Raw genomic sequence first — 48,856 nt, 5'->3', positions numbered from 1 at the left:
GATGAGCGAAAAGCACTTTAAATGTGACTTGTTCCATTTTAGAGATTTGTTTAAGATAAGATATAACTCATTGAGATGTGTCATAGTATTCGTCGTTAGAAAACAATTATTGTGACATTATTTCAATGAGTTATCTATTTTTGTCGTGTACAGAGTTTTTAGACTTTCTAGGGGGGCTAATTTTTTTAGCCCTTATATAAAAATATACGGAGTTGCATATATATGTTTATTCGTATATAAGTATATATAAAGATTCAATTGAGTTTGAGCAAATGACTGCTATTCCAAAAGTTAAGATTTATCACAACCCTGAATGTGGTACATCACGCAATACGTTGGCGTTAATTCGTAATGCCAACATTGAACCTGAAGTGATCGAATATCTTAAAAATCCTCCATCTAAAAGTGAGCTCATTCAGCTGATTGCGGATGCAGGTTTAACTGTGAGAGAGGCCATCCGTAAGAATGTTGATCCTTATCGTGATCTAGAGTTAGACCTTGAGGTTTGGAGGGATGAGAAACTGCTTAACTTTATGCTTCAGTATCCAATTTTGATTAACCGCCCATTCGTGGTGACTGAACTAGGAACTCGTTTAAGTCGCCCGTCAGAACTGGTTTTAGAAATTCTGCCACTCCCACAAAAGGGTGCTTTCACTAAAGAAGATGGTGAACAAGTGCTGGATGCAAATGGGCAGCGATTGAAATAAAAATTTCATGGATATATGTGAATATTGATATATCCATATGTTTGAGTGGGTAAAAATATGGATCAAATCAATTTCTTTAAATGTTTGGCTGATGAAACTCGATTCAACATTGTCATGTTGGTTCTTGGGAATAATGAACAGTGTGTCTGTGATTTGACTGAAAAATTACAGCTGAGCCAACCTAAGATTTCACGGCATTTAGCCTTACTGCGTTCTTCGGGGCTCTTACAAGATCGACGTCAAGGGCAATGGGTCTATTACAGTCTCAATCCTAATTTACCCATTTGGTGCCTAGACATACTTAACACCCTTAAAAATGCTGATTTACAGCCAAAAGTTGCTCCATCATTTCAACAAATTAATAGTTATTGCGAGTAGAACAATATGAAATTCCTTTTTTTGTGTACTGGAAATAGTTGCCGTAGCATTTTGTCCGAAGTGCTTTTTAATAGTCGTGCCCCTGAGGGTTGGAAAGCATACAGTGCAGGTAGTAAGCCATCAGGGCAAGTACATCCATTGACCATAGAAACTTTAGAAAATCTTGGTCTTTCAACAGATGGTTTGTGGAGTAAAACCATTGATGATTGTGAACAATATCAACCTGACGTGGTGATTACGGTTTGTGATTCAGCAGCACAAGAAGCGTGTCCGCTTTATTTAGGCGGAGCGATCAAGGCACATTGGGGTTTGGCTGATCCATCACACTTAGACTTACCTAAAGAAGAAAAATTACAGGCATTCCAAGTGACTGTAGACCATATCAATCGTCGTTTAGATGCTTTATTTGCATTGAATACAGCACATATGTCTCGTCCTGAATTGATTGCTGCAATCAATCACATCTCAGATATTGAATGAGAAAATTATGGCTCAACAAAGATTATCCTTTTTAGATCGTAATCTCACGCTATGGATTTTCATTGCAATGGGGTTGGGAATAGCGATCGGTGTGTTCTTTCCACAAGCCTCAGTGGCATTGGATAAAATGAGTGTGGATTCCGTCAATATTCCAATTGCGATTGGTTTGATTCTGATGATGTATCCACCATTAGCTAAAGTGGATTATGCAGCGCTACCACAAGTGTTTAAAGACAAAAAAACCTTAACTTTGTCCTTAGTACAGAACTGGGTGATAGCACCAGTATTGATGTTTGCCTTAGCCATTGTTTTTCTACATAGCTATCCAGAGTATATGACAGGCTTAATCCTGATAGGACTGGCTCGTTGTATTGCGATGGTCTTGGTGTGGAACGGTTTGGCCTGTGGGGATAACCAATATGTTGCTGCATTGGTGGCTTTTAACAGTATCTTCCAAATTTTATTTTTCAGTACCTATGCTTGGTTGTTCTTGACCTTCTTACCACCTTATTTTGGTGTTGCAGGGCAAGTGATCAATGTGGATTTCTGGACGATTACTCATGCGGTATTCGTGTATTTAGGGATTCCGTTCTTCCTTGGCTTTATGACACGATTTATTCTGGTTCGAGCGAAAGGTTTGGATTGGTATCAAAATGTCTTCTTACCAAAAATTAGCCCACTGAGTTTGCTTGCTTTGTTGTTCACGATTGTGGCGATGTTTAGCCTCAAAGGAAATGATGTGGTGAGTTTACCACTGGATGTTTTACGTATTGCCATTCCATTGACCATTTACTTTATTGTGATGTTCTTCATCAGCTTCTTTATGAGCAAATGGATGGGCAATGATTACCCTAAAACTACAGCAATTTCCTTTACTGCTGCGGGGAATAACTTTGAATTGGCGTTGGCTGTAGCGATTGCAACTTTTGGTTTAGCTTCACCTGTGGCGTTTACTACTGTAATTGGTCCACTGGTTGAAGTACCAGTGTTGATTGCTTTAGTCAGTGTGTCTTTGTGGCTCAGAAAAAAGTTTTTTAAAGCAGAGGTGTAATTTCTATGACTCTCCCAAATGTAGATATGAATCTTCTCGATCAACCGACTTTAGAAAAAGTACAAGCTAAAGAGCTGGATCATCCACCGCGTATTTTGCTGCTGTATGGTTCAAACCGTGAGCGCTCATACAGCCGATTGGCGGTGATGGAAGCAGGACGTATTTTGGAGCAGTTTGGCGCTGAAGTAAAAATCTTTCATCCAAAAGGCCTACCCTTACCCGAAGATGCAGACACAGAACATCCAAAGGTGAAAGAGTTGCATGATTTACTCGCTTGGGCTGAAGGAATGGTGTGGTGCTCACCTGAACGTCATGGCTCCATGAGTTCAATTTTCAAATCACAAATTGACTGGATACCATTGGCAGGCGGTGCAATTCGAGCAACGCAAGGAAAAACTTTGGCATTGATGCAGGTTAGTGGCGGTTCGCAGTCCTTTAACAGCTTAAACCAGATGCGTATTTTAGGCCGTTGGATGCGCATGATCACCATTCCAAATCAATCATCTATTCCAAAAGCTTTTTTAGAGTTTGAAGAAGATGGACGGATGAAACCTTCATCCTTCTATGATCGAATTGTCGATGTAATGGAAGAACTATATAAGTTCACCTTGCTCACTCGTGGACAAAGTTAGTACCTCACAGATCGTTATTCAGAGCGAAAAGAGTCGGCAGAAGAATTATCTAAGCGGGTCAATCAACGTAGCTTATAAACTTTAGGTGATCAGAAATGCAAAAGAGACATTCTAAATTAGTGATCTTAGGTTCAGGGCCTGCGGGTTATAGCGCTGCTGTGTATGCAGCACGTGCAAACTTAAAACCTACATTGATAGCGGGTATACAACTTGGTGGTCAATTAACAACGACCACTGAGGTAGATAACTGGCCGGGCGACCCAGAAGGTTTAACTGGTCCTGCACTTATGGAAAGAATGCAAGCCCATGCTGAACGCTTTGGTACAGAGATTGTGTATGACCACATCAATGAAGTTGATTTAAGCGTCCGTCCATTTGTGCTAAAAGGCGACATGGAAGAATTTACTTGTGATGCACTGATTATTGCAACAGGTGCGACAGCACAATACTTGGGTCTTGAATCTGAAGCTAAATTCATGGGTCAAGGTGTCAGTGCATGTGCAACTTGTGATGGTTTCTTCTATAAGAACCAAAAAGTCATGGTCGTGGGTGGTGGTAACACAGCAGTTGAAGAAGCACTTTATCTTTCTAATATTGCTGAGCATGTCACCTTAGTTCACCGTAGAGACAGTTTACGTTCAGAGAAAATTCTACAGGATCATCTTTTTGCCAAAGAAAAAGATGGCAAAATTAGCATTCTTTGGAACAATCAAGTTGATGAGGTCATAGGTGATAATACTGGTGTCACATCAGTTCGCTTGAAATCAACTTTGGACCAAACTATACAAGATGTTGAAGTACAGGGCTTATTTGTTGCTATTGGTCACAAACCGAATACAGGTATGTTTGACGGTCAACTCAACCTACGTGAAGGCTACATTCAAGTACAAAGTGGTACTTCAGGCAATGCAACAGCAACTTCTGTGGCAGGAGTATTTGCTGCGGGTGACGTTGCTGACAGCATTTATCGCCAAGCAATCACTTCGGCAGGCTCAGGCTGTATGGCAGCTTTGGATGCAGAAAAGTATCTTGATCAATTGAGCAATTGAAAGGCTCATTTAAACGCTTGAAAATTTTATAAAATACGCCCAGTCTGTTGAGTAGACTGGGCGTTATTTTGATTATGACTATAAATAATAGGAGAGAAGCTTTGACTCAATTACAAACTGAAGTCGATGTAATCATTATTGGTGGTGGTCAGGCAGCCCTTGCCACAGCTTATTTCCTCAAACGTAAGAAAATTCCATTTATTATTTTAGATGACCAATCTCAGGCAGGTGGTGCATGGTCACATGCTTGGGAATCTCTTCGTCTTTTTTCTCCAAATACTTGGAGTTCATTGTCAGGTTGGATGATGCCCACAACTGAGCAGACTTACCCAACGCGAAATGAAGTGATTGGCTACTTGTCAGCATACGAGCAACGATATCAATTTCCAATTATTCGACCAATTCATGTCGACCATATAGAACAAAAAGATGGCTATTTAGATGTGTATGCTGGCGATCAATATTGGCGAGCTAAAGCGGTGGTCAGTGCTACTGGGACATGGAGTCAGCCTTATATTCCCCATTATGAAGGATATGAACGATTTGAAGGATTACAAACGCATTCAGCACATTATGTAAATCCAGAGCCTTTTATCAACAAGAAAGTGATTGTAGTTGGTGGTGGTAACTCAGGGGCACAAATTCTTGCCGAAGTCTCAAAAGTTGCAGATACCACTTGGGTCACAGTAACACCACCTCAATTTTTATCGGATGATGTTGATGGGCGTGTTTTATTTCTTCGGGCAACTGAACGTTTAAAAGCCCAACAGGAAGGTCGTGTGATTGATCAACCCGTTGGTGGTCTGGGTGATATTGTCATGATAGACAGTGTCAAAGAGGCCCGCGAACGTGGCGTACTACATAGTAGAGAGCCTTTTACCTCATTTGAGGAGCATTCCGTTGTTTGGGCTGATGGTACAAGACAAGCAGTAGATGCTGTGATTTGGTGTACAGGGTTCAAAGCTTCATTGACTCACTTAAGAAGTCTTGATGTGGTAGAGCCTGATCAGACAGTTACTGTGAATGATGGGCGCTCAGTAAAAATAAATAACCTTTGGTTGGTTGGCTATGGGGAATGGACAGGCATGGCATCCGCAACACTCATTGGGGTTTCTAGAACAGCAAGAGCAACTGTAGATCAAATAGCTGCTTATTTGGCTAGGATCAATTACTAAAGTTAAGGACTGAAGGAACTATTGGTCAAGTGATAGATCATTTAAAGACTACAAAACGGCCATTACCACCAGATCGAATAATTAGAAGGGAGGAGGAGCTTCTTTCATTTATAGATACACCTAAAGAGGAATGGTCTTCAACACTACAACGTTATAATAAATTAAGAGAAATCGAATATAAGGAAGTTATCGAGGTTACAAAGTTTATTGAAAAACAGACTCCTTTTGCAACGCAGCATAGTGTAAAGGGGGCTGAGTTTGAGAATGTATTAGTGGTCTTAGGTGGTGGCTGGAATCACTATAAGTGGCCACAGCTTTTAGAGTTACTTGAGACTAAAAAATTGACTAAAGCAAATACGAAAGGTTTTTTATAGAGCACGTAATCTTTTTTATGTTTCCATTTCTTGCCCAATGACGAGGCTAGCTGTGTTAGCTACTCAAACACTATCTGATACAGCTCTTGTAACTGTGAATAATCTATTGGGGAGTGAAAATATTGAAGATTTATGTTTTGATACATAAAAATAAAGTTTACTCCAAATTTACACCTTAACTTATTTTTTTTATTTTAAGTTGCTGTAAATTAATGGATTATTTTATCTTGTTGTCCAATCCATCATCGGGGCAACGGAAATGCGTGGCTTTAATGACTCAAGTGATTGCATAAAAGGCTCTCGGATCTGGATAGGCAAGCAAAGGGCAGCATTATACGAGTTTTGAGGTTAATTCACCAATGATCATTACTTGAATTGGAGTTCAGAGGGAAAGAGGATTAAAGAAAGTTTTGTATTAGTTCAGACTTGATCGTACATTCTTCTTGAAAAAGAGAAAGTTACCCGTTTTGATAAAGGTGTCGAAATCTTAATCAAACAAAGGTAACTTTCTTATGTTGCATACTAACAATCAAATTATTAAACACAAAGTAGGTCTGCTCAATTTAGCTGAAGAGCTTCAGAATGTATCTAGAGCATGCAAAGTGATGGGTGTGTCAAGAGATACATTTTATCGCTATCAGGAATTAGTGAAGTCTGGTGAATAAGATCCTAATTTTTGAAACCACTCTAACCAATTGTTTTTGAAATACATCCAAATATTTTTGTCTGTATCTAAACCAAGAAATTCACCTACTATTTGCATAGTGATGATTTCTGCATCAGTAACAGCAGGCGGAAAACCACGAGTTCTCAGAGGTTATCCAGTAAACTAAACAGCATACACGCAAGAACCAGACATAGGCCTGCCAAACAGGTCATGGTCCAACCGCCATGATTCCATGCAAAAATGCCAAGTGCGGAACCACAGGCACCTCCAATAAAATAAGCGGTCATATAGATCGCATTGATACGTGACTTTGCATCAGGTCGTAAGCGGAAAATAATGCTCTGGTTGCTGGTGTGTACCAATGCCAAAGCCAACTGGATCAGGGCAAAGCCAACAATATAGCTGATGAGGAATGTTTGCCCGTAATAGAAGCAAATCCAGCTGATAATGAATAAGGCACAGCCCATCCAGGTCAGTTGCCTGGTGTAGCCCTGATCAGCATATCGGCCAATATACTGGGTGGATAAGGCACCAAAAATACCCACCAGACTCACCATCCCAATCACTAGGTCAGGTAAATGATGGGCCGAGCTTAGCAGAAGCGCGATGGTGGAATACAGGATACTGACCGCCGCAAAGGCAAATCCACCTGCAAGTGCCCGTAATAATAGGCGCTTTTCCTGCTTCAAGAGTTGGGCCATCGAAACAAAGATTTGCCCATAATTCATTTTCATGCGCATGACGTAAGGCAAGCGGCTTTTAAGCGCATAAGCCAATATCAGCATCAAGACTCCACTGACCACATAAATGACTTTCCAGTGAAACAGGTTGGAGAACAATCCTGCTAGACTGGTCGAAAGCAAGATACCCACCAATAAACCACTCATGAGAAAGCCAACAACTTCGCCTGTTTTTTCAGGCTGTACTGTCATGGTGGCGAGGGGAATCAGCACTTGGGCCGAAACGGAAAATAACCCAACCAGTAGTGTTCCAACCCATAACATTGGCAGGTTCATTGAGAATGCACTCAGGAACAGACCCATAGCGCATAAAGTCATGAGTAGGGGAATAAACTTGGTCTTATTGACCACATCGCCCATTGGTACAATAAATAGCAAACCCAAGGCATAGGAAACCTGTGCAAAAGTGACGGTCAGGGCAGCCTTGCTTTCTGTTACGGCAAAATACTGCTGAATGGAGTGGATCAGTGGCTGGCTATAATAGTTGGCACCTGCACATAGACCGCACGCCGCAGCCATAAACCAGAGTAAGGCCTTATTTTGACTAATATCTTGAGGGGCTGACATAATTTTCTCTATCACGGGTTTATGCAGTATATGCGGTTGCTTTAATTTCAACGAGCATTCCTGCTCATGCCAATCTAGAAACAGGAATCAATGTGCATACAGGAAATGCATGATTTTTCCACAAACTTTGCATGATGCCTGCCAATACCTGAAGTTTTTCAGAATCATGGTCAACAATCAGCATACGCAAAACGGCTATATCTGAAAGTTGTGCCTGAGGGGCGATTAAAGCATGTTGAATATTATAAAAGACTTGTTGTACCTGTTGGTCAAAAAATGGAAAGTTCACCATTTTTGTTTTCTTCTCTCTGACCTGCAATATGGATGATACGCATATTGGGTTCCACAATAACAACATGGCTATAACCATTGGCTGTGGTTGCCTATCACTAGAACAATGTCCACTGAGAAATCCTGATGATTGTCTGGCAGAATGATCAATGGGGACGTATTTTCAGGAAATTTTACTGTTGCTGAATCAGAAAAATAAAATGATGAATGAAATAGAATGATTTTTGCACCAATATTGTGCGTTAAATCTATTTTGATCATAAAAATTTACATAAATATCACTTGAAAAAATGCCGATTCAAGTTTTTACATTTCTTTTTAGTTTTTCTGAGGGATGACATTCATACAATTCAGATTTATTGATAACACCTACTTTGATGTCTTGAAATAGGCCTTGTACTTTGCGAAATAAATAGTCGCCGAAAAAACCAATAAAAGTTTATGTAAGCCAATTTCTCTACAGAGCTGCACGATTATGATGCGGTTTCAGTCCATAGACCCGTTTTAGCCAAGCCTGAATATGAACAATGTTTAAAGAGTTGCTGTGTATTCTATCTATGATGCTCGATAAAACATGGGGTTATTTAATCTATACCGCTTTGGCATTGAATGAAAACAACGCACAAGGCATATAAATGAACGGATAGATACTGAGAGAATGAAATTTTTATATTGTATATGCATGGTGAAATAGCTTGGCTTTATCAAAAGCTTAACATCATGAGCATACAAGGTTTCAATATCAATATGAATCATCAGTTCAGAATATGGGTATTTATTAAATAAATAGTGGGTGGAATTTTAAAAAAGTTCCATTAGAATCCAAAATTCTACAAAGAATACTCCTGGGGGAAACATTGCTATCCGCGATGTTTACTTAAGAAAAACTAGCTTGAGGAACGCTCATGCAGATCGGAATCCCAACCGAAACTGTTGCAGGTGAAAGTCGTGTAGCGGCAACACCAGAAACAGTTAAGAAGTTGATTAATGCAGGTCATAGCATTGTCATTCAACGTGGCGCTGGTGTTAAAGCAGCCTATATTGACAGTGCTTATGAACAAGTTGGCGCAACCATTACAGACGATGCATATACAGGTAGCCAAATTATTTTGAAGGTACGTGCCCCTAAGGGTGAAGAAATTCAAAAGCTTGCGGCGAATACGACTGTGGTTGCAATGTTTGACCCTTACCGCAATCCAGAACTGGACCAGTTTGCTGCTCAGCAAGTGTCTGCTTTTGCTTTAGAGTTACTTCCTCGTACGCTTTCACGCGCACAAAACATGGATGTACTTTCTTCTCAGGCAAACTTGGCAGGTTATAAATCTGTATTGCTAGCTGCGGCTGAATATCAACGTATGTTCCCAATGTTAATGACTGCTGCGGGTACCGTAAAACCTGCGCGTGTCGTGATCATGGGTGTTGGTGTTGCTGGTCTTCAAGCGATTGCGACTGCAAAACGTTTAGGTGCAGTTGTGGAAGCAACTGACTTACGTCCAACGGCTAAAGAACAAGTTGAGTCTTTAGGCGGTAAATGGTTAGACGTACCAATGTCCGATGAAGAAAAACAACGTGCTGCTGAAGCTGCGAAAAGCGGTTATGGTTGGCAGCCGGGTGAGCAATACATCAAAGATCAAGCTGCGATTGTAGATAAAGCTGTCTCAAATGCTGACATCGTAATCACCACTGCATTGATTCCAGGTCGTAATGCTCCGCGTCTGATCAAAGCTGAAACTGTTGCCAAGATGAAACCGGGTTCTGTTATTTTAGATATGGCAGTTGAAACGGGCGGTAACGTTGAAGGTTCTAAAGAAGGCGAAACTGTTGTTACTGAAAATGGCGTGAAAATTTTGGGTATTCCAAACATTCCAGGCACAGTTGCAACTGAAGCATCTGCATTGTATGCACGTAACGTTTTTAACTTCCTTGAAACATTATTCGACAAAGACAAAAACTTTGCGATCAATCAAGAAGATGAAATCCAAAAAGCGTTACTCGTGACTCATGGCGGTCAAGTACTGCTCAAGCGCGGTTAAGGAGAGTTCTCATGGTTGAAACGATTACAATTTTCGTCCTTGCCATCTTCGTAGGTTACTACGTAGTTTGGGGAGTAACACCTGCGTTACATACACCACTTATGGCGGTAACGAACGCATTGTCTTCAATCATTATCGTTGGGGCAATGATCCAAACCGTGGGTATGCCTGTGATTGGTGTTGATGCCAATGTAGCTTTCCAAAGCGTAAATGTTGTAAGCATCTTGGGTGCGATTGCTGTGTTCTTGGCAAGTATCAACATTTTTGGTGGCTTCGCTGTAACTGCTCGTATGCTTGAAATGTTCAAGCCGAAGCAAAAGAAAAAAGAGGGCTAATAGATGGAATTTATTCGAGACTATGCGGATTGGTTCTACCTGATTGGTGCCGTCCTTTTTATCTTAACTTTGCGTGGTTTGTCAGGTCCTAAAACTGCAATCGCAGGTAACCGTTACGGCATGATCGCTATGGCGATTGCTGTAGTGACAACATTCTTTGTTGCAGAACATCCAGTTGTTTGGATGATCGTTGGTGCGATGGTATTGGGTGGTGTGGTTGGTATCGCTCGTGCGCGAACTGTTCCGATGACACAAATGCCTGAAACAGTGGCTTTAATGCACTCATTAGTTGGTTTGGCTGCGGTATTAATTGCGATTGCAGCGATTTTACACAACAACCAATTAACAGCATTGTTTGCTGAAAATGAAGCTGCTTTGACTGCTGCTGGCGTACAGCATGCTCATATGAGCAAAGTTCATTTATTTGAATTGTTTGTAGGTTGCTTCGTTGGTGCGATTACATTTACAGCATCAGTATTTGCTTACGGTAAATTAGCTGCTAAAAAATGGGCAAAAACGATTTCTGGTGCATGGGTTAAACCTGTTCAAGCGCTTATCTTTGCTGCAATGCTTGCGGCAGGCATTATGTTCTTCTTGACGAATAACATGACTGCTTTCTGGGCGATGACAGCACTTGCACTTGCATTTGGTTGGGTTTGGATTGCGCCAGTTGGTGGCGGTGATATGCCAGTTGTGGTATCGCTTCTTAACTCATTCTCTGGTTGGGCTGCAGCTGGTATTGGTTTCACACTAGAAAACAATATGTTAATCGTTGCGGGTTCACTTGTAGGTTCTTCTGGTGCGATTCTTTCTTACATTATGTGTAAGGCGATGAACCGTTCAATCATCAACGTATTGTTTGGTGGTGCAATGGGTGGTGCAGCAGTTGCTACAGCGGACAAAGGCGAACAAGTTCAACGTAACTATCGTTCTGGTTCAGCAGATGACGCAGGTTTCTTGATGTCAAATGCAGACAGTGTTGTGATTGTACCAGGTTATGGTATGGCGCAAGGTCGTGCACAGAATGCAGTTAAAGAATTATGTGAAATCTTAAAAGAACAGGGCGTAAAAGTTCGCTTTGCGATTCACCCAGTTGCGGGTCGTATGCCTGGTCACATGAACGTATTGTTAGCTGAAGCTGATGTCGCGTATGAAGACATCTTGGAAATGGATGAGATCAACTCTGACTTCCCAGCAACTGACGTGGTACTGGTAATCGGTGCGAATGACGTTGTTAACCCAGCGGCGAAAGATGATCCAAGTTCACCAATCTATGGTATGCCGATTCTTGAAGCTCACAAAGCTCGTACCATTATGGTGATCAAGCGTTCTATGGCAACAGGTTATGCTGGCTTAGACAATGATTTGTTCTACAATGAAAAAACCATGATGATCTTCGGTGATGCGAAGAAAGTTGTTGAAGATATGACAAAAGCAATCAATGGTGGTGGTCACTAATCTGACCTCATCAGGATTGAAGAAGCCACCGTTAGGTGGCTTTTTTGTTAGCGCATATTTATTAAAGGTATTTTTCTACAAGATTCATGGATTGTGTATAAAGATCACGGGCAAGTTGCTGGTTTTTAGCATGTGGTGATTTCCAGTCTGGCATGTGTGCACTGACATATTCTCCATTACGCTTTGCCCAATCATCTCCAGTCGCCATTTGCGTAATCAACTTTGCAGGAACTGAGGTCGGCACTAAACCAATTTTCATCACTTCATAAACAGGTTTTGGCAGTTCGCGATAAATATCAGAGGCAACACCCCCTGGATGTAGTGAGTTGTTGGTAATGGTGCTATTCGCCATACGTTCAGCTAAAGCATTACTGAATAAAAGATTCGCTAACTTAGATTGACCATAATAGAACAGGGGATTATAAAAACCCTCAGCACGGAACTTATTCGGTTTGATTGAACCTGCCCAATGTGCAATTGAAGCAAGGTGGATGATGCGAGCTTTTGGTGCCTGTTCCAAGACAGGAATCAGCTTATGTGTCAGTAGAAAATGGCCTAGATAATTCACACCAAACTGTTGTTCAAAACCATCTTGCGTCAGCTGCTTGGTCTTGGCAAATAGTCCTGCGTTGTTAATCAGGACATCAAGACTACCGTAGCGGTCTGCAATTTCATCCGCTGCTTTTCGGGTTGATTCAAGGCTGTTTAAATCGAGGGAAACCAAATCAACCTGCCCCTGACCCAATGCACGCAATTTATCTTGTGCAATTTGCGCTTTTTGCGGATTACGGCAGGCAAGAATGACATGTTGTCCCTGCTTTACCAACTCTTCCGCTGTGGCAAAACCAATACCTGTATTTGCACCTGTAATTAGAATTTTCACTTCATCTACTCCAATAATGCTTTTTATTTGATGAATTTTAAAGCAGGTCCTATAGTGCGTTAATTTTGACAACTTGTCATGTCAAATTTGAAATGGAAGAAGAGATTGTTGTTGATAAAAGGTGTATAAAGGTTTGGATATTAAGTATTTAGTTTAGATCATTTTTTTATGATGAATAAATATAAATCGATGAATTATTAAAAGGAAAAAATAATTTATTTTGGCATTTTTTTTGCATTGGATTAGATGATTTTTTAGGGGAATTCTATGAAAAGTATAATTTTAGTATTGCTGTTTTTACTATCTCTCACCTCCCATGCATCTGCTGAAACCACGACAAATATTCAGGAAATCCGTATTTCTCTGGATAGCGTGTGGGTGGTCGTTGGAGGAATTTTAGTTTTCTTTATGCAAGCAGGATTTGCTTTAATCGAAAGCGGATCTGTTCGTAGTAAGAATACCGTGAATGTACTCATGAAGAACTATATGGATACCTGTATTGGAGGACTTATTTTTTGGCTGTTTGGCTTTGGCCTGATGTTTGGCCTGAATCAAACAGGGTGGATCGGACTCAGTCATTTCATGCCAGATCAACTGGATGACTGGCACTGGAACCTGTTGTTCTTTCAGATGATGTTTGCGGCGACAGCCACCACGATTGCCAGCGGTGCCATGGCAGAGCGAATACATTTTGTGGCTTATGTGGTCAGTGCGGTTTTTGTAAGTGGCATCATTTACCCTGTATTTGGTAGCTGGGCATGGGGCGGCCTGTTCGGTGGTGATGGCTGGCTGAAAGCTTTGGGGTTTATTGATTTTGCTGGTTCAACTGTGGTGCATTCAATTGGTGGATGGGTGGCACTCGCAGGCATTATTGTGTTGGGACCACGTTTGGGACGCTTTGGCCGTAAGGGGCAAAGTCATTTTTTGGCAGGACATAATCTGCCCTTGGTGGCATTGGGTGGCTTTGTGCTATGGTTTGCGTGGTTTGGGTTTAATGCCGCATCTACTGTTGCCGCAAGTGTAAGCATTGGGCGTATAGCACTCAACACCCACTTGGCAGCCTGTGCCGCAGCCGCAACCTACATGGTGCTGGCACTGCTTCAATCCAAGGCAATTCTTATGCGTAGCACCATAAATGCATCACTGGGTGGTCTGGTTTCAATCACGGCGGGTTGTGCCACCATGTCACCGCTATTCGCTGTAATCACAGGCGCTATAGCAGGTTTGCTGATGACTTTTATACCTTTGTTGATTGAAAAGATGCGGCTGGATGATGTGGTGGATGCTGTTGCAGTACATGGGGTGTGTGGAGCATGGGGAACCATTGCCGCAGGTGTCTTCTTTCTGGAAAAACCGTTTAACCTTGATGTGATCTCAGTTCAGACTTTGGGTGTGGGGGCCGCATTTGTCTGGGGCTTTGGTGCCGCGTTTATCATGTTTAAGGTGCTCGACAAGGTTCTCGGTGGCTTAAGGGTTTCCCCGCAACATGAACAACGGGGGCTGGATTATACTGAACATGCTGAATTGTCATACCCAGAGTTTCAGAGGGATGTCACTTTTGAAACCGAAAATATCACTCATCGCCATTAAGGGAGGTGATTGTTATGGCTAAATTAAGCATTGAACAAAAAAGGCTGGCAGTGGAAAAGGGGCTTGCACAGTTCTTGCCAGATTCCGTATTGCAGCGGGTTTTACAGTACTGGGAAAGTGAATATGGTCACCAGCCATCCTTTGTATTAAATCGTTTTCTCAGTGAAATTTGTACCAGTGACGACCTGCGGGTGCAACGCAAGGAGATGTTGCGGCGGGTATTGCATGAAATTTCGGTGGTTGAGAAGCAGGAGCGCCTCAAGGTAAAAACGGATAAAGAGGTTGTGGCTGTCGAGGCAAGCCCTGGAACACTGGACCTGTTTCAGGCGTTCCATGACTTTGTGATGGGCGTGTTAAAAGGTGTCAGTCAACCTGATTATCTGGATTTTGTGGCAGAAATTCAGGGCAAAATGAAGAAACATCGTTTACTTGCTGGATATTGGTATATTGCAGGTTCAGAGAAGCAGTGCTTGATGCAAATGCCGAAAGAGGCTTATGCGGTTATGATTACAACGCTGTATGCGATCTACTGTAGTTTTTATGGTCCAGGCAAGGCGGATCAACTGTATGCACAGATTAAGCATGAAATAAAACAGCATTATCCAGCAGTCGACTTAAGCCAGTTGTTGTAGGAATGAAAAAAGCGACCTTATTGGTCGCTTTTCTTAAGCTTTAGGCAACGGATTCAGGTGCGCGCCATAAACTTTCAAGGTCATAGAATTTACGGGCTGTTGGCAACATCACGTGTACCACAACGAAACCAAGGTCAATGAGGATCCATTCAGCGTCTCTTTCACCCTCAACACCAATTGGGCGAAAACCTGCTTTACGTGCTTCATCAGCAACATTGTCCGCAAGGGCTTTAACATGACGGGTTGAGGTGCCACTTGCAATCACAATTGCATCGGCAATATTACTAATAGAACTTACATCAAGTTCTAGAATATCTTTGGCTTTTATATCAGTAAGGGCTTCATGTACAACTTTTAAACAAGCATGTACATCTTTGTTTGCTGTTTTGGTTTTTAGGTCGTGAGAATTAGAAGCGCTGGGCGATGGTTCTAAATTCATAGAGGGTATATTTTCCTGACAATTGCTCATCGTCAAATATACCGTTTTTCTCTATAAAATTCAAATTTCAGCAGTAACAGTTTATGTATTCACGTCATTGGAAAAGTACTTTTCTTTCCATGCAAAAGATTGATCTGATTGAGTTTTTGGTCGGTATTCTGCACCAATATAACCTCGATAGTCACTTTGACGTAACCAGTCAAAAATTTGCTTATAGGGAATATTTCCTGTGTCAGGTTCGTGTCGGCTTGGACAATCAGCAAATTGAATATGACCAATTTGATGCAAATTTTCTTGCAAACCAGTCAAAACATCTTCACCCATCATGGCCATATGGTAGCAGTCGTATTGCATTTTCAGTGCGGGATGGTTGATAGCCTCCAGCATTTCCTGTGCCTGTGCAATATTCTGCACCAAAAAGCGTGGCATGTCGGTGCCGTTGATCATTTCAAAAACAGGTTCAATCCCTTGCTCTGTCAGCATGTGGCAGGCCAGTTTGAGATTGCTTGCTAAGGTATTTAAACAGGGTAAGAGGTCAGCATCTTGAGGCTGTTTACCAGCTAGAATATTGACTCGAGGAACATTCAAGGCCTTTGCATAACGAATTGCAAGCATAAGGGCATGATGAAATTCAATTTCTTTTCCAGGAATACCTGCTAGGCCATTACCGCCCTGCATTAAATCGCCAGCAGGCACATTAATGAGGCAAAGTGAGAGATCGTATTGTTCAAGCTGAGTTTGAATATCAAAAATTTCTAATTCATATGGAAACTGAATTTCGATATGTTGGAAGCCATGTGTATGAGCTAAAGCAAAACGCTCAATCAAAGGGACTTCCTTAAAAATCATAGACAAATTGACTGCAAGATGGCTCATATTCAATCTCCTTCAATCAATTATTATTGCTCTATATATTGAATAATAGTCGCTAAATCATTATCAGCAAAGCCGTTTTCTTGGTGGGCTTGTAACTGTAGTAGAGCTTTTTGTGCAACAGGTATATTTAAGTTAAAACTATGTGCAAGTTTTAATGCATTGTTAAGGTCTTTGGATAAGGTCTGTACTTTCCATTGCACAGGCTCGAAAGTATGGGTTGCCATACGAGGAGCTAAAATTTGAAATGGTTTAGAATCTGCAAAACCGCCCGCGAGAGCAGGGGCAAGCAAGTTAGTATCTACACCTGCTTGGCTCGCTAATGCAACCGCTTCTGCGATCAACGTGCTATTTGCTGCAACAATTAATTGATTACAAATTTTGGTGGCTTGTCCAGTCCCTGTTTCACCCATACGGGTCACACGTTGGCATAAGACCTTATAAATAGGCTCGAGTGCTTGGATGACGTGCGCATCTCCACCTGCAAAAATAACCAGACTTCCTTGTTCAGCACCGATTGTTCCACCTGAAACAGGGGAATCAATCCAAGTCACTTGTTGCTGTTGGGCGGATTGCGCCAGTTGCTGAGTTGCTGAAACGGATAAACTGGAGAAATCAACAATGACTTGCCTGGCTTGTAAATAAGGCTGGATTTGGGCAAAAACGCTTTGAACAGCCTGATCATCAGCCAGACAGGTGAGGATAACGGGATAATTTCCAATATTTTCCAAAGCTAAAGTTACCGCGCCCTGTTGAATAAGTGGCTCACATGCATGAGGGCTACGGTTCCAAACCGCCACCGTATAACCCGCCTGTAATAATCGGGTTGTCATTCGACTTCCCATTAACCCCATACCTAAAAAAGCGATGGGTGTTTGTTGATCAACACGCATGTGAATTTATCCAAACTGTAATTACTTATACTGACGCGGTAAGAACTGAATCTCAGGATTCTTGTCTTTCTTGCGTGCAAGGCTACTATTTTTACCTAATAACAGCTTAAGCTGCCAAAGTTTTTCTAAACGGAGCGACTTTTCAGGTTGATGTTCCATAGCATCTAAAACGCGTTTGGCTGCCATAATGGCATCTGGTGAACGTTGTAGGATTTCCTGTGCAATCACATTGGCCTTTGCCAACGGATTGTTGTCCAGATGTGTGACCAAACCAATTTCTTTGGCGTATTCTGCATCAAAGACACGTGCGGTCAAGGTCAGTTCTTTTGCTAAATCAACACCAATTAAACCTTTGAGCGAGCGAGTCAAGCCCATATCTGGAACCAGTCCCCAGCGGCTTTCCATAATTGACATTTGGGTGGTTGGCGTTGCAATACGGATATCCGCAGCAAGTGCAAGCTGCATGCCCGCCCCAAAGCAATAGCCCTCAATGGCCGCAATCACTGGAATTGGCAGGTTTTGCCAAATCAGGAATGCTTTCTGAAACAGGCTTTGACCTGGCTTGATCAGTTCCCATGCGGCAAATGCGGTATTTTTAGGGTTGTTCAGGTCAGATAGGTCAATACCCGCACTAAATACCTGTGCCTCACCCGTTAAAATGACGCAACGAATCGAACGGTCTTTTTCAATTTTCTTTGCAGTTGCCACCAGCTCTTTTAATAACGCAAAACTCATGGCGTTGCGTTTTTCTGGACGGTTAAGGTAAACCGTTGCAATTCCATGGTTCTTTTCAACTCGTAACAGTGCCATTTGCCTTACTCTTATTGTGTTCAATGATGGGCAGCATAACATGAGTCTTTTAGCTAAAACATGACACCACAGTCACAAATAGCGGTGATGACCAGCATCTTGTAGATGCCAGCAGACCCTAGGTATCGTGGGAATGTAAAATCAGGCTGGCGGCCTGTCTCACCTGATCAATCGCAAAGTTCAACTCATTAAAACGATGGTTGGTTTCCCGTATAAAGGCATCATCTGCTTTGCGGCGCTCTTTACGCAGGGTTGAAACAAATTGCTCAAATTCCCCTGAAACCTTTTGTAACGCTGGGGTGCCAACGTAACGTGTTGCACCATACAGACGGTGTAGCACATGCTCAAGCTGGGGAAAATCCCCCAGTTCAATCAGTTGCTGCATTTCGGTGAGTTCAGTATCAAAACTATCCACCAACATATTTAATAAGTCTTGTGCCAATTCTTCTTTATTCGCAGCGAGTTGAATGCTTTGCTGCCAGTTTAAAATCTGTGGATCAATTGATTCTGTCGGGTGCTTCTGCTCAGTATTGACAGGCTGAGAAGAGAAGTTATTTTTGGTCCAATGGGTCAGGATTTGAATGATCTGTTCCATCTGGATTGGCTTGGTCACATAATCATTCATACCCACTTTTAGCAATTTCTGTTTTTCATCGGCCAGTGCATGTGCGGTCAGTGCAATAATCGGAAGTTGCATGCCTATATCCAGCGTTGACTCAAGCGAGCGAATGGCTCGGGTGGTATCAATTCCAGACATGACAGGCATCTGGATATCCATAAACACAAGGTCAAAGGGTGGCAGCTTTTGTTCAATCCGCTGCTGAATCATGTCAATCGCTTTCTGGCCACTTAATGCCTTGGTGGTGGTGACATTCAGTTCACCCAACAGTGCTTCAAGCACAATCAGATTGGGAAGATGGTCGTCAACCGCCAATACGTGTAAACCCTGACCATTGAAATCCTCAGATTCCTGTTCAAACACAGGCTGATTGCCCAGCAACTGCACCAGTTCACGGCGGCTTAAGGGCTGATACAGTGGACGGGCACGGTATTCATTCAGCATGTTTGGCTCAAGGCTCATTTGATAACCGTAAACGGCTAAGTTTCCTTGGTAACGCTGACGAATTTCTTTGAGTAGTGCTTCTGTGTCACCACTGTGATCGACAATGAGCCATGTATTCTCTTGCTGATTTAAATGGTTCAGACGACTGAATAAATCCAAAATTGATTGTGTTTCGATATGTGAGACACGGTAGTTTTCTAAATATGAACGAAGCACACTTGCCGTGGCAGGATGGGCAAGGTAAGAGACCACTTGTAAATGATCAAAATGTGGATGCTCAACAAATTCATCTTGTTCATCCACTTTAAATGAAGCCGTAAACCAAAAGGTTGAACCTTTTTCTGTCGGGGCACGTTCTTGGTTGTCTTCAAAGCCAATTTGACCATGCATCAGATGAACAAGTTGTTTGGAAATTGCTAAGCCTAATCCTGTACCACCAAATTGACGAGTAACGGAAGCATCGCCTTGAGAGAATGATTCAAATAGTTTTTTACGGTCGGTACCACTGAGACCAATACCACTGTCCTGCACACTAAAATGCAGTAGGCATTGTCCAATGTCCTCATCTTCCATGCGGACACGGACAATGATCTCACCATCAGGGGTAAACTTGATGGCGTTGGAAATCAGGTTGGTCAGAATTTGCTTGAAACGTAGCGCATCACCAACCACATGCTGTGGGATGTTCTCGGCATAATAAAACGCCATATTGATATGCTTTTGTGCGGCCAAGGGCGAAAGCATGTCCATCACATCAAAAATAGCTTCTTCCAAATCAAATGGCGCTGTTTCAAGCTCTAATTTGCCCGCATCAATTTTAGAAAAATCGAGGACATCATTAATGAGTGCTAAAAGGTGAGCTGAAGATTTACGAATAGTTTGAAGATACAGGTTCTGTTCATTAGTTAAGTTTTGCTGACGAAGTAAGAGGTGAATAAAACCGTCAATACTGTTGAGAGGTGTTCTAAGTTCATGGCTGATATTCGCTAAAAAGACGGACTTGGATTGATTTGATGAAATCGCCTGATCGCGTGCCTGACGATAGGTAATGTTCTGAACTTCCAGCGTATCCAGTGTGCGGCGTAAGTCTTCCTCAGTTTGTTCGGTATGTTCTTTAAGTTCCAGAAAACTAAAATGCAGACGTTTAACCACATTGGCAATGTCTCGCTGGAGCAGGCGTAACTCGCCTGTACTGTTCACCACAATATGCTGATCCAGTGTATCGGCATTCAGGCGCTGCATCTGCATACGGATTTCATACAGTGGTGCCAGCCAGCGCCGTGAAAAAACATTCAGGCAAAATAGTAAAATCATCAGGGTGATCAGCCCTGTCGCTACCAGTGAAAGCAGGATTTTATAACGGGTCAGTTCCAGTGGCTGATTGTCCAGTTCAATCACTAACCAGACTGAATCGGGCTTGCTGCTATCCAGTTTGGCACCATAAATACTGTTGTGGTTGTGTGGAATCGGGCCAAAGAAATTACTGTTGTCAGGGAAAGTTGGCCAGAAGCGATTGTTCTGGTAGCCCACGCTTAAGTAGGTCTGCCCCTCGTTGTCAATCAGGGCCGCCCGTTGCAGGTTTCGTTCATCAAACATCTTCTGCATGATGTTCTGGGCGCGGTCATATTGGTCAGGATGTTGCTGTACCAGTTGCAGTAGATCATTTGCGGTCTGGTGGTAGCGTGCCAGAATGGCGGAGGCATCGGAGCGTTGCTGCTGTTTGGCCGCATTGGTCGTTTCAGATAAAACCCAGAAAATTCCCACCCCTGTCAAAATTGCGATTGGCACCAGAATGAGGGCAATCAGTTGTCCATAAGCATGATTGAGCCGTAAGCGTTTTGACAGGGTTTTATTGAAATTTGACATAATGCGGTCAGATTTATCATTCTGTGCAATATCTTAGCATGCTTTGTGGCAAACAGAGGTACGGGCTAGCCAATAAAAAGAATAGTGAAAAGGTGCAGTAGTTCCATTTTTTTCATACAATAGGCGCCACCTTAATATCGGTGTCGATCATGACGAATACGCAAACTGATTTTTTAGCAGATGAATTTTTACTAGACTATTATGTTGGTAAAACCCCTTTAGTGCGTTTGCAACGTTTAGCAAGTCATACTCAAGCTACCGTATTAGCGAAATTAGAAGGTAATAATCCTGCTGGCTCAGTCAAAGATCGCCCTGCTTATAACATGATTGTCCAAGCAGAGAAGCGTGGACAAATTCAACCTGGTGATACTTTAATTGAAGCCACTAGCGGTAACACTGGCATTGCTTTAGCCATGGTTGCAGCCATGCGTGGTTATAAAATGAAGCTGATCATGCCAAATAACATGAGTCAGGAACGTAAGGATGCCATGCTGGCCTATGGTGCTGAACTGATTGAGGTGACGCAGCAGCAGGGTATGGAAGGTGCGCGTGACCTTGCCACGCAAATGCAGGCGGATGGCAAGGGCTTTGTCCTGAACCAGTTTGACAATCCAGATAATGTTGAGGCGCATTACCTCACCACAGGCCCTGAAATCTGGAAACAGACAGCTGGAAAAATCACCCATTTTGTCAGCTCAATGGGCACCACAGGCACCATCATGGGTGTTTCAAAATATTTAAAAGAACAAAATCCAGACATTCAGATTGTCGGTTTACAACCCGAAGATGGGGCGAGCATTGCGGGAATTCGCCGTTGGCCTGAAGCATATCTGCCGACCATTTTTGACCGTAGCCGTGTGGACCGTATCTTTGATATTCCACAGCTTGCAGCGGAACAGACCATGCGTAAACTGGCACGTACGGAAGGCATCAGTGCGGGCACCTCTTCTGGTGGGGCAGTGTGGGCATCACTCAAAATTGCTGAGGAAACACCTGATGCCGTGATTGTGTGCATTATCTGTGACCGTGGTGATCGTTACTTGTCAACAGGGCTGTTTTCAGTTCAAGATGAAGATTAGACCTAACTGATTACATTGAATGATGAGCTTGCGTTTTCCAATTTTAGTTTTTGATATTGAAACACTGACTGACTTAAAGGCTGGTGCTCATCTTTATCATCTTGATTTGCCTGAAACCGATGTGGAACAGGCATTGACCAAAATCCGCCGTCAGGAATCAGGCAGCGATTTTCAGCGTTTGCCCTTGCATGAAATTGTCTGTATTTCAGGTTTATGGCTTGATGAAAAGGGCTTTCGCCTGTTTTCATTTAGTCAGGAGCAAAGTTCAGAAGCTGAAATGCTGACAAAATTCCTGTCCATTTTTGACAAGAAGCAGCCGACGCTGGTGAGCTGGAATGGCTCGCAGTTTGACCTGCCCGTGATTCTGTTCCGTGCCATGTATCATGGACTTTCTGCGCCAAGCCTGTTTGATCAGGGTGAAATTGATAACCAGAAGCGCTTTAACAATTACCAGAACCGTTACCATCATCGCCATGTTGATCTGATGGATGTGATGGCGATGTTTAATGGGCGTAATTTCCAGAAGCTGGATGACATTGCCTGTCTGTTGGGATTCCCTGGAAAGCGTGGTGAAACGGGTTATCATGTGCCAGAGTATGTACATACTGAACAATGGTTAAAACTGACCAGTTATTGTGAAGGTGATGTGCTCAACACATGGCTGGTCTATCTGCGCTGGCTATTACTAAAGGGTCAATTGAATCTACAGGAGCACCAGCAATGGATTCAGGCGACAGCCGATTATTTACAGACACAGACACAACAAACAGAATTTTTACAGGTATGGCGGCAGACATCGCAATATACTGTATTCACCGCAAATACGTTTGCGCCAAAAAACTAGGTTGATCTTTTGAAACATAAAGCGAAACAGCGCCCAGCTCAATATCCAACATATACCTTTCAAATCGAAGCTTTTTCTCATGAGGGGCGAGGGATTGCGCATTATGGCACGCATCCTGATCATCCAAAAGAAAAGCACGGTAAGAAGGTTTTTATTCGTTATGCGCTCGTGGGTGAAACAGTACAAGCCAAGATTAGCAATCAAACTTCGCGTTTAGAAGAAGCGGATATGGTTAAGCTAGAAAGTGATGCGGCTGTGGGACGAGTCGATCCGATTTGTCCACATTTTGGGGTGTGTGGTGGCTGTAGCTTGCAACATATTCATCCAGATGAACAGATTTTATTAAAACAGAATGTATTAAAGTCACATTTACAACATTTTGCTGGTTTACAACCAGAGCAATGGTTAGATCCAATCCGCTCTGAAAAAATAGATTATCGTCGTCGTGCTCGAGTCGGCGTTCGCTATATTGCTAAACAAAATCGTTTGGTGATGGGCTTTCGTGAGCATCACAGTAATCATTTAACACCGATTCAGCAGTGTCATGTTCTTGATCAGCATTTGTCCGAAAGTTTAGTAGAGTTGAGAAAACTACTCGAAAGTCTAACAGGCAAGGCCCATATTGGTCATATAGAATTGGCGATGGGAGATAGCGAGGTTGCATTGCTGATTCGTCATTTAGATGAATTAAATATTTCGGATGTCAACCAATTACGTCAATTTGCGTTACTGAAGGATTGGCAGTTGTATTTGCAACCGAAAGGCGCAGATAGTTTGCATCGTGTTGATGATACTCAAGCACCTATGCGTTTGCACTACAGTCTGGATGAGTTTGCAGTTAAATTTGCATTTTCACCTTTAGATTTTACTCAGGTGAATAGCGGTGTAAATGCAAAGATGATTCAGTTGGCATGTGAATTGCTAGATTTACAGAAAGGAGAGAGAGTGCTCGACCTATTTTGTGGATTGGGTAATTTTTCCTTACCTTTAGCACGTTGTGTTGGTGAGACAGGTCAGGTCGTTGGTGTTGAAGCAAGTGATGAGATGGTACAACGGGCAACTGAAAATGCGAAAGCAAATCAATTGTCTCAGGCGCTGTTTTTTTCACAAGATTTAACAAAAGACTTTTCGCATCATTCTTGGGCAAAACAGGGATTTGATGCATTATTAATTGATCCTCCGCGATCAGGTGCATTTGAGGTTATGCAATATGTACCTAATTTTGGAGCAAAAAGAATCGTTTATGTTTCCTGTAATCCATCAACACTGGCAAGGGATGCAGGTGTACTGGCACAATATGGTTATCAACTTAAAAAAGCGGCAGTAATGGATATGTTTACCCATACTGAGCATGTTGAATCAATTGCCTTGTTTGAAAAAATTGAGCAATTTGAAAAGACCCAAGAAATAAACGATTAGAGAATGAGTTACATATCCAGAGGAGAATGGTATGGTCACAGTACGTGAGCAGTTACCTGGACGACTCCATGAGTTGTCAGAGGAAACGACTGTAGAACATGCCGCTGAAGCGCAAAGTGGTCTGGTCTCTTGGCTAGATCGAGTGCGTGATATTTTGGATGGGGCAGAGCTAAAGCAACTTCAAAAAGTTGCAGAGCTGACCTTGGCAAAAGAATTAGAAACCACGGTTCATCATCGTACCAATACTTTTAGTACAGGTATTGGTATGGCTGATATTTTGGCGCATTTACATGTTGATGAAGATACATTGTCAGCGGCAGTGTTGTATCGAAGTGTGCGCGAAGGTTTAATTACTTTAGAAGATATTCAACAACAATTTGGCGAACAGGTGCTTGGTCTTGTACAAGGCACGCTTGCGATGGGTAAGCTCTCTGAATTGATTGAAAAAAATAAGCGTTTAGAAGATCATTTTAATAACAATCAGCGTGAGCACTTAAACGGCATTTATAAAATGCTGATCTCAGTGACAGAAGATGTACGCGTCGTTTTGATCAAATTGGCTGAACGTACTTATGCTTTACGTGAATTAGCCACTGCAAGTAAAGAACGTCAAGAACGCGTTGCACGCGAGATTTTAACGATCTATTCACCGCTTGCACATCGATTAGGTATTGCACAGTTAAAATGGGAATTAGAAGATCTCGCTTTCCGTTACTTGGCGCCTGAGCGTTATAAAGAAATTGCGTCGTTGCTGAATGAAAAGCGTTTAGAGCGAGAGCAATATATTCAGTTTGTGATTGATAAGCTAAAGACTGAACTGGGTATGCATCATATTCAGGCGGAAATCACTGGACGAGTGAAGCACATTTATTCGATTTATCGAAAAATGAAAAGTAAAAATCTGAGTTTTGATCAGCTTTATGATATTCGTGCAGTGCGTGTATTGGTAAAAGGTGTACCAGACTGTTATCACGCTTTAGGTATTGTGCATCAGTTGTGGCGTCATATCCCGAACCAGTTTGATGACTATGTCACCAATCCAAAAGCCAACGGTTATCGCTCATTACATACTGCTGTGATTGCTGAAAATAAATCTTTAGAAGTACAAATTCGTACCTTTGAAATGCATAACGAAGCTGAACTGGGCGTTTGTTCGCATTTTAATTATAAAGAAGGTGCAAAAAATACCGATCATTCATTTAATCATCGTCTACATTCTTTACGTGCGGTATTGGAACATTATCAAGAGCGTACTGAAACAACGCCACATGGCGAAGATGAAGAGTCAAATGACATAGATCAAATTCAAGATTTTGAAAATTTTGAAAAGATTTATGTATTTAGTCGTGATGGTGATATTAAGGAATTACCACGAGGTTCAACGGTTTTAGATTTTGCTTACCATGTACATACTGAGGTAGGTAATAAGTGTTATGCGGCACGTGTCAATCAACGTTATGTGCCATTAACTTATACGCTGAAAACGGGTGAACAGGTTGAGATTTTAACCAAAAAAGATCGTGAACCGAACCGTGATTGGTTGGTGAACTCTTTAGGTTATATTAAAACTGCTCGTGCGCGTGACAAGTTGCGGCATTGGTTTAGACAACAAGATCGTAGTAAGAATGTTGAGGTGGGGCGTGAGTTACTCAATAAAGAGTTAGCACGCTTAGCAATTCACCCTAAAAGTATCGATCTTAAAGACTATTCATCTCACTTTAATCTGAAATCAGGCGATGATGTTTTAGTTGCTTTGGTCAGTGGTGATATCAGTTTGCATGCCTTGATGAATCAAGTGAATCGTCAGATGCACTTGGATCAAGATGAGCCTGAGCTGGTGTTGAAACCTGCCCTGAATCCACGTGCCAGCCATACCTTGTCTGCACATGGTATCCTGATTGATGGTCTGGACAATGTGGAACTGCATATTGCACAGTGTTGCCAGCCTGTACATGGTGAGTCAATTGGTGGTTACATCACCTTGAACCGTGGGGTGAGTATCCACAAGATTGTCTGTCCTGATTATATCCGTATGACCACACAGGAACCTGAGCGTGCGGTTGAGGCGGACTGGGAAATGCAACCAACCCGTGGTCAGAGTGTGCAAATTGTGGTTGAAGCCTATGATCGTCGTGGCTTGCTTAAGGACCTAACCCAGGTGATTTTCTCAGACCAAATCAATATTCGTCAGGTCAATACCATTTCTGAGGCGGATGGTATTGCCAACATGAAACTGCTGATTGAAGTCAAAGGTTTGGCGCAATTGTCCCGTTTGTTGGCGCGTTTGGAGCAGCAGCCAGGCATTATCAGTGCCAGACGTTTGGTTCAAGGCAACTAATTTCGGCAGATTCATGACAGGATGATCTGTGATACCCCGCGAAAAGTTAATATCAACCAAAGGGTAATATTTAGATGCGGTGATGGAGGTTGATCAGCAGACATATCATGTATTTGATGAATTCGGTATCAAAGAGTGGCAAGGGGCTTTAACCAGGGTTGAGGCCCCTTTTTATGCCGTGGTTGTGAAATAAACGCGCGATTTCAGCACCAATTCCCTGTGCTGCGCCGCTAATAAATACGCTATGTTGCATTGCTTTCCCTTGCTTTATCATATTTCTTTAATGGGCGCATATTACGCATAAGCAGTTTGCTGCTGCAACAATTTCGCTGTATCTAGTTTGGAGATCATCATGGAAAAGTTATTGGCAATCATGCAGGAGTTAAGACAAAAATGTCCATGGGATCAGCAGCAAACACCTGAAAGCCTGACCCGTTATGCGATTGAGGAAGCCTATGAGGTGGAGGCGGCCATTCGGGAGGGCGATGTAGATCAAATCCGCAATGAGCTGGGTGACCTATTGCTACAGGTGGTGTTCCAGTCGCAAATGTACAGTGAGCAGGGTGCATTTAATTTTCATGATGTGGTCGATGCGATTAGTGAAAAACTGATCCGCCGTCATCCGCACGTGTTTCAGTCGGAACACGATCAAAACCTAAACCCTGAGCAGGTCAGCGAATTATGGAAACAGATCAAGCAGCAGGAAAAGCAGGGTAAACCACAGTCACGTCTGGATGAAGTCAAGCATGCACCCGCCTTGGTACAGGCACATGAGATTCAGAACAAAGCAGCCCAGCTTGGATTCGATTTTGAAACGGTAAAAGATGCCTATGCAAAGCTGGACGAAGAACTGGAAGAATTACAGGAGGTAATTGCAACGCAGGAAGTCGATAAAATACAAGAAGAATTTGGCGACTGTCTATTTTCTTTAATTAATGTAGGACGTAAACTTGGGCTGTCGAGTGAGACCGCCTTGTTGGCGACAATTCATAAATTTAGAAGCCGCTTTGCTTTTATTGAACAACAGGCACAACGACAACACAAAGACTTGCAGGAAATGAGTTTGGCAGAAATGGATGAACTTTGGGAGCAAGCAAAACGACAATTAAAACTTGAGGAGCAAACCAATGACCTTGCCACATCCGTGCAGCAAATATAACGCTGTTTTATTGATTCTTTTATGTGTGGGGTGCCTTTCTCATCTGCATGCGCAGCAGTTTGACCAGTCTTATGGCCAATGGAAAGCCCAGCAGCAGGCACGGGATCAGCAGTTGGCGAAACAGCCTAACAACAATTATTATCTATCACGTCCAACACAGCAAACCAGCTCAAAGCCTGTTTCATCTTCTGTAAATCAGCAGGGTGATAAAATTAGCCTCAATCAGGCAAATGTACAGCAGTTACAGACCCTGAATGGTGTAGGTGAGAAAAAGGCACAGGCCATTGTGGAATATCGCCAAAAGAATGGCGGATTTAAAACCATAGATGAATTGGTGAATGTGAAAGGGATTGGGCCAAAGTTGCTGGAAAAAAACAAGGCACGGCTGATGCTTTAAGGGAAATTCTGAAATGGTGTCGCTAATAAAGAGGCATGATCTGTTGAAACTTCAACAGAATAAATTGCCCTTTGTGTGGGTTGGAGCTATGATTAGCGACAAATTGTTATTTACGTCCTGACGTAGGAGACACTGTCTTTTGCAAACCTTGCGCGCGTCAAAATGTGGTCTGTCCACAGCTCAACTTCCTCCCTCAATTCTCGATGTGATTGATAGCCTGAACAAAGCTGGCTATGAGGCATATATTGTGGGTGGCAGTGTTCGCGATATGATGTTAGGTCTTAATCCAAAGGATTTTGACGCAGTCACCAATGCTACCCCAGCTCAGGTGAAAGAAGTTTTTGGGCGACGTTGCCGAATTATTGGACGGCGTTTTGAGTTGGCGCATGTCTACTCAGGCCGTGAGCTGATTGAGGTGGCGACTTTCCGTGCACCTCCGAAAAAAGCGGTGGCCAGTGCATCTGGAATGATTCTTCGTGACAATAATTGGGGAACGATTGAGCAGGATTTTGCTCGTCGAGATTTTTCGATCAATACCCTGTATTATCAGCCCCGTAAAGGCATCGTACTCGATTTTTGCCATGCGGTTGATGATATTAAAACCCGTACGCTGCGTTTTCTGGGGGAGCCTGCCCAGCGCTTTGAGGAAGACCCTGTACGCATGCTGCGGGCCTTGCGTTTTGCCGCAAAACTGAATTTCCAGATTGATCAATCCATTCTTGATGTTTTCAGTGTTGAGATGACGCAGTTGCTGCGGGATGTTTCACCGCACCGTTTATATGACGAGTCACAAAAATTATTTACCATGGGACACCTGACCCAGGTTTTACCAATGCTGATTGAGTTTGGTGTTTGGAAACAGTTGTTTGCTGAAATTCCACCAAATCTAACAGCTTTCATCGAACGTGCAGCTAAAAATACTGATCAACGAATTCAAATTGGTAAGACCATCAACCCTGCTTTTTTCTATGCGGTGTTGCTATGGAAGCCATTTTTAGAGCGCTGCGATTTTTATCTAAATAAAGGTGTGGTGCCAGCGGAGGCCCGTGCACAGGCTGGGCTTGATGTGTTGAAACGTCAGGCAACCCGCACCATTATTCCGCGGTTTGCTGAAACTTTTATTCGTGAAGTATGGGAAATGCAAACCCGTTTGCTTAATCCAAAACCACAGCAGATCGAAGCCTTGGCTGGACATGCGCGTTTCCGTGCAGGCTTTGACTTCCTGCTGCTGCGTGAAAAATCGGGTGATAGCAGTACCGAGGGCATGGGCATGTGGTGGGAAGCTTACCAAGAAATGTCAATCGATCAGAAAGAAGTCGCAATTCGTCAATACAACCGTCAACGTAGTAAAACACGCCGTAAGGCCACTGAGGTTGTTGATGAGCCTAAAGTGACAGAAATTGAGCCTTTGGTCAATGTGCCTGAGCCGAAAAGTCTTCGTGGCAGAAAAGAACGTGTCAGGTCGGATGAGTCCACCCCCCGTTTTATGGAAAAGGCTTCAGGTGATTCCAGCCAGGTTGGTGCTGATCATCCAATTCTCAAGCGCAAACGGGTAAAACGTGATTTAAGCCAAGTGGTTTTTGGGCCAACGCAATGACCATTCGTACCTATATTGGGTTGGGAAGTAACCTGGGTGATTCGCAGCAGATTTTGCGTGAAGCAGTTGCCAGGTTGGCAGGTTTGGGACCAGTTCAGGTTTCCCGACTTTATCAAAGCCTACCGATGGGTCCACAGGATCAACCTAATTATTTAAATGCGGTCGTGCAACTGGATACAGCACTTGAGCCTTTAGCCTTACTGGATCAATTACAACAATTTGAGCAAGAAGCAGGTCGTATTCGTTTAAGGCGATGGGGAGAGCGCACGCTTGATTTGGATCTATTGATTTATGGTCAAGAGCAGATTCAAAATGAACGTTTGACTGTACCACACATTGGTATTTTAGAACGTGATTTTGTCGTGATTCCATTATTAGATTTAGATGCTCATTTACAGTTAAATGGCCATCCATTAAAAGATTTAGAACTGGTGCAGCAAGCAAGCTTGACTGTAATCGCAGACCAGTCTTGGGCAAACGCTTAAGACTGTTTCGTTCTGGAAACGCCTGTAGAGGACATCATCATGATTAGTCTAAGTGACTTAAGAAAGTTTAAAGCCGAGGGACGCAAGTTCTCATGCCTTACCTGTTACGATGCAAGTATGGCGAAAGCGATGGAATTGGCTGAAATTGATACGATTTTAATCGGTGATTCTCTAGGAATGGCGATTCAAGGAAGAGATTCCACACTTCCTGTGACAGTTGAAGACATGGCTTACCATACAGCAGCCGTACGTCGTGGTAATTCGCACGCTTTAATTATGACTGATCTACCATTTATGAGTTATGCAACGCTTGAAGATGGTTTAAAAAATGCTAAAGCCGTGATGCAAGTAGGCGCACAAATGGTCAAGATTGAAGGCGGTGCTTGGTTAAGTGAATTAGTCCAAGTTTTGACACGTAATGGTATTCCTGTCTGCGTGCATTTGGGTTTAACACCACAATCAGTACACGTATTCGGTGGCTATAAACTTCAAGCACGAACGCGTGAAGCAGCAGATCAATTAATTGCGGATTGCCAAGCTGTGGTTGATGCAGGTGCTGCGGTATTATTATTAGAGTGTGTTCCAGCTCAGTTAGGCAAGGAAATCGCTGAACTATTTCCAAATACCCCTGTGATTGGGATTGGCGCGGGCAATGAAACTGATGGACAAGTCTTGGTTGTACAAGACATGCTGGGTTTAACTTTTGGTCGCGTTGCGCGTTTTGTGCGTAACTTCATAAAAGAACAGTCTGGTGAAACCGCAATTCTGGATTCCTTTAAGGCCTATCATGCCGCTGTTCAGGACCAGTCTTTCCCTGCAAAAGAACATACTTTTCAAGTTGAGCTGTAATCCATGAAAACAGAAACCACCATACAAGGCTTGACCGCATCACTTGCTCCTGCACGAAGCACAAAAAAGCTGATTGGTTTTGTACCCACCATGGGCAACCTGCATGAAGGTCACCTGACCTTGGTGCGTGCCGCAAAGAAAATCTGTGATGTGGTGGTGGTCAGCATTTTTGTCAATCCGATTCAGTTTGGCGCGGGTGAAGACTTTGACAGTTATCCACGTACTTTGGAGCAGGATAGCCGTTTACTGGCGGATGTGGATTGCGACATTATTTTTGCACCCTCTGTAGAGCAGATGTATGGCACACAGCCACGCTTGACCAATATCAGTGTCGGTCAAATTACCGATGACCTGTGTGGTAAATCACGTCCAGGTCATTTTGATGGGGTTGCTGTTGTGGTGACCAAACTGTTTAACATCGTACAGCCTGATTTCGCGTTCTTTGGGCAAAAGGACTACCAGCAGCTGGCGGTCATTCGCCAGTTGGTGCAGGACCTGAACATGCCACTGGAAGTGATTGGTGTGCCTATTGTCCGTGCTGAAGATGGCTTGGCTTTAAGTTCCCGTAATGGTTATTTATCTGAACAGCAACGCGCGATTGCACCCACGATTTACCAACTGCTCAAGCAAGCCGAACAGCAACTGCATGAGGGGCAGGCACTTGCGCAGGTACTGGAAAGTATCTCTAACCAATTGACACAGGCAGGCTTTGTTGTCGATTATGTGGAGGCCCGTCAAACAAATTTACAGCCAATTGCGCAGTTTGATCGAAATGTGGTTTTATTTGTTGCGGCAAAACTGGGTACAACACGTTTGATTGATAACCTACAGGTCGACTTTAAAACTTAAAACTAGAAAATAAAAAGGGTAAACGTCATGAAGCGTATTCTTATCGTGACAGGACAATCAGGCTCAGGAAAATCCTCTGCATTACAGGTGCTTGAAGACTTGGGCTATTACTGTATAGATAACCTGCCTTTGGCGTTGTTGCCTGAAATTGTGTCGAAACTGGATTATGAGAATAATCTTGAGCAGTTGGCTCTGGGCGTTGATATCCGTAGCACCCGTGCCGATATGCAGGAGTTTGACCATGTTTTTGAACAATTGCAAAAACACGGTACGGTCGATATCATTTACCTGACTACCCAGGATCAGGATCTGGTTTCCCGCTTTAGCGCCTCACGTAGGCCGCATCCGCTGGCAAACCGTTTTAACAGCCTGTTGCAGTGCATACAGGAAGAAAAACAGCTTCTGATTCCGATCCAGTTCCGTTCCACCGTGCATATCGATACCACAGATAAAAGTGTCCATGATTTAAAGCATATCCTGCTGTCCAAACTGGGTCAGTCGGACAAGTTGATCGTGATACTGCAATCATTTGGCTATAAGCATGGCATTCCGCTGGATGCGGATTATGTGTTTGACGTACGTCATCTGCCTAATCCACACTGGGATTTGGAACTGCGCCGTTTTTCAGGTTTGGATGAACCTGTGCGCCGCTTTTTAGAGGGTAGTCAGCAAACCAACGAGATGTTTGAAGATATCTATCGCTTTCTGGAAAAGTGGTTGCCCGCTTTCGCAGAGGGGCATCGCCATTACATGACCATTTCAGTGGGATGTACGGGTGGGCAGCACCGTTCGGTTTATATTGTGGATAGACTCAAGCAGGCCCTTGAGGCAAAATGGACTGTCCAAATCTTACATAGAGAAATGAAGCACTGGTCATGATAGACACAACAATTGATGTAATTAATAAACTCGGCTTACACGCACGTGCATCTGGTAAACTGATCGAGGTGACCACTAGGTTTCGTTCCTCCATACAAATTGGCAAGGGCGACAAGCTGGTTGATGCAAAGAATATTATGTCATTGTTGATGCTGGGTGCGGGTAAGGGCACCACACTAAGACTGGTGATTGACGGTGCCGATGAAGACAAGGCACTGGAAGAAATTCAAACGCTGTTCGCAGCAAAATTTTACGAGGCAGAGTAATAGTGGCACGTGGACCCCAGCGTTATACCGATGAAGATTTTGAGTCATTAGAAGGGCGTGCGAGTCGAACCGAGCAAAAAAAGGCGGTTCAGCGTATGGCAGCCTTGGGTGAGCAACTGGCTCAACTCAATCCAAAGCAGATTCAAAAACTTCCTGTCGATGAGCGCCTAATTGACGCATTGCTTGAAGTGCAGAAGATCAGCTCATTTGAGGCACGTCGTCGCCAGTTCCAGCGTGTGGGCAAGTTGCTTCGCAATGAGGATGAAAGCATCATTTTATCCTATTTAACGCCGCAGCAGGGCGCGAAGAAACAAATGCAACTGATGCGTTGGGTAGACCGAATGATTGATCAGGGTGATCCAATTATTAACGAGTTCAGCAAGGTGTTTAACGCCTCTGAACGTCATACCCTACGCCAGCATGTACTGCGTATTCATCGGGATATCAAGCAGCAGGTCAGTGAGGAGGAGCTTGAGGCCTCTAAACGCAAATTTGTCAACTATGTACAGCAAGTGGCCTTGTTATCAGATCAGGGTTAAAGCTCCAAAGAGTGTGTCTCAAAACAAAATATTCTTGTAAATTCTGTTCGAAATTCACTCAAATTGAGCACATAAAAGTAAGCGTCCGATGAACACACCTTATGAATTCGTCCTATAAGCCTTTAAGCCTTAATTTAGTCCCCACTTAAAAACAAGTGGGGACTTAAATTTATGACTACAAATAACCAGACAGAGGTGGTCCCACATGTTTGAACAACTAAAAGCTTATTTATAAGTGATATTCTGCTCTAGTTAAGCTAGCTTATTTTGTTGTGGTAGCTGGTCATAGTAAAACTCATCTGGAGTCATTTTGTCCAGACTCGAATAAGGTCGTTTCACATTATAAAATTCAAAATATGCGTTTAATTGCTTCTTCGCATCCAAAACATTGCTGTAGGCTTTGAGATACACCTGCTCATATTTAACGCTTCTCCATAACCGTTCAACCATCACATTATCAATCCATGAGCAGTATACTGCGCAAGTTTACCATCCATGCTGATTTGAATGTCATTTGTTTTCAATACATCAATAAATGCATCACTGGTGAACTAACTGCCTTGGTCTGTATTAAAGATTTCAGGTCGGCCATATTTTTTAATCGCTTCATTTAAAGCCGAAATACAAAAATCCATCTCCATACTCATCGATACCCTATGCGCAAGTACCTTGCGGCTATGCCAATCAATCACAGCACATAAATAAACAAAGCCTTTTGCCATTGGGATATATGTTATATCCGTAGACCACACTTGATTACTCCGCTGAATACTCAATCCTTTGAGCAGATATGGATATTTACGCTGAGCTTGATTGGCCTGACTTGGATTTGGTTTACGATATAACGCATTAATGCCCATTTTCTTCATTAAAGTACGTGTATGACGTCGTCCTATATGATGTCCTTGACGATTCAACAAATCACGCATCATACGGCTACCTGCAAAAGGATATTGCATATGTAATTCATCCATACAGCGCATCAGCTTCAGATCTGATGCACTCGCAGGTTTTGGGCGATAATATAACAACCACGGGAGACTTTCAGCAGTTTAGCTTGCTTAGATACTGAAATCTGAAGTGAGTCGTCGATTAACTTTTGTGGTTGAAGCGGACCAGTTTCTTCAACACACTTTCTAAAAAAACGTGAATTCGGGATAAGGAAGTTGTAAAAGGATAGGCATTTAAGTCAAAATTTAATCATGACAAAAAACAATGATCTCAAAATGCCTATCGACACACCGCTTACAACACTTTTCTGCCTAATTGATGATTTCTGCACTGATATTTCAGAGCAGGTTGAGCAATACATGCTCACTTGTGGCAAGATTAATCGTGTATTTGCCGATAGTGCAACTCGGGGGAAAACTTCTGTCGGCTGGTTTTATGGTTTTAAGATTCATTTGATTTGTGATCATATCGGACGCTTAATTTCTTATTGTATTACAACGGGTAACGTAGATGATCGTAAAGTATTGCCCGATCTAATTGAACATTCACAACTCACAGGTAAATTGTTTGGTGATCGTGGCTATGTGGGTAAGAATTGGAGATCTCGTCTTGCGGAAGTCGGTGTTCAACTCCTCACACGAGTAAAAAGAAATATGAAACCCCAATCCCTGGATGCTTTTGATAGTGCAGTATTAAGAAAACGAGGAATGATTGAAGCTCTCATCTGATGAAAAGCCAGTTTGATCTTGAACATACTCGCCACAGATCAAAAATAGGGCTACTGACTACAATATTTGCTGCTTTAACATTATATGCTTTGATGTTTGTAAATGGATATAAGTCTGGGATTCAGCAGATTTTAAAAAACCGATTGAATTAAAATCTGCTTAAACCGAATTCACGTTACATAAGTGAATCATTAATAAAACGAGCAGAAAAAGTCTTGTTCTATATTTGAAAGAAATGTTGGAATTGTTTAGTCTTATTGAAAAGTTTTTGATTTTTGATTAAAAAATGATAGACTTCATGCGCTAGAACAACGTTGCATGAAAATTTACTTAGCTGCTATCTTGAGTGGGGGATAATATCTTTCGAGAGTCGAGGGCTAAATATTGCTAAATGCTTGGAAAATTTCTCAAGTGTTTGTATGATTCAACGTGAAATGAATGACTGAGACAGGTAGAATAAGTCATCAGTGTTCAAAAAATTACTAGAGCAAGCTTAAATAATTTTTATCTCTGGAGGATATCCATGAAACTGAGTCGTATTGCACTTGCTATGCTTGTTGCTGCTCCTTTAGCTGCTGCTAATGCGGGTGTGACAGTTACTCCATTAATGCTTGGTTATACAAAGTATGATACCCAACACAACAATGACAAATTAACAAGCTCTGCTGAGTTGCAGGATGATTTATTTGTTGGTGCTGCATTGGGTATTGAATTAACACCTTGGTTAGGTTTCGAAGTTGAATATAACCAAGTTAAAGGTGATGTTGACAGCCTTGCTGCTAACTCTGAATATAAGCAACAACAAATCAACGGTAACTTCTATGTTACTTCTGATTTGATCACTAAAAACTATGACAGCAAAATCAAGCCATATGTATTGTTAGGTGCTGGTCATTACAAATACTCTTTTACTGATGCTAATGAAGCAGAGTTAGGTCGTGTTGGTCGTGGTTTGAAAGAAGAAGGTACTCTAGGTAATGCTGGTATCGGTGCTTTCTGGCGTTTAAATGATGCCTTGTCCCTTCGTACCGAAGCTCGTGGTACTTATGATTTCGATGAGAAATTTTGGAGCTACACTGCGCTTGCTGGTTTAAACGTGGTTTTAGGTGGTCATTTGAAGCCTGCTGCACCAGTAGTTGAAGTTGCTCCAGTTGAACCTACACCAGTACCAGTTCAGCCACAGCCACAAGAGATGACTGAAGACCTTAACATGGAACTTCGTGTGTTCTTTGATACCAACAAGTCAGACATCAAGCCGCAGTACAAGTCTGAAATTGCGAAAGTAGCAGAGAAATTGGGTGAATTCCCGAACGCAACTGCTCGCATTGAAGGTCACACAGACAACACGGGTCCACGTAAGTTGAACGAACGTTTATCTTTAGCTCGTGCCAACTCTGTTAAGTCTGCACTTGTGAATGAATACAATGTTGATGCATCTCGTTTATCAACTCAAGGCTTCGCTTGGGATCAACCGATTGCAGACAACAAGACTAAAGAAGGTCGTGCTATGAACCGTCGCGTATTCGCTGCGATCACTGGTAGCCGTACTGTTGTTGTACAACCAGGTCAACAAGCTCAGTAATTGAGTCTTGATGATATGAAAGGGCGGCTCAATTGAGCCGCTTTTTTACTAGAGCCAAGCAGTTTTGTTCAGGAACTTTTTGGTATCTTTACGTTCCTTACGATGTTGGGCTTTCGGTTTTTCGCTTTCATGAATGCCTCCCTTGTGAAGTAAGGGAGAGAGTGCAACAGGATTGCGAGCCTTAATTTTTGGCATATCTTTAAGTTTCATCGTCTTAGCCTTTAATACATAAAATTTGTTTGAGTGTATGTACAATTTCAATCAAGTCAGACTGGTTTGCCATGACCTGATCAATGTCTTTGTATGCACTTGGAATTTCATCAATCACCCCTGCATCTTTACGACATTCAATCCCTTGGGTTTGTTGAATCAAATCATCTTGACTAAACAAGAGTTTTGCCTTGTTGCGACTCATTTTCCGTCCCGCACCATGTGAGCATGAACAGAATGATTCAGGATTTGCCTTGCCCTTAACAATATAAGAGCGAGCACCCATTGAACCTGGGATGATACCGAGTTCATCCTGACCTGCCCGAATAGCGCCTTTACGGGTAATTAATAAATCTTCGCCAAAATGATTCTCCCGACTGACATAGTTATGGTGGCAATTAATCGCTTCTTTAGTCATTTGAAAGGGGGGGAGAAGTGGGCGAATGGCTTCCAGAATTAGTCGCATCATTTCCCGACGATTCTCAAAAGCATAGTTTTGTGCCCATTCCACTGCTTCCACATAGTCATTGAAACTGGCTGAACCCTCAGCAAAGTAGCTTAAATCCTTGTCAGGGACATGACCAAAACGGTGCTGTGCTTCTTTCTTTGCCAGTTCGATAAAATAGGTGCCAATCACATTACCCAAGCCGCGACTACCTGAATGCAGCATGATCCAGACATCCTGATTTTCATCCAGACATAGCTCAATAAAATGGTTGCCACCACCTAAAGTACCGAGTTGTTTTTGCCAGGTTGCATCAAACTTTCGCAACATCCGAACCAAGCCTGGATGTTTTTGAATGATCGGCTGCAAGCGTTTTTCCAATGGAATAATGCTGGAAGCCTTGGCTTTGATTTGCTTGTGCAATTCAAAGCCGACAGGCACCTTGCGTTCAATTGCATGCCGTAACGGTGCAAGATTGTCTGGTAATTGGGATGCCTTGAGGTTGAGTCGAACTGCATTCATGCCACAACCAATATCCACACCTACCGCCGCAGGAATAATCGCGTTTTTGGTTGGAATCACGCTGCCAACGGTTGCACCCTTACCCACATGCACGTCTGGCATGACAGCAATATGTGAATAAATAAATTGCAGTTGGGCCATTTTCTTGAGTTGTTCAATACTGTCGCTATCAATGTCGTTGGTGAATATTTTCACTGGAACGCCATAATGCGCTTCTGCATTGAGAATTTTTTGTATGCCCATTTTCTTATCTCGGTCATTTTAATTTTTCTGTCCGAATAGGCGTAAAAAAACCTAGCGAATGCCAGGTCTAATAAAGCATTCGGACAAGTGATCAGCAGATTTGTCACTTGTCCGTGAGACGACAACGTGCCAAACCTTAGTAAGTTATTCCTTGTAGTAATGGCATGATGTTGTCCTCCTATAAAATAGTGCCGTTGAAAATATGAGCGTGAATTTTACTCAAATTTTCATAATGGTCAAGTAAAAAATGGTTTTTTATTCGCCCTCTTTCACATTCATGTCTTTGTAGGCAATCAGTTTGGTTTTATGTTTCCATTTATAGCCTAACCAAATGATCAGGAATAATGGAATGCTGATATAGGTTGAAAGTAAGCCTAACCAGTCAATTTTGCCACCCAGAACTGCCTGATAATTTTGACCTAAAATAATGACTGAACAAAGAATAAATGCAAACCAAGGTGCGAATGGGAAGAACTTGGCACGGTAGGCAAGGTCTATGATTTTATCCGAATAGCCGTAAAACCTCGGGGTTTAGCCCGAGGATATAAGGCTGCAATCCGCTAGTCCCCCTTGTGGGGATTAGCTAGGATTGCTAAAAACATTTGAATCTAGTAATCCATGTGCTATGATAATTACGTTGTATATTTTTAGTCAGCAGACTGATACAACACGAAAAAAACAGTTTTCCCCATTGTAATCCGTGCACTCTTTGCAATCCGAAAGGTAGGACTACATTGGAATAAGAAGCAGAGAACTATAGTATCTGTTTCGTGGCAGGACATTGCCATCTAGCAGTAGGAATCCCCGTCCTTTAGGTCGGGGAGGATGTCAAAGCCCTGTGCTGTATAGCCTTTGCGGAAACGGTAGTGTGAAATGGCAATGCCGAGCCAGACGATAAATCCGCACATGCCTGACATATTCAACAACCAGTTAAAAACCTGTTGCTCGCCAATAAAAGTGGTCAGGAAACAGAGCGCCGCAACGGCTGTGGTTGCATACAAGGCATTCATGGGAACGCCACGAGTATCCAGTTTGGAAAACCATTTTGGCGCACGCCCCTCTTTTGCCATATCAAACAGCATGCGGGTAGAGGAGTACATCCCAGAGTTACCCGCAGATAAAATCGCACTCAGAATCACCGCATTCATTAAGCCTGCGGCAAAGGCCAAGCCCGCTTTTTCGTACAGTAAGGTAAAGGGTGACAGGGCAATATTTTCACTTTCGGCTGCATGTAATAACAGTGGATTATCATAGCTGACCAATGTACCAATGATAAAAATACACAGGATATAGAACAGCAAAATCCGCCAGAAAATCTGTTTAATCGCCAATGGAATGGTTTTCTTTGGGTCTTTGGATTCACCTGCGGCAACGCCCACCATTTCAGTGCCCTGAAAAGAGAATCCCGCAATCATGGCGACCCCGACCAGGGCTTGCAGCCCCCCCACAAAAGGCGCATCCCCCTTGGTCCAGTTGCTCCATACCGATACATCAGGTGTAAGCATGATTTTTACAATCATGGCAATCCCAATGATGATAAAGACGATAATCGCAACCACTTTAATCATGGAAAACCAGAATTCGCTTTCACCAAAGCCTTTGACGGTCATGGCATTAATGCCAAAAATCACGGCAAGGAAAATGGCACTCCAGTAAAAACCTGCAATCTCAGGAAACCAGAATTTCATAATGAACTGTACCGCAACCAATTCAAAAGCAACAGTAATTGCCCAGTTATACCAGTAGTTCCAACCCAGTGCGAAACCAAAACCCTCTTCGACATAGCGGCTGCCATAGGTAAAGAATGCACCAGAGCTTGGGTTATGGGTGGCGAGTTCTCCCAGACTGGTCATCAGAAAATAAATCATGATACCAATTAAAGCATATGCCAATAACGCACCACCTGGACCTGCGGTGGCAATGGTAGAACCCGAAGCAAGGAATGCCTGTGCCAATTGAACCGCCAATGGCAATCATATTTAGGTGGCGTGCCCCAAGCTTACGCTGGAGATGCTGGGGAGCAGATGTATCGCTCATAAAAATTCCTTAAACTGTATAAGGGTCTGTTGACACTTTATATATGGGTTGCGTTATAGGCTGAAATTTCATCAATCAAGGCATGAAACGAAAGTAATAGCGACTCTATTACTAAGTTTCATAACGAAGAGTGAGGGAATTTCAACCATAACCCTTCGGGGCAGGAATATTTTTTGCCGCTATAGCGTTATGGCTGATTCATTTAGAATCACTAAATTTCATCACCCATGCCTTATACCGCCTAAAAAATATTCTCTGCCGCAACCATAGATAAAGTATCAGCTGACCCTGTTTGCACAGGCATATAACACCTTGAATCCCTGTTGATCTGCTTTCACAAGACATTGACCAAAGCTCTGCTCAATCAGAGGTGGATAATTTAGAAAACGATTAGCCACGATCCATAGTTCACCTGAGCTTTTCAGATGCTTTTTCGCCAATTGGCAGAGTTCTTCACTTGCATCGTAATTGGTATGAATACCTTGATGAAAAGGTGGATTACTGACGATGGCATCTAGATCTTTAGGTGCATCAACAAAACCTGTGACAGGCTGTAGATGTAGCTGTGTTAAATTTAAACCGTTTCGTTGAAAGGTCAGTTCAGTGGAGCGTAATGCAAATGCATCAACATCAAGTGCAAAAATGTGCTGGTTTGGATTAAGTTTGGCTAAATAAGCACTAATAATTCCAGCACCGCAACCAAAGTCGGCAATCTTGCCTGATTTTATTTGATTCAGGTAAGGCAATAGTACGGCTGTACCGACATCTAAATGGTCTTGACTAAATACACCCGGTAAAGCACAGATTTCGAGCTGTTCTTGATTGACTTGCACAATATAGTTTTTTAACCAATGGTCAAGTGGTTTGTGTATTTCAGTCTTTTCAATTTTCATGTGCCAAAGTTGACAATGACGTGCGCTGTCAAGTTTGAAAGCTTTGCCATACTGCAACAGCTGTTTTGCAGCACGTTCAACACCGCCTTTTTTTTCACCTACTAAAAATACGCTTTGACCGAGTGTTAACTGGCTAACCACGACATGAAGAATATAATTCAATAACTCTTTAGATTTTGGAACGAAAATAACAACCTGATCAAAACTTGCTTGTGGAAACTCAACTGAAAAATATGAATTTATACCACCGCTTTGAAAACCTTGATGATCAGCATAATTCCAAGTCCAGACAGACGCTTGTACTTGACTAGGTAAATTTTTGGCGAGTTGGTCGTTGGGCGCATTAATCAGTAAAACTTGCCCATTTAAATAATCTTGTTGTCGTAAAACGACTTCACTACGTGGATCCATTTTGATCTCTCATCAAAAACAAAGCCCAGTGGTGAAACTGGGCAATTACGATGGTTAAAAGACTATTTTTGAGTTTCAGGTAAAACAATATTTAAAATCAACGCGGCAATACCACCCGTTGCAACACCTGAGCTGAAAATGTTTTTGAATAATTCAGGAAGATGTTCAAGGATTTGTGGAACTTGTGCTACACCTAAACCTAATGCAAGTGAAATCGCAATAATCAGCAAAGCGCGGCGGTCTAACTGGATGCTGGCAAGGATATTGATTCCAGACGCAGCAACAGCACCGAACATCACCATTACCGCACCACCGAGCACAGCTTGGGGTACAGCCTGAATGACCGCTGCAACAGCAGGGAATAGTCCCAAAATAATTAGCAGCATGGCAATCCAGATCCCGACATAACGGCTTGCGACCCCTGTCAGTTGAATGACACCATTGTTTTGAGCAAACACAGAACTTGGGAATGTATTGAAAATACCCGCCAGAAATGAGTTCGCACCATTGACCAATACACCACCCTTAATTCGTTGCATCCAGATTGGACCATCAACAGGCTGATTGGAAATTTTACTGGTGGCGGTCACATCACCAATCGCTTCCAGTGAAGTGACCAAATAGATAAATGCCATTGGAATAAACAGGCTCCATGAAAAGCTTAATCCAAAGTGCATTGGGATGGGAATCTGGATCAGTGGCGCATCCTGCAACACAGAAAAGTTTAAATGTCCCATAAATCCAGCAAGGATATAACCAATGACCAAAGCAATTAAAATTGCTGAACTTTTCACCCAAATTATACGGATACGATTGAGTAGAATAATAATTCCCAGCACAGTACAGGACATGATCAGGTTATCTGCATTGGCAAAGGTATTGTCCTGCATCGCAGTATAACCACCGCCCATGCTGATCAAACCTTCTTTAATCAAGGTTAAGCCAATCAGCAAAACCACAATGCCTGTCACAAGTGGAGTAATCAGCTTTTTAACCCAGGGTAGAATTCTGGAGACACCCATTTCGATGAATGAACCCGCAATTACCACCCCAAAAATAGCTGCCATCACCTGTTCAACGGATGTCCCTGCTGCAACCATGGCACTGCCAATCCCAATGATCGGACCAATAAAATTGAAGCTGGTCCCTTGCACAATCAGCAATCCTGCACCAAATGGTCCAACTTTTTTGCACTGTAAAAAGGTCGCAATCCCTGAAATAATCAATGACATGGACAGGATCATGTTGGTGTCTTCGCGGGACACGCCAAGTGCCAGACAGATCAATAACCCTGGGGTTACGATAGGCACTAGGATTGCCAAAAGATGCTGTAATGCGGCTAAAAATGCAACAAAAGGTTTCGGTTGATCATTGAGTCCATAGACCAGATCAAGCTGTTGTTGAGGTTGGGAATTTGGCATGGGAGTATAAAAAAGCGATAAGCATTAGTGGAATATTCTAATAGAGTTGGCCTACTTTACCAACGATTCTGTAACGTTTCGTCAGAAAAAAAGTACTCTGTCAATAAACTGTCACTACTAAAGTTTAGGATTCTTCTGTATAATTTGCCCTCAAATTTAAAGCGTATCGAATTTTACATGTCAGATATTAAAACTCTCCGTAACATTGCCATTATTGCGCACGTCGATCATGGTAAAACGACTCTTGTAGACAAACTTTTACAACAATCAGGTGCTCTTGGTGATCGCGCAGGCGAGATTGAACGTGTTATGGATTCTAACGCGCTTGAGTCTGAACGTGGTATTACCATTCTTGCAAAAAACACTGCAATCAAATGGTTAGATGCACGTACCAACACTGAATATCGCATCAACATCGTTGACACCCCAGGACACGCCGACTTCGGTGGTGAAGTTGAACGTGTAATGTCGATGGTTGACTGCGTATTGCTTCTGGTTGACTCTCAGGAAGGTCCGATGCCACAAACTCGTTTCGTAACGCAAAAAGCGTTCGCACGTGGTTTGAAGCCAATCGTAATTATTAACAAAGTTGACAAGCCAAGTGCTCGTTGTGATTGGGTTATTGATCAGGTATTTGATTTATTTGATAACTTGGGTGCAACTGATGAGCAATTGGATTTCCCAATCGTTTATGCTTCAGGTCTTCGTGGTGTTGCAGGTCCATCACCAGAGGAACTTGCTGATGATATGACACCATTGTTCCAAACAATTGTAGATATCGTAGAACCACCAGCCGTTGATGTTGATGGTCCATTCCAGATGCAGATTTCATCACTTGACTATAACAGTTTCGTAGGTGTGATCGGTGTTGGTCGTATTCAACGTGGTTCTGTAAAGTTAAACACCCAAGTGACTGTAATTGATAAAGAAGGTAAGACACGTAACGGTCGTATCCTTAAAATTATGGGTTACCACGGTTTAGAGCGTGTTGATGTTGAATCTGCATCAGCAGGCGATATCATCTGTATTACAGGTATTGATGCATTAAACATTTCTGACACGATTTGTGATCCGAAAAATGTTGAAGCGTTACCGCCATTGTCTGTAGATGAACCTACAGTTTCGATGACATTCCAGGTGAACAACTCACCATTTGCGGGTAAAGAAGGTAAATTCGTGACTTCACGTAATATTCGTGAACGTCTTGACCGCGAATTGATTCACAATGTGGCATTACGTGTTGAAGATACGGATAGTCCAGACCGTTTCAAGGTTTCTGGTCGTGGTGAACTTCACCTTTCAGTATTGATTGAAAACATGCGTCGTGAAGGCTTCGAGATGGGTGTTTCTCGTCCACAAGTCATCATGAAAGAAATCGATGGTGAAAAACAAGAGCCATACGAAAATGTAACGTTTGATGTTGAAGAACAGCATCAAGGTTCAGTTATGGAACAAATGGGCTTCCGTAAAGGTGAAATGACCAATATGGAAGTTGATGGTAAAGGTCGTATCCGTATTGAAGCGACTGTACCTTCACGTGGTTTGATTGGTTTCCGTTCTGAATTCTTAACCATGACTTCTGGTACAGGGATTATGACATCAAGCTTCTCACATTACGGTCCAGCAAAAGCAGGTACTGTGGCGAAGCGTCAAAACGGTGTGTTGATCTCTATGGTTCAAGGTACTTGCCTGGGCTATGCATTATTTACACTTCAAGACCGTGGTCGTTTATTTGCTAAACCACAGCTTGAAGTATATGAAGGCATGATCATTGGTATTAACTCCCGTTCAGACGATATGGTTGTTAACCCAACTAAAGCGAAACAGCTCACCAACGTCCGTGCATCTGGTACTGATGAAGCATTGACTTTAACACCTGCACTGGAATATACGCTTGAACAAGCGCTTGAATTCATTGAAGATGATGAGCTAGTTGAAGTAACACCAAAATCAATTCGTATTCGTAAGCGTTACTTGACTGAAAACGAACGTAAACGTAATCGTGATAAATAATTTTTCTTAACTGAAAAAGAAAAAACCGCTAATTCTATTTAGCGGTTTTTTCATTGCGTAGACTTAATGGCCGAGAGATGCTTAAGCACATATTTTTATTAAAATAAAAAGTGTTGTTAAAGTGTGAAATAGCTTTCTTTTTTGATAAAAATATTAAATTATCAACATCATGCCATAGCCGCACCTGTGTAATAAACAATGTAAAAATGGGTTGCGATTAAGTTCAACTCTGGAGAGTTATAGATGAGTATTATTCAAGAATTTAAAGAGTTTGCTATCAAAGGTAATATGATGGATCTTGCCATTGGTGTCATCATTGGTGGTGCATTTGGTAAAATTATTGATTCATTAGTGAAAGATATCATCATGCCACTTATTTCAGTTATTACTGGTGGGGGTGTTGATTTTACGCAGAAGTTTATTGTGCTAGGAGACAATCCAAATAATTTACAGTCGTTAGATCAATTAACGAAAGCTGGTGTCAATGTTTTAACCTATGGTAATTTCTTAACCATCTTTATTAATTTCATTATTTTGGCATGGGTTGTGTTTCTTATGGTGAAAGTAATGAACCGTATGCGTAAACAAGAAGAAGCAGCACCAGCGCCTACACCTGAAGATATTCAATTATTACGTGAAATTAGAGACTCTTTGAAAAAATAAGTACTGATTATTTTCATAAAAAACGGCATTTAAAAATGCCGTTTTTTATTGGAAATAGATAATTCCATATTTGGAACGCAAGCTTTTACATGGAAAATTGCAAGATTTGACTTTAAAATATTGTGCATATTTGAATGGAACAGCAATCATGAACCAACTATTTGTCTATGGCACACTTTGCCCAAACCGAGAAAATGCACATATTTTGGGTAGAATTGGTGGAGATTGGCAAAAAGCATCGGTACACGGCACAATTCATATTTTAGATTGGGGACCAGACAAAGGTTTACCTGCAATTATTCTGAATGATAAAGATTCATTGGTTGAAGGCTATTTATTTAGCACTGAAAAATTGGCAGAAAATTGGCAAATGCTGGATGATTTTGAAGGGTTTCAATATGAAAGGGTGGTCGTTGATGTGAGCGTTGACTCGGGTGAGAAAATCCAAGCTTGGACTTATGTGATGAAGGAAATGTAAAGATAGGCTATTTCATTTTAGGAACTTTATAAGGTGCGATTATTTGTGCAAATCTTTTGGTAATTTTGGTTTGAAAATAAGTACCTTTCGCTAACCATGTTTGGTCGGCAATAAAACTTTCTACTTGGTCTAATACTAGATCGTGTGGGTAAATGTATAAATCGCCTAATTCAAAGAAAGCAATATAAAGGTTTTTTCCTCGATATTTTTGTGCAAATGAAATACAGCCTTTAAGTTGGATTTTGGCATCTGAAAGACCGCTTATATGTACAGCAATGCAATCTGCACCGTTCCAATCATCATTGAGCCATAAGCAGTTATAGCCATAATCAGCGAGTATTGCTGCCATTTTATGAAAGTTATACGTTTCTTGAGCTTTTGCATTGAGTGATGAGTAGTTTATAGGCTCAAGTTTAATTGGGGTCATCTCAATCCCTCCATACGAAATTTAATTTCAACCAGATGAAAACCAAACTGGCTTTTAATTGGACCGTGTAAGACTCTCTCCGCGGCAGTAAAAACCAGTTTGTCGATCACAGAAACAAGCTGCCCTTTTTTCACTTCACCGAGTTCACCACCACGTTTTGCCGAGTTGCAGGTTGAATATTGCTTGGCAATTTTGGCAAAATCAGCACCTGATTGAATGCGTTTTTTCAGTTGTTCAGCCAAATCCTTATCTTTGACCAGAATATGTCGAACAATTGCAGTCTGCATAATCGCTCTCCTTGAGCAAACATGGAAATACCTAAGCTTTCTTATTTAAGGGCTGGCATTGTGGGCAAAATACACTGGCACGTTGCCCCAGTTTTAAATTTTCCAGCGTAGTTTCACAGTTGACACACATTTCACCTGCACGACCATAAGCAAGCAGCGTTTGTTGGAAATAACCATTTTCACCCATCGCATTACTATAGTCGCGTAAAGTGGAACCGCCAAGATCAATCGCTTGTTTCAAGATACGCTTGACCTCAATTACCAACTTTTCAACTTGTGCCTGGGTTAACGTTGAAGCAGGTTGTGCAGGATGAACTCCAATATTGAATAGACTTTCAGTTGCGTAAATATTGCCTACCCCCACCACCACATGATTATCCATAAGCGCAATTTTAATACCAACATTTTTCTTATTTAACTTTTTTAACAAATAATTAGCATTAAAATCTTCACTTAAAGGTTCTGGACCAAGTGTGTCAATAAGCTTGGACTGATTGTCCTGATCTAGCCAAAGAATACAGCCAAAACGACGTGGATCATGATAGCGCAGTTGAATATCTTCAAAATCAATAATTAAATGATCATGTTTCCGCAATTCGTCACTGGGTTGGCACAAGCGAAAACTACCTGACATGCCTAAATGCCAAAGCATTTGATCTTGTTCGAATTCAGCCAAAATATATTTGGAACGACGTTTGAGTTGAATTAAACGTTGACCAATTAATTTTTCAAGATCATCAGGGATAGGCCAGCGCAAACTAGGATTGTGTACTCTTATAGCTTGTACACGTTGCTCTAAAAGCGGCAGTAAACTGGTTTTTGTGGTTTCAACTTCTGGAAGTTCGGGCATAGTGAGCTCAAGTTGTTTCAACAACAATACAATGAGGGCAAATGTTTTACTTACAATAATATCGACCTTTAATTTTATTTGCTAAGGTTGATAAATACTAGTTTTTGATCATTTTAGTGAATCCCAATGAGATAAGATCAATATTAAAATAACTCATGCTTGTCTTTGAAAATTGCTTTCTTATATTTCAGGTCCATAAGGAATTTCTATGCCTTTAATTAAACTGAATTTTTTATACGGTTGTGTTGCGGTAAGTATGGGGTTGAATAGCTCCTTGGTATGGGCTGCTAAAGTTGATATAGAGACACAGCCAATACAGCAACTTATCCCAATTAAAGTCGAGGCAACCCGTACCAATACCACCTATATGGAAACACCAGCTTTCAATTTTCCGTATTGAAAGCCCTAAAGCAGATCAATCTGCCCAGGTCAACCTGACTGAACTGGTTAAAGGGATTCCGAGCATCCAGCTACGCAACCGAGAGAGCTACGCGCAGGATTTACAGCTTTCGATGCGTGGTTTTGGTGCCCGTTCTACTTTTGAGGTAAGGGGAATCCGTTTATATACTGATGGTATTCCTGCAACCATGCCTGATGGGCAGGGGCAGACCTCTAATATTGACTTGAGTAGCTTGGATCATCTTGAAGTTCTAACTGGGCCATTTTCTTCCCTGTACGGAAACTCATCGGGTGGCGCAATTCTGGCAACGACCAAAGAAGGGCAAGGTAAAGATTCTATTGAAATGAGTTATGCTGGAGGAAGTCATCATAAAAATCGTGCGGGTTTGATATTACAAGGAGGGACGGACAAGCAAAATGAGCCGAGTTATATCATTAGTCTCTGTACACGACAAAAATAGATAACTCATTGAAATAATGTCACAATAATTGTTTTCTAACGACGAATACTATGACACATCTCAATGAGTTATATCTTATCTTAAACAAATCTCTAAAATGGAACAAGTCACATTTAAAGTGCTTTTCGCTCATCATGCTTGCGATCATT

At 42.2% G+C, this 48,856-nt stretch carries 43 protein-coding genes and 11 pseudogenes; 34 read left to right on the top strand and 20 right to left on the bottom strand.

The window, feature by feature from the left end:
* Positions 1-272: 272 nt before the first annotated feature.
* The 9 genes and pseudogenes from arsC to F972_RS04515 all read left to right on the top strand — a co-directional run.
* Positions 273-707, top strand: coding sequence for an arsenate reductase (glutaredoxin) (gene arsC / locus F972_RS04555; protein ID WP_004644582.1), 435 nt, complete (start codon positions 273-275; stop codon positions 705-707).
* Positions 708-764: 57 nt separating this feature from the next.
* Complete coding sequence (locus F972_RS04550) at positions 765-1,085, top strand: metalloregulator ArsR/SmtB family transcription factor (RefSeq protein WP_004644580.1); 321 nt, start codon at positions 765-767, stop codon at positions 1,083-1,085.
* Between the two features lie 6 nt (positions 1,086-1,091).
* Positions 1,092-1,565 carry an arsenate reductase ArsC gene (locus F972_RS04545; RefSeq protein WP_004644579.1) on the top strand — a complete coding sequence of 158 codons (474 nt, stop codon included), beginning with the start codon at positions 1,092-1,094 and terminating at the stop codon, positions 1,563-1,565.
* A gap of 7 nt (positions 1,566-1,572) precedes the next feature.
* Complete coding sequence (gene arsB / locus F972_RS04540) at positions 1,573-2,616, top strand: ACR3 family arsenite efflux transporter (protein WP_004644578.1); 1,044 nt, start codon at positions 1,573-1,575, stop codon at positions 2,614-2,616.
* Between the two features lie 5 nt (positions 2,617-2,621).
* A pseudogene (gene arsH, locus F972_RS04535) lies at positions 2,622-3,326 on the top strand (arsenical resistance protein ArsH).
* A gap of 17 nt (positions 3,327-3,343) precedes the next feature.
* Positions 3,344-4,297, top strand: coding sequence for a thioredoxin-disulfide reductase (trxB, locus tag F972_RS04530; RefSeq protein ID WP_004681738.1), 954 nt, complete (start codon positions 3,344-3,346; stop codon positions 4,295-4,297).
* Between the two features lie 101 nt (positions 4,298-4,398).
* On the top strand, positions 4,399-5,472 hold the full coding sequence (locus F972_RS04525) for an ArsO family NAD(P)H-dependent flavin-containing monooxygenase (RefSeq protein ID WP_004644575.1): 1,074 nt from the start codon (positions 4,399-4,401) through the stop codon (positions 5,470-5,472).
* 29 nt (positions 5,473-5,501) lie between these two features.
* The gene (locus F972_RS16210; protein WP_004644574.1) at positions 5,502-5,846 is read left to right on the top strand and encodes a restriction endonuclease subunit S domain-containing protein; all 345 of its coding nucleotides are present in this window, start codon (positions 5,502-5,504) and stop codon (positions 5,844-5,846) included.
* 512 nt (positions 5,847-6,358) lie between these two features.
* Positions 6,359-6,505, top strand: a pseudogene (locus F972_RS04515) (helix-turn-helix domain-containing protein); the annotation flags it as partial.
* Here the strand turns inward: F972_RS04515 and F972_RS15075 are convergent.
* The 3 genes and pseudogenes from F972_RS15075 to F972_RS04505 all read right to left on the bottom strand — a co-directional run.
* Positions 6,496-6,663 (bottom strand): annotated as a pseudogene (locus tag F972_RS15075) (IS982 family transposase); the annotation flags it as partial. The pseudogenes F972_RS04515 and F972_RS15075 overlap by 10 nt on opposite strands.
* Entirely contained in the window at positions 6,657-7,820 is a 1,164-nt protein-coding gene (locus F972_RS04510) for an MFS transporter (protein WP_004756076.1), read from the bottom strand. The pseudogene F972_RS15075 and the gene F972_RS04510, both read right to left, overlap by 7 nt.
* Positions 7,821-7,884: 64 nt before the next feature.
* Positions 7,885-8,194, bottom strand: a pseudogene (locus tag F972_RS04505) (Rid family hydrolase); the annotation flags it as partial.
* On the opposite strand from F972_RS04505, the pseudogene F972_RS16540 reads away from it, so the two are divergent.
* The 4 genes and pseudogenes from F972_RS16540 to F972_RS04485 all read left to right on the top strand — a co-directional run.
* Positions 8,189-8,257 (top strand): annotated as a pseudogene (locus F972_RS16540) (redox-sensitive transcriptional activator SoxR); the annotation flags it as partial. The pseudogenes F972_RS04505 and F972_RS16540 overlap by 6 nt on opposite strands.
* Positions 8,258-9,016: 759 nt before the next feature.
* Positions 9,017-10,144 (top strand): Re/Si-specific NAD(P)(+) transhydrogenase subunit alpha, encoded by a 1,128-nt coding sequence (locus tag F972_RS04495; protein WP_004756075.1) that lies wholly within the window; start codon positions 9,017-9,019, stop codon positions 10,142-10,144.
* An 11-nt stretch (positions 10,145-10,155) separates the two neighbouring features.
* Positions 10,156-10,479 carry a proton-translocating transhydrogenase family protein gene (locus F972_RS04490; protein ID WP_004678363.1) on the top strand — a complete coding sequence of 108 codons (324 nt, stop codon included), beginning with the start codon at positions 10,156-10,158 and terminating at the stop codon, positions 10,477-10,479.
* A gap of 3 nt (positions 10,480-10,482) precedes the next feature.
* Entirely contained in the window at positions 10,483-11,937 is a 1,455-nt protein-coding gene (locus F972_RS04485; RefSeq protein ID WP_004678361.1) for an NAD(P)(+) transhydrogenase (Re/Si-specific) subunit beta, read from the top strand.
* A 61-nt stretch (positions 11,938-11,998) separates the two neighbouring features.
* Here F972_RS04485 and F972_RS04480 read toward each other — a convergent pair whose 3' ends face one another.
* Positions 11,999-12,820: an SDR family NAD(P)-dependent oxidoreductase gene (locus F972_RS04480; RefSeq protein ID WP_004681726.1), complete on the bottom strand. Its 822-nt coding sequence runs from the start codon at positions 12,818-12,820 to the stop codon at positions 11,999-12,001.
* A gap of 267 nt (positions 12,821-13,087) precedes the next feature.
* Between F972_RS04480 and F972_RS04475 the strand changes: the two genes are divergently transcribed.
* Both F972_RS04475 and F972_RS04470 read left to right on the top strand, forming a co-directional pair.
* The gene (locus F972_RS04475; RefSeq protein WP_004756072.1) at positions 13,088-14,410 is read left to right on the top strand and encodes an ammonium transporter; all 1,323 of its coding nucleotides are present in this window, start codon (positions 13,088-13,090) and stop codon (positions 14,408-14,410) included.
* 14 nt (positions 14,411-14,424) lie between these two features.
* On the top strand, positions 14,425-15,042 hold the full coding sequence (locus F972_RS04470; RefSeq protein ID WP_004756070.1) for a hypothetical protein: 618 nt from the start codon (positions 14,425-14,427) through the stop codon (positions 15,040-15,042).
* A 40-nt stretch (positions 15,043-15,082) separates the two neighbouring features.
* On the opposite strand, the gene rsfS is transcribed toward F972_RS04470, so the two are convergent.
* The 5 genes from rsfS to F972_RS04445 all read right to left on the bottom strand — a co-directional run bounded on the left by rsfS (position 15,083) and on the right by F972_RS04445 (position 20,986).
* Complete coding sequence (gene rsfS, locus F972_RS04465) at positions 15,083-15,481, bottom strand: ribosome silencing factor (protein ID WP_004764121.1); 399 nt, start codon at positions 15,479-15,481, stop codon at positions 15,083-15,085.
* A gap of 81 nt (positions 15,482-15,562) precedes the next feature.
* Positions 15,563-16,357 carry a hydroxypyruvate isomerase family protein gene (locus F972_RS04460; protein ID WP_004681721.1) on the bottom strand — a complete coding sequence of 265 codons (795 nt, stop codon included), beginning with the start codon at positions 16,355-16,357 and terminating at the stop codon, positions 15,563-15,565.
* Positions 16,358-16,380: 23 nt separating this feature from the next.
* The gene (locus F972_RS04455) at positions 16,381-17,247 is read right to left on the bottom strand and encodes an NAD(P)-dependent oxidoreductase (protein ID WP_004756067.1); all 867 of its coding nucleotides are present in this window, start codon (positions 17,245-17,247) and stop codon (positions 16,381-16,383) included.
* A gap of 21 nt (positions 17,248-17,268) precedes the next feature.
* Complete coding sequence (locus F972_RS04450; RefSeq protein ID WP_004681718.1) at positions 17,269-18,057, bottom strand: crotonase/enoyl-CoA hydratase family protein; 789 nt, start codon at positions 18,055-18,057, stop codon at positions 17,269-17,271.
* A gap of 118 nt (positions 18,058-18,175) precedes the next feature.
* A complete protein-coding gene (locus F972_RS04445) occupies positions 18,176-20,986 on the bottom strand; it encodes a GacS-like sensor histidine kinase (RefSeq protein WP_004756065.1) in 2,811 nt (936 codons plus the stop codon).
* Between the two features lie 149 nt (positions 20,987-21,135).
* Here F972_RS04445 and cysM point away from each other — a divergent pair, with 149 nt between their 5' ends.
* From cysM to F972_RS04425, 4 genes are read left to right on the top strand one after another with little or no spacing between them, the layout of a single operon-like run.
* Entirely contained in the window at positions 21,136-22,065 is a 930-nt protein-coding gene (cysM, locus tag F972_RS04440; RefSeq protein WP_004764116.1) for a cysteine synthase CysM, read from the top strand.
* Positions 22,066-22,093: 28 nt separating this feature from the next.
* Positions 22,094-22,909, top strand: a complete 816-nt coding sequence (locus tag F972_RS04435) for a 3'-5' exonuclease (protein ID WP_026040022.1) — start codon at positions 22,094-22,096, stop codon at positions 22,907-22,909.
* 9 nt (positions 22,910-22,918) lie between these two features.
* Complete coding sequence (gene rlmD / locus F972_RS04430; protein ID WP_004756063.1) at positions 22,919-24,328, top strand: 23S rRNA (uracil(1939)-C(5))-methyltransferase RlmD; 1,410 nt, start codon at positions 22,919-22,921, stop codon at positions 24,326-24,328.
* A 31-nt stretch (positions 24,329-24,359) separates the two neighbouring features.
* Complete coding sequence (locus F972_RS04425; RefSeq protein ID WP_004764113.1) at positions 24,360-26,666, top strand: RelA/SpoT family protein; 2,307 nt, start codon at positions 24,360-24,362, stop codon at positions 26,664-26,666.
* A 160-nt stretch (positions 26,667-26,826) separates the two neighbouring features.
* On the opposite strand, the pseudogene F972_RS15755 reads toward F972_RS04425, so the two are convergent.
* Positions 26,827-26,919 (bottom strand): annotated as a pseudogene (locus F972_RS15755) (short-chain dehydrogenase); the annotation flags it as partial.
* Positions 26,920-27,018: 99 nt separating this feature from the next.
* On the opposite strand from F972_RS15755, the gene mazG reads away from it, so the two are divergent.
* The 9 genes from mazG to yjgA all read left to right on the top strand — a co-directional run bounded on the left by mazG (position 27,019) and on the right by yjgA (position 33,686).
* A complete protein-coding gene (gene mazG / locus F972_RS04420) occupies positions 27,019-27,825 on the top strand; it encodes a nucleoside triphosphate pyrophosphohydrolase (protein ID WP_004764112.1) in 807 nt (268 codons plus the stop codon).
* Positions 27,794-28,222: a ComEA family DNA-binding protein gene (locus F972_RS04415; RefSeq protein ID WP_004760823.1), complete on the top strand. Its 429-nt coding sequence runs from the start codon at positions 27,794-27,796 to the stop codon at positions 28,220-28,222. The genes mazG and F972_RS04415 overlap by 32 nt, the downstream gene beginning before the upstream one ends.
* 139 nt (positions 28,223-28,361) lie before the next feature.
* Positions 28,362-29,819, top strand: coding sequence for a polynucleotide adenylyltransferase PcnB (pcnB, locus tag F972_RS04410; protein ID WP_004764109.1), 1,458 nt, complete (start codon positions 28,362-28,364; stop codon positions 29,817-29,819).
* Positions 29,816-30,304: a 2-amino-4-hydroxy-6-hydroxymethyldihydropteridine diphosphokinase gene (gene folK, locus F972_RS04405; RefSeq protein ID WP_004764107.1), complete on the top strand. Its 489-nt coding sequence runs from the start codon at positions 29,816-29,818 to the stop codon at positions 30,302-30,304. Before pcnB ends, folK begins: the two co-directional genes overlap by 4 nt.
* A gap of 39 nt (positions 30,305-30,343) precedes the next feature.
* Positions 30,344-31,153, top strand: coding sequence for a 3-methyl-2-oxobutanoate hydroxymethyltransferase (gene panB, locus F972_RS04400; protein WP_004764106.1), 810 nt, complete (start codon positions 30,344-30,346; stop codon positions 31,151-31,153).
* A gap of 3 nt (positions 31,154-31,156) precedes the next feature.
* Entirely contained in the window at positions 31,157-32,002 is an 846-nt protein-coding gene (gene panC / locus F972_RS04395; RefSeq protein WP_004760828.1) for a pantoate--beta-alanine ligase, read from the top strand.
* A gap of 27 nt (positions 32,003-32,029) precedes the next feature.
* A complete protein-coding gene (gene rapZ / locus F972_RS04390) occupies positions 32,030-32,881 on the top strand; it encodes an RNase adapter RapZ (RefSeq protein WP_004764104.1) in 852 nt (283 codons plus the stop codon).
* A complete protein-coding gene (locus F972_RS04385; protein WP_004678316.1) occupies positions 32,878-33,147 on the top strand; it encodes an HPr family phosphocarrier protein in 270 nt (89 codons plus the stop codon). Before rapZ ends, F972_RS04385 begins: the two co-directional genes overlap by 4 nt.
* A 2-nt stretch (positions 33,148-33,149) precedes the next feature.
* Positions 33,150-33,686, top strand: coding sequence for a ribosome biogenesis factor YjgA (gene yjgA, locus F972_RS04380; protein ID WP_004764102.1), 537 nt, complete (start codon positions 33,150-33,152; stop codon positions 33,684-33,686).
* A gap of 252 nt (positions 33,687-33,938) precedes the next feature.
* Here yjgA and F972_RS15750 read toward each other — a convergent pair.
* Positions 33,939-34,830: pseudogene (locus F972_RS15750) on the bottom strand (IS3 family transposase); the annotation flags it as partial.
* Between the two features lie 82 nt (positions 34,831-34,912).
* Here F972_RS15750 and F972_RS04370 point away from each other — a divergent pair.
* Both F972_RS04370 and omp38 read left to right on the top strand, forming a co-directional pair.
* A pseudogene (locus tag F972_RS04370) lies at positions 34,913-35,528 on the top strand (IS982 family transposase).
* Between the two features lie 360 nt (positions 35,529-35,888).
* Positions 35,889-36,947, top strand: a complete 1,059-nt coding sequence (omp38, locus tag F972_RS04365; protein WP_004764096.1) for an outer membrane protein Omp38 — start codon at positions 35,889-35,891, stop codon at positions 36,945-36,947.
* 48 nt (positions 36,948-36,995) lie between these two features.
* On the opposite strand, the gene F972_RS16005 is transcribed toward omp38, so the two are convergent.
* The 6 genes and pseudogenes from F972_RS16005 to F972_RS04345 all read right to left on the bottom strand — a co-directional run bounded on the left by F972_RS16005 (position 36,996) and on the right by F972_RS04345 (position 43,129).
* Positions 36,996-37,157: a hypothetical protein gene (locus tag F972_RS16005; protein WP_004678308.1), complete on the bottom strand. Its 162-nt coding sequence runs from the start codon at positions 37,155-37,157 to the stop codon at positions 36,996-36,998.
* A gap of 4 nt (positions 37,158-37,161) precedes the next feature.
* Positions 37,162-38,367: an RtcB family protein gene (locus tag F972_RS04360; protein WP_004681688.1), complete on the bottom strand. Its 1,206-nt coding sequence runs from the start codon at positions 38,365-38,367 to the stop codon at positions 37,162-37,164.
* A 255-nt stretch (positions 38,368-38,622) separates the two neighbouring features.
* Positions 38,623-38,871, bottom strand: a pseudogene (locus tag F972_RS15060) (lysine transporter); the annotation flags it as partial.
* Between the two features lie 320 nt (positions 38,872-39,191).
* A pseudogene (locus F972_RS04355) lies at positions 39,192-40,404 on the bottom strand (amino acid permease); the annotation flags it as partial.
* Between the two features lie 278 nt (positions 40,405-40,682).
* Positions 40,683-41,708 (bottom strand): methyltransferase, encoded by a 1,026-nt coding sequence (locus F972_RS04350; RefSeq protein ID WP_004756048.1) that lies wholly within the window; start codon positions 41,706-41,708, stop codon positions 40,683-40,685.
* A gap of 62 nt (positions 41,709-41,770) precedes the next feature.
* Positions 41,771-43,129 (bottom strand): uracil-xanthine permease family protein, encoded by a 1,359-nt coding sequence (locus F972_RS04345; RefSeq protein ID WP_004681682.1) that lies wholly within the window; start codon positions 43,127-43,129, stop codon positions 41,771-41,773.
* A 177-nt stretch (positions 43,130-43,306) separates the two neighbouring features.
* Here F972_RS04345 and typA point away from each other — a divergent pair, with 177 nt between their 5' ends.
* The 3 genes from typA (at position 43,307) to F972_RS04330 (ending at position 46,283) form a co-directional block, all read left to right on the top strand.
* Positions 43,307-45,142 (top strand): translational GTPase TypA, encoded by a 1,836-nt coding sequence (typA, locus tag F972_RS04340; protein WP_004681681.1) that lies wholly within the window; start codon positions 43,307-43,309, stop codon positions 45,140-45,142.
* 243 nt (positions 45,143-45,385) lie between these two features.
* On the top strand, positions 45,386-45,805 hold the full coding sequence (gene mscL / locus F972_RS04335; protein WP_004764090.1) for a large conductance mechanosensitive channel protein MscL: 420 nt from the start codon (positions 45,386-45,388) through the stop codon (positions 45,803-45,805).
* Between the two features lie 148 nt (positions 45,806-45,953).
* On the top strand, positions 45,954-46,283 hold the full coding sequence (locus F972_RS04330) for a gamma-glutamylcyclotransferase family protein (protein WP_004764088.1): 330 nt from the start codon (positions 45,954-45,956) through the stop codon (positions 46,281-46,283).
* A gap of 7 nt (positions 46,284-46,290) precedes the next feature.
* Here F972_RS04330 and F972_RS04325 read toward each other — a convergent pair whose 3' ends face one another.
* From F972_RS04325 to mutM, 3 genes are read right to left on the bottom strand one after another with little or no spacing between them, the layout of a single operon-like run.
* Entirely contained in the window at positions 46,291-46,710 is a 420-nt protein-coding gene (locus F972_RS04325) for a hypothetical protein (RefSeq protein WP_004764085.1), read from the bottom strand.
* Positions 46,707-46,997, bottom strand: coding sequence for a peptidylprolyl isomerase (locus F972_RS04320; protein WP_004764083.1), 291 nt, complete (start codon positions 46,995-46,997; stop codon positions 46,707-46,709). Before F972_RS04320 ends, F972_RS04325 begins: the two co-directional genes overlap by 4 nt.
* Positions 46,998-47,028: 31 nt before the next feature.
* A complete protein-coding gene (gene mutM, locus F972_RS04315) occupies positions 47,029-47,847 on the bottom strand; it encodes a bifunctional DNA-formamidopyrimidine glycosylase/DNA-(apurinic or apyrimidinic site) lyase (protein WP_004764080.1) in 819 nt (272 codons plus the stop codon).
* A gap of 208 nt (positions 47,848-48,055) precedes the next feature.
* Here mutM and F972_RS15055 point away from each other — a divergent pair.
* Positions 48,056-48,686: pseudogene (locus tag F972_RS15055) on the top strand (TonB-dependent receptor plug domain-containing protein); the annotation flags it as partial.
* Between the last annotated feature and the right edge of the window lie 170 nt (positions 48,687-48,856).

Source organism: Acinetobacter sp. CIP 102529 (genome assembly GCF_000368325.1).
Classification (GTDB): domain Bacteria; phylum Pseudomonadota; class Gammaproteobacteria; order Pseudomonadales; family Moraxellaceae; genus Acinetobacter; species Acinetobacter parvus.
Note: the sequence above shows the minus strand (reverse complement) of the source record. Positions and strands in the feature narration are given on the sequence as shown.

Bases quoted from the DNA above. Each gene is read 5' to 3' on its own strand.
- arsC (WP_004644582.1), top strand. From the start codon at position 273: ATGACTGCTATTCCAAAAGTTAAGATTTATCACAACCCTGAATGTGGT.
- F972_RS04550 (WP_004644580.1), top strand. From the start codon at position 765: ATGGATCAAATCAATTTCTTTAAATGTTTGGCTGATGAAACTCGATTC.
- F972_RS04545 (WP_004644579.1), top strand. From the start codon at position 1,092: ATGAAATTCCTTTTTTTGTGTACTGGAAATAGTTGCCGTAGCATTTTG.
- arsB (WP_004644578.1), top strand. From the start codon at position 1,573: ATGGCTCAACAAAGATTATCCTTTTTAGATCGTAATCTCACGCTATGG.
- trxB (WP_004681738.1), top strand. From the start codon at position 3,344: ATGCAAAAGAGACATTCTAAATTAGTGATCTTAGGTTCAGGGCCTGCG.
- F972_RS04510 (WP_004756076.1), bottom strand. From the start codon at position 7,820: ATGTCAGCCCCTCAAGATATTAGTCAAAATAAGGCCTTACTCTGGTTT.
- F972_RS04495 (WP_004756075.1), top strand. From the start codon at position 9,017: ATGCAGATCGGAATCCCAACCGAAACTGTTGCAGGTGAAAGTCGTGTA.
- F972_RS04490 (WP_004678363.1), top strand. From the start codon at position 10,156: ATGGTTGAAACGATTACAATTTTCGTCCTTGCCATCTTCGTAGGTTAC.
- F972_RS04485 (WP_004678361.1), top strand. From the start codon at position 10,483: ATGGAATTTATTCGAGACTATGCGGATTGGTTCTACCTGATTGGTGCC.
- F972_RS04475 (WP_004756072.1), top strand. From the start codon at position 13,088: ATGAAAAGTATAATTTTAGTATTGCTGTTTTTACTATCTCTCACCTCC.
- F972_RS04470 (WP_004756070.1), top strand. From the start codon at position 14,425: ATGGCTAAATTAAGCATTGAACAAAAAAGGCTGGCAGTGGAAAAGGGG.
- rsfS (WP_004764121.1), bottom strand. From the start codon at position 15,481: ATGAATTTAGAACCATCGCCCAGCGCTTCTAATTCTCACGACCTAAAA.
- F972_RS04460 (WP_004681721.1), bottom strand. From the start codon at position 16,357: ATGAGCCATCTTGCAGTCAATTTGTCTATGATTTTTAAGGAAGTCCCT.
- F972_RS04455 (WP_004756067.1), bottom strand. From the start codon at position 17,247: ATGCGTGTTGATCAACAAACACCCATCGCTTTTTTAGGTATGGGGTTA.
- F972_RS04450 (WP_004681718.1), bottom strand. From the start codon at position 18,057: ATGGCACTGTTACGAGTTGAAAAGAACCATGGAATTGCAACGGTTTAC.
- F972_RS04445 (WP_004756065.1), bottom strand. From the start codon at position 20,986: ATGTCAAATTTCAATAAAACCCTGTCAAAACGCTTACGGCTCAATCAT.
- cysM (WP_004764116.1), top strand. From the start codon at position 21,136: ATGACGAATACGCAAACTGATTTTTTAGCAGATGAATTTTTACTAGAC.
- F972_RS04425 (WP_004764113.1), top strand. From the start codon at position 24,360: ATGGTCACAGTACGTGAGCAGTTACCTGGACGACTCCATGAGTTGTCA.
- mazG (WP_004764112.1), top strand. From the start codon at position 27,019: ATGGAAAAGTTATTGGCAATCATGCAGGAGTTAAGACAAAAATGTCCA.
- F972_RS04415 (WP_004760823.1), top strand. From the start codon at position 27,794: ATGACCTTGCCACATCCGTGCAGCAAATATAACGCTGTTTTATTGATT.
- folK (WP_004764107.1), top strand. From the start codon at position 29,816: ATGACCATTCGTACCTATATTGGGTTGGGAAGTAACCTGGGTGATTCG.
- panB (WP_004764106.1), top strand. From the start codon at position 30,344: ATGATTAGTCTAAGTGACTTAAGAAAGTTTAAAGCCGAGGGACGCAAG.
- panC (WP_004760828.1), top strand. From the start codon at position 31,157: ATGAAAACAGAAACCACCATACAAGGCTTGACCGCATCACTTGCTCCT.
- rapZ (WP_004764104.1), top strand. From the start codon at position 32,030: ATGAAGCGTATTCTTATCGTGACAGGACAATCAGGCTCAGGAAAATCC.
- F972_RS04385 (WP_004678316.1), top strand. From the start codon at position 32,878: ATGATAGACACAACAATTGATGTAATTAATAAACTCGGCTTACACGCA.
- omp38 (WP_004764096.1), top strand. From the start codon at position 35,889: ATGAAACTGAGTCGTATTGCACTTGCTATGCTTGTTGCTGCTCCTTTA.
- F972_RS16005 (WP_004678308.1), bottom strand. From the start codon at position 37,157: ATGAAACTTAAAGATATGCCAAAAATTAAGGCTCGCAATCCTGTTGCA.
- F972_RS04360 (WP_004681688.1), bottom strand. From the start codon at position 38,367: ATGGGCATACAAAAAATTCTCAATGCAGAAGCGCATTATGGCGTTCCA.
- F972_RS04350 (WP_004756048.1), bottom strand. From the start codon at position 41,708: ATGGATCCACGTAGTGAAGTCGTTTTACGACAACAAGATTATTTAAAT.
- F972_RS04345 (WP_004681682.1), bottom strand. From the start codon at position 43,129: ATGCCAAATTCCCAACCTCAACAACAGCTTGATCTGGTCTATGGACTC.
- typA (WP_004681681.1), top strand. From the start codon at position 43,307: ATGTCAGATATTAAAACTCTCCGTAACATTGCCATTATTGCGCACGTC.
- mscL (WP_004764090.1), top strand. From the start codon at position 45,386: ATGAGTATTATTCAAGAATTTAAAGAGTTTGCTATCAAAGGTAATATG.
- F972_RS04330 (WP_004764088.1), top strand. From the start codon at position 45,954: ATGAACCAACTATTTGTCTATGGCACACTTTGCCCAAACCGAGAAAAT.
- F972_RS04325 (WP_004764085.1), bottom strand. From the start codon at position 46,710: ATGACCCCAATTAAACTTGAGCCTATAAACTACTCATCACTCAATGCA.
- F972_RS04320 (WP_004764083.1), bottom strand. From the start codon at position 46,997: ATGCAGACTGCAATTGTTCGACATATTCTGGTCAAAGATAAGGATTTG.
- mutM (WP_004764080.1), bottom strand. From the start codon at position 47,847: ATGCCCGAACTTCCAGAAGTTGAAACCACAAAAACCAGTTTACTGCCG.